The following is a 57,671-nucleotide window of genomic DNA, read 5'->3' as shown; positions in this document are numbered from 1 at the left end:
TCTATAAACAGCAGATGCTACTTCCCAATTGTTAATTATACCTATAATCACTATATTCTCCAACTTTTAGGTATTTCTTTCCTAAATTTATTTTATGACCCTTTCCTCGCTCATTAATTCAGAAACGGTCCCAATCTCCAAATTCTTTTTTTCGATTAAGGTAATTAATCGATCTAAAGATTTTGCCGTCGATTCGGTTGGATGCATAAGAATTAACGAACCATTTCCAATCTTGCCCATTACTCGATTTATCAAGGCTTCTGGAGATGGCTTTCTCCAGTCAACTGTATCTACCGTCCACATAACTGTTTTCATGTTTAATTCATGAGCGATTTTTACTGTTTCGTCGCGATAACTGCCGCTCGGAGGAGCAAACCATTCTGTCTTTTTATCGGTCACCGCTTCGATCACTTCATTTGTTTTCACCATTTGTTCTCTAGCTTGTGCTGCTGTAAGCTTTGCCATATCCGGGTGGGAATACGAATGGTTCCCTACCTCATGCCCGGCACTGACAATCATTTTGGCCAAATCAGGATTCTTTTTTGCCCAGTTACCTTCTAGAAAAAAACTTGCCGATACGTTATGATTTTTTAACGTTGCCAGCATATCTGATAAATATTCATTTCCCCAGGCGACGTTAATGATAAAGCTAACCATCGGTTTATCGGGGTGCCCCTTATAAATAGGCGAGGGCGGCAGATCCTTAAGCTGCACTTTAGGCTTAACCTGTTTATAGACAAGCTTCTTCTCATCAAAAGTGCCTTTCTTTTTCATATTTTGATAAGAAGCAGTCAGATCAACTGCAAGGCCATTGTATCCCGGTATCGCCTTCCAAACCGGATCGATTTTCGCATCTGAAGGCGGTTTCTCATATTCAGGCGCATTTTTTAAAATGCTTTGGTATAAGGAATCCGTCTCCTTTACTGCAGGAAGTGCTGATTCCTTTAAGGCGGAAACATAATTATGTACAATAGGACTATTAACAATAAGGAAAGCAGCAAGCACAATTACCGCGATAATTATATTTTTTTTCATTCTTCCTCTTCCCCCTTCTATACAGATTATGACGAGCAGGGACAAGGTAGAACGATGATAAAGCATGCTAATAGAAAAAGCAAAAGTCAGGAGCGGTCTCCTGACTTTTTAAACAATTATTGATTTTGTTCAGCTTTTTCCTTCTGTTCCTTAAGGACAGCTTTACGCGATAAATTAACGCGGCCTTGTTTATCAATTTCGGTCACTTTTACTAAAATTTCGTCGCCGATTTTAACGACATCTTCCACTTTTCCTACCCGCTCTTCTGCTAGTTCAGAAATATGGACCAATCCGTCTTTACCGGCAAAGATTTCGACGAAGGCACCGAATTTTTCAATCCGTTTTACTTTACCAAGATACAATTGCCCAACCACAACTTCACGAACAATATCTTCGATAATTTGTTTTGCCTTTTGATTCATTGCTGAGTCAGTAGAAGCAATAAAAATGGTTCCATCCTGCTCGATGTCAATCTTAACCCCAGTTTCTTCAATAATTTTGTTAATTTGCTTCCCACTAGGTCCAATAACATCGCGGATCTTATCCGGATTAATCGTCATCGTCAGAATTTTTGGCGCAAACCGTGAAAGTTCAGATCTTGGTTCAGCAAGAGTAGCAAGCATGGAATCAAGGATTTGCATTCTTCCAACCTTGGCTTGCTGCAAAGCTTCTTCTAATATTTCACGGGATAGACCTTCAATTTTAATGTCCATTTGCAATGCGGTAACACCTTTTGCTGTACCGGCAACTTTAAAATCCATATCGCCAAGGTGGTCTTCCATTCCTTGAATATCTGTTAAAACAGTATAATGTTCACCAGATTTTACGAGACCCATGGCAATACCAGCAACTGGTGCTTTAATTGGTACACCGGCATCCATCATTGCTAATGTACTCGCACAAATACTTGCCTGCGAAGTTGAACCATTTGATTCAAGAACCTCGGATACTAAGCGGATTGTATATGGAAAATCCTTTTCAGATGGAACTACCGGTTCGAGGGCACGTTCCCCTAGAGCACCGTGACCGATTTCGCGGCGGCCTGGCCCGCGGATTGGTCCTGTTTCCCCAACGCTGAAGGAAGGGAAATTATAATGGTGCATAAAGCGTTTTTCCTCTTCAATTCCAAGGCCATCAAGAATTTGCACATCCCCCATTGCACCAAGGGTACAAATGCTTAACGCTTGGGTTTGTCCTCTTGTAAATAAGCCAGAACCATGGGTACGCGGCAGGATCCCTACTTGGGAAGATAAAGGACGAATCTCATCAATCTTTCGGCCGTCTGGACGAACTTTTTCAACCGTGATTAAGCGGCGAACTTCACCTTTGACCATCTTGTCCAAAATTTGCTTAACCTGCTTAATAACATCATCAGCAGCTTCCTGCTCTGCGAATTTTGCCATTACCTGATTTTTCACCTCAGTGATGGCGTCTTCCCTGGCGTGTTTCTCCGGAACTTGAATGGCACTAATCATGTCTGTTTCACACATTTCTCGTACCTTCGCTTCAAGCTCCTGATCTAATTCGTACAGAGAAATCTCTCTTTTTTCTTTGCCAATTTCGGAAACAATTTTTTCCTGGAACGCAATTAACTTCTTGATTTCTTCATGACCAAACATAATAGCCTCAAGCATGATTTCTTCCGGAACCTCATCGGCACCTGCTTCAACCATGTTAATTGCATCCTTTGTACCGGCAACAGTTAAATGGATATCACTTTTTTCAGCTTGTTCCACGGTTGGATTGATGACAAATTCATTATTAACCCGGCCAACAACGACACCGGCAATCGGGCCCTCAAACGGTATGTCTGATACACTTAGGGCCAATGAAGAACCGAACATCGCGGCCATTTCCGTAGAACAATCTTGATCTACACTCATAACCATACTGATTACTTGAACTTCATTACGAAAACCGTCTGCAAAAAGAGGACGTATTGGTCTGTCAATCAATCGGCTTGCCAGAATGGCTTTTTCACTTGGCCGTCCTTCCCGTTTAATAAAGCCTCCGGGAATCTTTCCGACAGCATATAATCTTTCTTCATAATTTACTGTTAAAGGAAAAAAGTCTAGGTTCTTAGGTTCCTTAGACGCTGTTGCCGTACTTAAAACGGCAGTGTCTCCATAGCGGACTAAGACTGCACCGTTAGCTTGTTTGGCTAGTTGGCCAATTTCAACTGTCAGTTTGCGGCCGGCCCACTCCATGGAATACTCATGTTTTTGCTGCTCCATATTTTTACCCCTCTCTATCCAAATCACTTAGGAGGATGATGCGACATACTCGCTATAATCATCGTTCTAATTTACCTATAAAAAAGCGAAACGCTTGTGGTGTCAAACCAAATTAGTATTAGTATGCACAAAAAATCATGACTTAAAAAATTATGTATAAAATATTCAATAATCTTTTAAAAGCTAACAAAAAAGCGGGATAAATCCCGCTTCTGTAAACTAACGACGTAGACCAAGCTTATTGATTAATACGCGGTAACGTTGAACATCTTTGTTACGCAGGTAAGTCAAAAGATTACGACGTTTACCAACCATTTTCAAAAGACCACGGCGTGAATGATGATCTTTCTTGTGAGTACGTAAGTGCTCGTTCAAATTGTTGATTGATTCTGTAAGGACAGCGATTTGAACTTCAGCAGATCCTGTGTCGTTCTCATGAGTTTTATACTCATTGATGATTTCGTTTTTACGTTCTTGTGTGATTGCCATCCAGGTTCACCTCCTATTTCTCAATCCCCTCATGCCGAGCAAGCGTCGGTGAATTCGACTTGCCAAGCAAAGGTTCATTTGGTACGTATTTAAGAATACAATGTTTTGTCGCAAAATGCAAGTTCAATCCATCATATATTATAGGAAAACTTCTCTTCTTCTATACATCAAGCAGCTTGTGTTTTTCCGCAAAATATTCCAAAGCCTTGTTTTTATCTTTTTCAATTTGCTTTACAAGTTCTTCAATTCCAGAAAACTTTTGTTCATTTCGCAGGAATAGATGCCACTCAATTACCGCATCTTCCCCGTAGATATCCTGATTAAAATCAAATAAATGAACTTCTATCGACAGCTTGACTGCCTCCTTATTAAAGGTAGGCTTATAGCCAACATTGCAAACACCAATGTGCATAATACCGCTAACCATCATCCTTACCGCATAAACACCTGTAGGGGGAGTAATGTATTCATCATTTAGTTCTATATTAGCCGTCGGAAAACCAATAGTCCTTCCGCGTTTATCACCGTGGACGACATGCCCTGAAGTTGTGTAATATCTTCCCAAAAGGTGTCCAAGTTCCTCAACTTTCCCCTCTTTTAGAAGCCGGCGGATTCTGGTCGAACTCACCTTTTCGTTCCCCTCGGTAAATTCCGGTATAACAGAAAAGGTAAATTTCTCTCTGGAGTGAAATGGAATGGTCTCCATCGTCCCTTTGCCCATTCGGCCATAGGTAAAATCAAAGCCTGCAGTAACGTGCTGCACATTCAGCCCGATGACAAATTGGTCTATAAATTCCTGAGGCAGCAGATTGGCGAATTCTACGGTAAAGTGAACGACAAAAAGATAATCAATTCCCATTCCATCAATAATTTTGATTTTTTCAGCTAATGGGGTAATCGATTTTACATGTTTTTCATTTTTCCCTAAAACCACAGAGGGATGAGGGTCAAAGGTCATGACTGCGCTTGACAGTCCTTGTTCATCAGCTTGCTTCTTTGCTTCAAGTATTACCTGCCTATGTCCGCGATGCACGCCGTCGAAATAGCCAAGGGCCATTGATAAAGGAGGCAGCGCACGCAAATCTGACACATTTAGTGGAAAACTTAATCTTTTTACTTCCAATTGAAACTCACCTTTTCTATACAGGAACCTTTATTCGAGTTCATTTCTAAGAACCTTTATCGGCTTCAAGAGGCCTTGCTTATTGGGATGCTTTGCATAGATAGCAAGCGCCAGCCCTTCAGCCGTTTCGGCAATAATAGGTCCGTCACAAGTTTTTAAATTCTCTGGAATTTCTAAAAGTGCACCATTTTTCACTTTCTCTGCTACTTTATCATTAATCCGCATTTTCGGCAAATGAGAAAGCGCGGATTCCAATGGTCGTAAAACCTGTGAAATGCACCCTTCCGCCATAAACCTTTCCACTTCTTCAAGCGTAAGGCAATCAGTAAGAGTGAACGAAGCTGATTGTGTCCTTACCAATTTCGACATATGCGCTGGAAACCCCAAGGCCTCACCAATCATAACAGCCAATGTCCGAATATAGGTTCCTTTGCTGCAGCTAACCTGGAAGCGAAAGCTGATGGTCTCGCCGGCAAATTCTTTCCTCTCATCAAGAAGGTTAATCGAATAAATCGTTACTTTCCTTGATGGGCGGTCCACCACCATTCCTTTTCGAGCATATTCATAAAGACGGACCCCATTCACTTTAACTGCGGAATACATTGGTGGTGTTTGCTCAATTTCGCCAGTTAACGACTGCAGTACCCTTAGAATTTCTTCGCGGCTGATGGTCCGGTTAACCATTTTCTTTTCCACCACATCACCTGATGCATCTTCCGTTGTCGTGGAAAAACCTATGGTTACTTCCCCTTCATACGCCTTGCCTGCATCTGTAATATACTCAGCTATTTTTGTCGCTTTCCCAATACAGATCGGAAGAACTCCGGTTACATCCGGGTCAAGCGTTCCAGTATGACCGATTTTCTTTGTTTTTAAGATCTTCCGTAATTTAAATACACAATCATGAGAGGTAAGCCCCGCCGGCTTAAATAATGGTAATATGCCTTCCAATTTCACAACCTCTTTCCTGCCATCCCCGAAAAAAATGGATAGACTTTTTCGTCTATCCATTTTCCTCATTCATTTGTGAGGATATGCAAACTATTTTGTATAAGATGAGTTATTCTTCATCATTTTTTTCCATCGGGCTTCCGTCGGAATGTAAATCATGAAGAAGTGTTTCGATGCGATTCCCGTAATCAATGGATTCGTCAAATTCAAAGATAATTTCGGGAGTTTTGCGAAGGCGAATACGATGGCCGATTTCGCTTCGAATAAATCCTTTTGCTTTTGCAAGGCCTTTAAGCGTATTCTCCTTCTGTTCATCATCACCCAATACCGAAATAAAAACCTTAGCTTGCTGCAAATCGCCTGTTACCTGAACGTCTGTAACGGTCACAAAACCAATCCGAGGATCTTTTATCTTGCGTCCGATAATGTCACTCAGTTCTTTTTTCATTTGCTCTCCAACACGATTTGGTCTGTGGCTCATTCAATTCACCTCTTCATTTAAAGCCATTCCATTTCGGTGACTGTTCTTTCTATCTCTGGAAATGAGTCAATTAGTTTTAATGCATTCTGCAGCTCCTGCTCAGTTGAGACCCGCGCTGATGAAACAGCGACAATGGCTATTTTAGTCCGCTGCCAGACATCCTGGTGGTCAACCTCTGCTGCTGACACATTAAATTTTTGTTTTATACGAGTTAGAATTCGCTGTAAAACAGCTCGCTTCTCTTTTAAGGAATGTGCATCGTAAATGATGCATTCACAAAAAGCGGCGCCGATTATCATTTCCGTTCGATTTCCTCCATTACATACGCTTCAATAATATCTCCCTCTTTAACATCATTAAAGTTTTTAATGGTGATACCACATTCGTAGCCTTGGGATACTTCCTTGGCATCGTCTTTGAAGCGTTTTAAGGCATCAATCTCACCTTCAAAAATAACAACCCCATCGCGAATGACACGGATACCGCTATCACGGGTAATTTTACCGTCGATTACATATGAACCGGCAATCGTTCCGACCTTTGAAACCTTAAATGTCTGGCGGACCTCTGCCTGACCGATCACTTTCTCGACAAATTCCGGATCAAGCATTCCCTTCATGGCCGCTTCCATCTCTTCAATGACTTTATAAATAATGCGGTGCAAACGGACATCTACTTTCTCCGCTTCTGCGGCACGTTTGGCATTCGCGTCAGGACGAACATTAAAGCCGATGACAATAGCATTTGAAGCTGCCGCAAGCGTGATATCAGATTCGTTAATGGCACCTGTTCCATTATGGATAATTTTGATGTTTACACCTTCGACATCAATTTTTTGCAAGGAAGCAGCTAACGCTTCTGCAGAACCTTGAACGTCAGATTTCAAAATGACATTCAGATCCTTCATTTCCCCCTGCTTTAATTGTTCAAAGAGATTGTCCAGGCTGACACGGGTTTTTTCACCGCGCTGGGCAACCAATGCGATTTGAGCACGTGATTCTCCAACTTGACGGGCTGTTTTCTCATCGTCAAATACAACGAAGCGGTCTCCAGCCTGAGGTACATCATTTAGTCCGGTAATTTCAACCGGTGTAGATGGACCAGCATCCTTAACCCTGCGTCCTAAATCATTCACCATTGCCCGCACACGTCCGAATGTATTTCCGACGACAATTGGATCGCCAATTTTCAGCGTACCATTCTGAACAAGCAAGGTTGCAACGGATCCACGTCCTTTATCCAATCTAGCCTCTATGACAGTTCCTACTGCATTCCGTTTCGGATTTGCTTTATATTCTTCCACTTCGCTTACTAACAGGATCATTTCAAGAAGACTATCGATTCCCTCACCTGTTTTAGCGGATAGCGGAACAAAAATAGTATCCCCGCCCCAAGCCTCGGCTACTAAACCGTGCTCAGTCAGCTCTTGCATAACGCGATCGGCATTTGCCGCTGGTTTATCCATTTTATTAACAGCAACAATAATCGGAACTTCAGCTGCCTTAGCATGGTTGATTGCTTCTACTGTTTGCGGCATAACACCGTCATCAGCAGCAACCACCAAGATTGTAATATCTGTAATTTGTGCACCACGGGCCCGCATTGTTGTAAACGCAGCGTGTCCAGGTGTGTCAAGGAAAGTAATTTTCTTTCCGTTTTCGATTACCTGGTAGGCGCCAATGTGCTGAGTGATTCCTCCTGCCTCTCCTTCGGTAACTTTTGTATTACGGATAGAGTCAAGCAAGGTTGTTTTACCATGGTCTACGTGTCCCATGATTGTCACAACAGCAGGGCGTTCCACTAGGTTTTCCGCTGTATCCTCTGTAAAATAAATTTCCAAATCGGTCGTATCAACTTTAATTTCTTCTTCGACCTCAACACCATACTCACCGGCAATTAATTCAATCGCATCTTTGTCTAAATCCTGATTGATTGTTGCCATGACGCCAAGCAGGAACAGCTTTTTGATTATTTCAGAAGGCTCTCTGTGCAGCTTCTTGGCCAGTTCTGCAACCGTTAAAGATTCACTGAAGGTAATTTTAGCAGGAAGCTCCTTCTCTTTCTTCTTTTGCGGCGCTTGGGATTGCTGCGTATGGTTTTGTTGATGATTTCGCTTCTTATTTTGTTGTTGATTACGATTTTGTTGTTGATTATTATGGGGACGATTCTTGTTTTTCCCAGCTTGAAATGCTTTATTTTCTTTGGATTGATATTCCTGTTCGTGTTTTTTGCCTTCCTTGGCTTTTGGCGCTCCCGCAACAACCTTTACTTTGGAAGGCACGACAAGATTTTCATCATCGTCCTCATAAGCCTTTGGCGTCGTTTTAGTCTGCACCTGAGGCTTTGTCTGAACCTTTTGCTGAGTTTGTCGACCATTGTTATTGTTATTGTTCCGGTTTTGCTCAGCTGCATTCCCTGTCTTTTTAGGCTGCTCTTTATTTTCCTTTTTATTGTAGGCAGCATCAAGCTTTTTAATGTCTGCAGATTCTAGTGTTGCCATATGATTTGAAACCTCTATGTTCATTTCTTTTAATTTTGTAATGATTTCTTTACTGGATAGGTTATGTTTTTTTGCATATTCATAAACGCGCATTTTACTCATTATTTTCACCCCCGCAAGATTTAATCGAGCATTTGTTTAAGTTTCTTGGCAAATCCATCATCCAAAACGGCTGCCACAACGCGGGCTTCCTTGCCAATCGCCTGGCCTAGAAGATAACGATTTTCAACCATTTTAATTGGAACCTCATACGAATTACATTTATCGGTAATTTTTTTTGTCGTATTTTGAGACGCATCTGAGGATAATAAAACGAGCTTTGCATTTCCATTGCGGATTTGCTTTACAGTCAGCTCCTCGCCTGATATTACTTTTCGTGCTCGATTGGCCAGTCCAAGCAATGACATCCATTGGTTTTCGTTCATTTACTCGACCCGTTCTCCTTCTCAATCAACTCTAGCAGCTCATCATATAACGATTCAGCGATCGTTACCTCTAAATGGTTTGCCAAAATATTCTTTTTCTTTGCCAAGAGGACGGCATCTTTTTCTTTTGAAAGATATGCACCCCTGCCCGATTTTTTTCCAGTTAAATCGATGGATACCTCTCCTTCTTTTGAGCGAACGATGCGAACGAGTTCTTTTTTCGGTTTCATTTCACCGGTGGCCACACATTTGCGCATAGGAACTTTTTTTCTTGTGTTCACCATCATTCACCTCTGATCTAATCTAATTCTTCATCATTAAAATCGTCAAAATCAGTATTCGCACCATCATCAAATAGACGAATTGTTTCTTCTCGTGGATAAATCCCCATTTCACGAGCCTCAGATTCTGATTTAATATCAATTTTCCAGCCTGTTAACTTTGCCGCTAAACGGGCATTTTGGCCGCGTTTCCCAATTGCTAATGATAGCTGATAATCCGGCACGACAACCGTTGTCGCCTTTTCTTCTTCATTTACTGAAACATCCAGGACTTTGGATGGGCTGAGCGCATTGGCTACAAAAACAACCGGGTCATCAGACCACTTTACAATATCGATTTTTTCGCCCTTTAATTCGTTTACAACCGCTTGAACACGGGCCCCCTTCGGACCAACACAGGAACCAACTGGATCAACCTCTGGGTTATCGGAGTGAACTGAAATCTTCGAACGGTCACCTGCTTCCCGGGCAACGGATTTAATTTCTACCGTGCCATCATAGATTTCCGGCACTTCGATTTCAAATAAACGTTTTAATAATCCCGGATGAGTCCTTGAAACAAATATTTGAGGGCCTTTTGTTGTTTTTTCTACCTTAGTAATAAATACTTTAATACGATCATGCGGCTTATAACGTTCATTTGGCATCTGCTCATTGATTGGAAGCAGAGCTTCTATTTTACCAAGGCTGACATAAATAAATTTTGAATCGAGTCTCTGGACTATACCAGTCATGATATCTTCTTCACGGTCAATAAATTCAGAATAAATAATTCCTCTTTCCGCTTCTCTGACTCTTTGTGTCACAACCTGTTTTGCGGTTTGGGCAGCAATTCGGCCGAAATCCTTTGGCGTTACTTCCATTTCGACGATATCCTCAACCTGATAGTTTGGATTGATTCTTATCGCATCTTCTAAGGAAATTTCAAGTCGCGGATCAAACACTTCGTCCACTACTTCTTTCCGTGCAAAAACACGCATTGAACCAGTTTCCAAATTTAAATCAATTCTGACGTTTTGCGCTTGATTAAAATTGCGGCGGTAAGCCGAGATAAGTGCTGCTTCAATGGCTTCAATTAAAACATCCCTAGAAATACCTTTTTCTCTTTCCAGGACAATAAGAGCATCCATTAGTTCGCTGCTCATTTGCGTATATCCCCCTATTCTATTGTATTTTTCTAAGTTTAAGAAAACGTTACAGCAAGTCTTGCATTTGCCACTTTTTCGTATGGAATTTCGATCGTTTTTTTACGGGTTTTTATTTTCACTTCGATAGTAACAATCTGACCATCGAAAGCTAAAAGAGTCCCTTCAAAACCTTTTTCACCATCAATAGGCTCATAAGTTTTAATAAAAACATTTTTCCCGATTGCTTTTTCAAAATCTTTATCCTTCTTTAAAGGGCGTTCTGCACCTGGCGATGATACTTCAAGAAAATAGTTATGAGGAATTGGATCCACTTCATCAAGTTTTTCACTAAGTCGTTCACTGACAATTCCGCAATCTTCAATATCAACGCCTGTGTCTTTATCGATATATACGCGAAGGAACCAGCTTTTTCCTTCTTTGACGTAATCAATTTCTACTAATTCTAAGCCAAGCTCTTGAAATATAGGTGCAGCCAGTTCTTCAACAACCTCGGTTACTTTACTCATGCCCTACCTCCTTTTCCAGCACATTTTCTATGTAGCGATGCAAGTTTAAAATACTGATGAAACCATCCTAAACAACACGAAAGAGTGGGAGAATCCCCACTCTTGTACACGAGAGTATGTCTTAGTATTTCCAATAAGACTATAACATAACCATCATATAGATGCAAATATCAAAAGCGGCAGCGCCTTACACAGGGACGCTAGGGTACAGGCGTGCAGGGGTGAGGGCTGCGCTTTATCCTTCTTGACGGATTGACTGTAGACCTTAGAGCCCCTAGGCGCTAGAGCTAAAGTCAGAAAAGCATAAGACCTAGAACAGAGAAAGCTGGTTTTGCTCAGGCAATGCACTTAGGCAACCTTGCTTATCCAGATACTCAAGGATTGTTTTGGAGACCTTCCCTCTTTGCTGGAGGTCTTCTTTCGATAGAAATTCTCCATCTCCGCGGGCATTTACAATATTTACGGCAGCATTTGTTCCCAGCCCCGGAATAGAATTGAACGGTGGAACTAGTGTATTTCCCTCAATGATAAATTCCGATGCAGCCGATTTGTACAAATCATAGTTCTGGAAGGAATAGCCTCGCTCAGTCATTTCAAGAGCAAGCTCCAACACCGTCAGTAAGTTTTTCTCTTTGTTCGATGCTTCCAAACCCTTCGCATTAATTTCACCAATTTTCGCACGGATGGCCTCAGAGCCCCGTGTCATTGTTTCTAAATCAAAGTCCTCTGCCCTGACAGTAAAATAAGCAGCATAATAAAGAAGGGGAAGATGAACTTTAAAATAGGCAATCCTAACAGCCATCAAAACATATGCTGCCGCGTGGGCTTTCGGGAACATGTACTTAATTTTTTTACAGGAGTCAATGTACCATTCCGGTACTTCGTTCCTTCTCATTTCCGCTTCCATTTCTTCTGATAATCCTTTACCTTTACGAACGGATTCCATTATTTTGAATGCGAAGGAGGGCTCAAGACCCTGATAAATTAGATAAACCATGATATCATCCCGGCAGCCGATTACTTCACTTAGGGTACAAGTTTTATTCTGAATCAATTCCTGTGCATTCCCCAGCCAAACATCCGTACCATGTGACAAACCAGAAATTTGAACAAGTTCTGAGAAGGTTGTTGGCTTTGTATCTTCAAGCATTTGTCGAACAAACCGTGTACCAAATTCGGGAATGCCTAACGTTCCAGTTTTACACATGATTTGTTCCTCTGTTACCCCAAGGGATTCTGTACCGCTGAATATTTTCATTACTTCAGGGTCATCAGTTGGTATCGTTTTTGGATCAATACCGCTCAAATCCTGCAGCATCCTGATCACTGTCGGGTCATCATGTCCGAGAATATCAAGCTTTAAAACGTTATCGTGAATGGAATGGAAATCAAAATGGGTCGTTTTCCATTCCGAATTTCTATCATCAGCAGGAAATTGAATTGGTGTAAAATCGTAAACGTCCATATAATCCGGAATAACGATGATACCGCCGGGATGCTGGCCCGTTGTTCTTTTTACACCCGTACAGCCAGAAGCAAGCCGTTCCACTTCAGCCCCACGCATCTGGAGGTTATTGTCCTGCTGATAGGCCTTAACGTAACCAAAGGCAGTTTTGTCGGCAACCGTACCAATTGTTCCTGCTCTATAAACATATTCCTCCCCGAAAAGGACCTTAGTATAGTTATGGGCTCTTGGCTGATATTCTCCGCTGAAATTCAAATCAATATCGGGAACCTTATCTCCTTTAAAGCCAAGGAAGGTTTCGAACGGGATATCATGGCCATCTTTTCGGTATTTTGTACCGCAATGCGGACAATCCTTATCAGGCAAATCGAAGCCTGAACCAACAGAACCATCATTAAAAAACTCTGAATGCTTACAGGATGGACAAATATAATGCGGCGGCAAAGGATTAACCTCAGTTATTTCCGTCATCGTTGCGACCAATGAGGAACCGACTGATCCACGCGATCCGACAAGGTACCCATCATCTAAGGATTTTTTAACAAGCTTATGGGAAATCAAATAAATAACGGCAAATCCATGCCCGATAATACTTTTTAATTCTTTTTCCAAACGGGCCTCAACAATTTCCGGAAGCTGCTCGCCATAAATTTTACGGGCCATGGCATAACTCATCTCCCGCATTTCTTCATCGGCACCTTCAATTCTTGGTGTGTACAAATCATCCTTAATTGGCTTTATGACGTCAATCATATCCGCAATTTTATTTGTATTTGTGACGACGATTTCCTTTGCCTTTTCTTTCCCTAAGAATGAAAAGGCATCAAGCATTTCATTTGTTGTTCTAAAGTGAACATCCGGAAGCTCATGACGGTTCAGTGGGTTAGCACCGCCCTGTGAGTTGATTAATATTTTTCTATATATCTTATCGTTTTCGTTTAAGTAGTGGACATTGCCCGTAGCTACGACAGGAATTCCGAGCTTGTCTCCAAGTGCAACGATGTTGCCGATAATTTCCTCAAGCGCGCGTTCGTCACGAACCAGTTCCATTTCAAGGAGCGGAGCATACACCGGTTTCGGCATAACCTCGATATAATCATAAAAGCCTACTACGGCCTCCACTTCATCAGGAGACTTTTGCATCATCCCCTCAAAGACTTCTCCTTTATCACATGCGGAACCAACTAGTATTCCCTCGCGATATTTTTGCAGCACTGATCGTGGTATACGCGGCACACGATAAAAATATTCAATATGTGCAATAGAAATGAGCTTAAATAGATTTTTCAACCCAATCTCAGTTTGCGCCAAAAGCGTACAGTGATAGGGACGGGCTCTTTGATAAGCATTTCCTTTTCCCATGTGATCATTAAATTCATCATGGTAAATAATCTCTTTTGCCTGCGCATCTTTCAACATTTTCATTAATAAGTATCCGGTTGCTTCCGCATCATAAATCGCCCTATGGTGCTGTGTCAGCTCGATATCGAACTTTTTAGCCAAAGTGTTTAAACGGTGATTTTTTAATTCCGGATAAAGGAAACGTCCAAGTTCAAGTGTATCGATGACAGGATTTCTTGCCTTTCCAATCCCAATTTTTTTATAACCGACATTCAGGAATCCCATATCAAAGGAAGCATTATGGGCAACTAAAACAGCATCCCCAGTCCAGTCATAAAATTTCTGGAAAACTTCAGCTGCCTCTGGAGCATTTTGCACCATATCATCGGTGATGCCTGTCAGGTTGATGGTAGTTGCAGATAAGCGATGATGCGGATTGGCGAATGATTCAAAACGATCGATGATTTCGCCGTTCCTAATCTTTACAGCAGCAAGCTCGATAATCGTATCGTATACGGCTGAAAGACCGGTTGTTTCGACGTCAAACACGACATAAGTATCTTCAGCAAGAAGCCTGTGGGCATCGTTAAAGGTAATCGGTACACCATCATCGACCAGATTCACCTCAACACCATAAAGAATCTTTATATCATTCTTCTTCCCGGCACTGTAGGCTTCCGGGAAGGATTGGGCAACAGCGTGGTCGGTTACAGCTATGGCTTTATGGCCCCATTTTTTTGCTTGGGCAATAAGAGTGCTGACAGGCGTGACGGCATCCATCTGGCTCATCGGGGTATGCAAATGCAGTTCGACCCTTTTTTCGTCATCAGGAGCAGTGTCTTTCCGGCCAGCAGGCTTAATCTCGTTAATATCATTACCGATCATGACAAGGTCACGAACAAAAGTATCATTTTGAATGCTGCCGCGGACCTTTACCCACATTCCCTTTTTAACAAGTTGGAAGGCATTTGCGTCCTCTTTATCGCGGGAGAACATTTTAACCATTATGGAACTGGTGTAGTCAGTAATTTTAAAGGTTAACAAGGAGCGGCCGCTGCGCAGCTCGCGAATTTCTGCATCAAATATATAACCTTCAACCACAACTCGTCTTTCTTCATCAACAATATCAATTAAGCTGCGGAGCTCGCTGTCATCCTTAATTGTCAAACCGATTGAAAGCGGACCTTGTGGCACATCACCGCCGCCCTGCTCTTTCTCGGCATCCTGTTTCTGCATTTCGACCATTGCCATTAACGCACGTTCTTGGTCTTCTTTTTGTTTGGCAATTAAGAATTTCTCATACTCTTCGTTATTTTCATCATCACTTTTTATATCGATCTCAAAGGAAAACAGCGGGAAACCGAAGGACTGATAAATTTCACCAATTAATGGCCCATATTTACGTTTTAGTGTTAATCCTTCTGCCTCGTTTCTAACCGAAACGGTAAGCTTATTACCGCTTACCACAGGCAATTGTTCATGTAAAAGTTTAATGAGCGGCGGGGAGATTCCATCAATTTGCTGGATGCAATAGCTCCAGTATTCGCTGATTAACTCTGAGGCGTTATCTTGATTAGTAACTTTAATATCATATGATACTGCTGCAATGTTTGAAAAAGTTCGCTCGATTTGGGTAGTAAAACGCATGAATACATTGAATGGCAGGACTTTTTCCAATAAAAATTGAAAGTGCCATTTTCTCGCTTTCTTTTCTACCAGAAGCCTTTCGATTTGCGCATTTTGGAAATGCATAACAACTGCATCTTCAGTTAGTTGCAGCTGCTGGAGTAAGAGTTGGAATCGCTCTTTTTTGCCTAAGGCATTTTCGCTCATCCTCTCATCTCTCCCCTCTTTAAAAAATCTCTTTTTCTAGTCTATTTCAGAAAGTAATTATACCATATCATCCGAAAAGATTCGGGTTAATTCGACAGAAAGGTTTATCCATTTTTAACAAAAAAGTTTTACTTAATTTCTTTATCAATTAACCGTGTTAAATTATTACAATTTTATTAAGATAAGACTTTTCAACAAGTCTGTTGATTGACGCTCCAGGCACTTCGCTTTCCGCGGGCGTGCCGGGGAGCCTCCTCGTCGCTAAAGCTCCTGCGGGGTCTCCCCTGCCCCGTACTCCCGCAGGAGTCTTCGTGCCTTCCGCGCCAATCAACAGGTGTATTTAATTAAGTCCTTCAACTCCAATAAAATAAGTGGTGTGAATTTAATGTTTAAACCAAGAGAGTATAGCCATCTATTCCTATAAATATGATGTTATGTTTTTGATTCGTTCTAAAAGACAAATAGAACGGGAAATAAAAATGAACATTGTCTATCGTTGGTTTTTGGCTTGAAATTCAGTTGGGGGACGTGCATTATTATTATTTACAGAATGATCTTATTAAAAGGCAAACGCCAATAAACATAAGTTTAATGTGTGTTGCAATAATTAGGTTGATTTGCCTCCCTGTTGATTGGAGCGGAGGGCACTCGACTCCTGCGGGATATAGAGGTCACTGGAGACCCCGCAGGCGTCAAAGCGCCGAGGAGGCTCCAGGACCTCCCCGCGGAAAGCGAGTGCCCGGAGCGGAAATCAACAGGCCAGTTAGCAGGGATCAACAGGTCAGTTAGCAGGGATCAACAATGAAAGCAGGTAATTAAGATTTGGTAAAAATAAAAAATTGCCGAGAAAATTTCTCGACAATTTTTTATTATTTTAAGAAAAATCTTTGGATATCGTTCCAGGTGACAACGAGCATCAGCAACATTAGCAGAGCGAAGCCGATAAAGTGGACCATTCCTTCTTTTTGACGGTCAATTGGTTTGCCTCTAACTGCCTCAACTGCAAAGAACATCAGCCTTCCCCCGTCTAATGCCGGGATTGGCAGTAAGTTCATAATCCCAAGGTTGATACTTAAAATTCCGGCCCACTTCATCAGGTAGAAGATCCCCGATTTGGCCACTTCATCTGTTGAAACATAAATTCCGACCGGGCCTGATAAGGCATCAATGGAAAATTGTCCGGTAACTAATTTACCGAGCATTACAAAAATCTGCGTTGTCCAAAAATAGGTTTCTTTTGCGCCCGCTGTAACGGCTTGGACTGGCGACTTTTCAACTGGACTGTAAACACCGATAATCCCCATTTTTTTGCCTTCTACCGTTTTCTCATTAGGCGTAACTGAAATATCCATTTCCTTTCCATTACGTACAATTGAAAATTCAAGCTTTTCATTTGGATTTTTGCGGATAATTTCAACAACATCAGCCCAGTTGCTAATTTCAGAACCATCAATACTTTGTACAATATCCCCTTTTTGTAGTCCTGCTGCTTTCGCGGCACCATCCGGGGTAATCTCACCCAGTTTGGGATCGTTAGTCGGTACTCCCTGTAATAAAGCAATGATAATAAATACCACAAACGCCAATACAAAATTCATCATCGGGCCCGCAAAGATGGCCATAAATCTTTGCCCTAACGTTTTAGAAGCAAATTGCCGATCCAATGGTGCTATCTGTGATGCCACGCCATTTTCGATAATGACTGCCTTCGGGTGAATCGTAAAGGTTTGCAAATTTTCATCGTCATCCTCAGGATACCCTTTAATAATTAAGTCCTTTTCAATATCTGCATATTCAACCTCAACAATACGGCAATTTGGATACTTTTCTTTATTATTCAAAATAAGCTTGTTTGCTTGACCGTTCTTATCGAATAATAGTCCAATTCGATAGCCGGGTTTTATTTCAACCATTTCCGGGTCCTCGCCAGCCATCCGGACAAATCCGCCGATTGGCAATAGACGAATAGTGTATGTGGTTTCACCTTTTTTGTGGGAAAAGACCTTTGGACCCATCCCAATCGCAAATTCGCGGCAAAGGATGCCTGACCGTTTTGCAAAAATAAAATGTCCTAATTCATGAAAAAAAACGAGTGCGCCAAATATCACAATAAAGGCAATGACTGTACTCAATAATAAAACCACCTTTTTATTTGGTTTAGAAAGTACCTTTAGACCTCAATATCCTGTCTGTCGCCCTTGGTTAAGGCGCCTTATAACTTTATAGCAGTGAATTTACAAACTGCCGCGTTTCCTTGTCAACCTCTTGGATTACACTTAAACTCGGATGGCTTGTCGTTTGATGAGCACTTAATGCCTGCTCAATCAAATCTTCAATTTGCAGGAAGCTAGTCTTTCCTTCTAGGAATGCTGCGACTGCCGCCTCATTTGCCGCATTCAAAACAGTTGGCATCGTGCCGCCGATTTTCCCAGCCTCATAGGCAAACTTCAAACAGCGGAACCTTTCCATATCCATTTCCTGAAAATGGAGTGTCCCAATTTGCGCCAAATTTAAGCGGTTCCCTGTGGTAAAAGGCAAACGGTCCGGATAGGTGAGTGCAAATTGGATCGGTACCCGCATATCCGGTGTTCCCAGCTGGGCAATCACACTTGTATCATGGAATTCAACCATAGAATGAATAATACTTTCCTTGTGAAGCAATACATCAATTTTTTCATAGCCAAGTGAAAACAACCAATGTGCTTCAATTACTTCGAGGCCCTTATTCATCATCGTTGCCGAATCAATCGTGATTTTTGCACCCATCGACCAGTTTGGATGATTTAATGCTTCTTCAACTGTCACTTCCTCTAATTCACTGCGGGTACGGTCACGGAAGCTTCCTCCGGAGGCAGTAAGAATTAAACGTTCAATGTTTTTCTCCCTCTCTCCTTGCAGGGCTTGAAAAATGGCCGAATGCTCACTGTCTACTGGGAGAAGTGCAACATTATTTTTCTTCGCTGCTTCCATCACTAAATGTCCGGCCGTCACCAATGTTTCTTTATTGGCGATTGCTATTGTTTTCCCGCATTCAATCGCCTGCAGGGTCGGGTTTAACCCTACACTGCCGAGAACAGCATTGACAAGAATATCCGACTTGTCATAAACAGCTGCTTCAATCAGCCCTTCCTCGCCAAACGTAAACTTGTATTTCGGGAATTCTGCTTTTAATGTATTATAATCATCCATCGTTTGTACAGAAACAAGCTCAGGCTGAAATTCCGCAATTATTTTTCGTGTTAAATCGATGTTTTTGCCAACGGAAATGGCAGCTAATTTAAACTCTTCAGGGTGCTCCCGGAAAATATCCAAGGTTTGTGTACCAATGGACCCGGTCGCTCCCAGTAAACTAATTGTCTTCAAACAAGTCAACTCCTAAAAAGAAAGGCCTCTTACCAAAGATGGAAAAAATGCAATAATGGCAAAACAAATAATAAACTGTCAAACCGGTCTAGAATGCCTCCATGTCCTGGTAAAATGGTTCCTGAATCTTTTACATTAAAATGGCGTTTATAAGCAGATTGGACAAGATCTCCGATTTGTCCAAAAACAGATAGAACGATGGTCATACCTATTATTGTTACAATGCCTGCATTCATTTCGCCAAAAACACCAAACAAAATAGCCACTACAGCAGCACAAACAATACCGCCAATCGAACCTTCAACCGTTTTGTTAGGACTGATTTCCGGCCATAATTTCTTCTTGCCCATCGCCTTACCGATAAAGTAAGCTCCTGAGTCCGTTGCCCAAATGATGAATAAAGAATAAAAAACATACACCAGACCGGCTTCTCGCGTTTCCATGAAAAAATAAAAGCCAATACCTGTATAAATTGCGGAAAGCACTGTAAATGCAGCATCCTCAAAAGTAAAACGGTTTTTTGTAACGACTGTATATGTCAATAACAATAGGATAAAAGCAATGCCTAACTCCGTTTTTGAATAATAAAAATCCGCCATAATTTCATTATATTGTGCAGGGAATAAAATTACCCAAAGGAAAAGCAGAGAAAGGAACCCGTATGGAGAAAAAATGCTCAATCCCTTCATTCTTAACAGTTCATATAGTCCAATGGTTGCTAGCAAGTAAGTCAATAATACGAACGGAAGCCCGCCGTAAAATACGATTGGCAAAAAAAGTGCCGCTGCTACGACTCCTGTAATAATTCTTTGTTTCATTTACTGTTTCAACACCTTTTTTGGCTGCAAATTTATATTCCTCCAAAACGACGCTGGCGCTTTTGAAACACCTCGATCGCCTCTAACAAATGATCCTCACTGAAATCCGGCCACAACACATCAGTAAACCAAAACTCTGAATAGGCTAACTGCCATAGCATAAAGTTGCTTAAGCGAATTTCGCCGCTTGTCCGGATTAATAGATCAGGATCTTTGAAATTGGAAGTCATTAAATAGGAGGAAAATGCCTCCTCATTTAAGTCGGTTTCCTTCAGTATGCCACTATTATAATCATTTAAGACTTGCTTGACCGCATCAAGAATCTCAGCCCTGCTTCCATAATTCAATGCAAAGTTTAACACAAGTCCTGTATTATTCTTTGTTTGTTCCATCGCCTTTTCAATGGCATTTAAAGTATGCTTTGGCAGTTGATGCTTATAGCCCATCATTTTCACTTGAACATTATTGGCCACCAATTCTGGAAGGAAGGTCCCTAGGAATTCCTCTGGAAGCTTCATAATATAATCCACTTCATTTTTGGGCCTTTTCCAATTCTCAGTTGAAAAAGCATACAATGTCAGCACTTTTAGCCCAAGGTCATTGGCCAGCATAGTTGTTTTTCGAACAACCTTCATCCCTTCATGATGACCGGCAATTCGCGGCAGTGCCCGTTTTTTGGCCCATCGGCCATTTCCATCCATAATGATGGCCACATGTTCCGGAATCGGCAATTTTTTGATTTCTTCAATTTTATCTCGGAGTGTGGAAGAGTTACTTTGGTTCTTCCAGATTTTTATTTTATTTAACATGGCAAACGCTCCTCCATTATTAGCTTTCCTCCGATAATAAATTTCATCGAACTTGTTATAGTATGTAGTAGATTTAAATCCAGCATGCCTTTATCATACCAAAAAAGAAAAAAGATATCTCATTTCATACTATGTAAAATAGAAAGAATTAAGAATAATGTCAAACAATCCTAATTTATGTATTTTAAAATTTTTCTATTAATAGTGAAAAAACCCCCTAAAAAGAGGGTCATTTCTTTACTATTTAATTAAGTTACACTTCCATAATTTCTTTTTCTTTATCTTTTGTGATTTGATCAATTTTATGGATGTGGTCATCAGTAAGTTTTTGAATATCATCAGAGTATCCGCGCAGGGCATCTTCTGTGATTTCACCATTTTTTTCAAGCTTTTTCAACTCATCGTTTGCATCGCGGCGAACGTTGCGGATCGCGATTTTCGCTTCTTCTGATTCCTTTTTCACCACTTTCACCAACTCTTTACGGCGCTCCTCTGTTAATTGAGGAATTGCAAGCCGAATGATAGAGCCATCATTGGAAGGATTTAAACCTAAATCAGATTTCAGAATCGCTTTTTCAATATCGCCAAGGATCGTTTTATCATATGGCTGGATGACCAATAGCCGGGCTTCCGGAGTCGAGATTCCCGCCAGCTGGTTAACAGGCGTTGGCGCCCCATAATAATCGACGGTAATTCGATCTAAAAGTGAAGCACTCGCTCTGCCGGCACGAATGCTGGCAAGCTCGCGAGTATAAGCTTGAATTCCTTTTGCCATTCTTTCTTTTGCAGAATTGATGACTTCTTTTGCCATTAGTTTTTCCCCCTAACAATCGTTCCGATTTTTTCACCCATAACTGCCCTTTTGATATTGCCCTGCTCCATGATAGAAAAGACAATAAGTGGAATATCATTATCCATACATAGGGATGATGCAGTTGAATCCATTACTGCCAAGCCTTCCTTTAAAACATCCAGGAATGAAAGGTCATCATATTTTACAGCGTTGGCATCAACACGTGGGTCAGCAGAATAAACACCGTCGACATTATTCTTCGCCATAAGGATAACTTCCGCATCAATTTCTGCTGCTCTTAAGGCCGCTGTTGTATCTGTCGAGAAATACGGATTTCCTGTTCCAGCAGCAAAAATGACTACCCGTTTCTTCTCCAAGTGTCTGATTGCACGGCGTCTTATGTATGGTTCTGCAACTTGACGCATTTCAATTGAGGTTTGTACCCGTGATTCAATCCCTAAGTGCTCTAAACTGTCTTGTAAGGCAAGAGAGTTCATTACCGTTGCCAACATGCCCATATAATCGGCCGTTGCCCGGTCCATCCCCATTTCACTGCCGATCTTCCCGCGCCAAATGTTGCCGCCGCCTACTACTACAGCTACCTCAACACCTAACTCGGCAATTTCTTTTACTTGAGTGGCAATTGATTTGATGATAGATGGTTTAATTCCAAAGCCTGAATCACCAGCAAGAGCCTCTCCGCTTAATTTTAACACAACGCGTTTGTACTTAGGACCGTTCATATAAACCTCCATAAAAAATTCTAACTTTTTTCTTAAAAAATAGGGAACACAGCGTGTCCCCTATTCAAACATCAATTACAAAAACTTCAAACCTTTTAGCCCGAGAATAATTGACTATTTTTTATTCACTTGGTTCATTACTTCTTCAGCAAAGTTATCTTCACGCTTTTCGATACCTTCGCCTACTTCGTAGCGAATGAATTCACGGATTGTAGCGCCTTTAGATTCAACAAATTGGCGAACTTTTTGATCAGGATTTTTAACGAATGCCTGGTCAAGAACACAAACATCTTCAAAGTATTTGCCAAGGCGGCCTTCAACCATTTTTGTCACGATATTTTCAGGCTTCCCTTCGTTAAGGGCTTGCTGAGTTAATACTTGACGCTCATGCTCTACTTCTTCCTGAGAAACTTGGTCGCGAGAAACATATTTTGGATTTAATGCAGCGATGTGCATAGAAACATCTTTTGCAGCATCTGCATCTGTAGTACCTTCAAGAACAGTTAAAACAGAAATGCGTCCACCCATATGAAGGTATGCGCCAAACGCATCATTGTCAGTCTTAGAAACTACTGTAAAGCGGCGAAGAGATAGTTTTTCGCCAATCTTAGCGATTGCCGCATTGATATGAGCATCAACAGTTACACCGTTTTCCATTGTTTGAGTTAATGCTTCTTCCACTGTAGCAGGCTTGTTCTTAAGTAAGTGTTCAGCAAGCTCCTTTACAAGTGTTTGGAAGCCTTCGTTTTTCGCAACGAAGTCAGTTTCGGAGTTTACTTCTAGGATAACAGCATCATTGCCATTTGTTGAAATGGAAGTTAAGCCCTCTGCTGCGATACGGTCTGCTTTCTTGGCAGCTTTAGCGATACCTTTTTCACGTAGGTAGTCGATGGCTTTGTCCATGTCACCGTCTGATTCTGTCAACGCCTTTTTGCAATCAAGCATACCTGCGCCAGTTTTTTCACGTAATTCTTTAACCATTTGAGCAGTAATTGCCATAATTAAATATCCTCCTTCAATTAACTATGTATTCATATCTTTACCAATGAGACCCTGGTTAAACTTTCATTCTTTAAAAAAAGGTGATAAAGGGTCTCCCTCTTATCACCTTTTTAGATAAGGCTATAAATTTACGCTTCTACAGCTACTTCTTCGCCTTGCTTTGCTTCTAAGATAGCATCTGCCATTTTGCCAGTTAATAATTTAACAGCGCGGATTGCGTCATCGTTTGCAGGGATAACAACATCGATTTCATCCGGATCGCAGTTTGTATCAACGATACCCACGATAGGAATGTTCAATTTCTTAGCTTCTGCTACTGCAATTCGCTCTTTACGAGGGTCGATGATGAACAATGCATCTGGAAGCTGTTTCATATCTTTGATTCCGCCTAAGAATTTCTCAAGGCGTTCTTGTTCTTTCTTAAGTTGAACAACTTCTTTCTTTGGAAGCACTTCAAAAGTACCGTCTTCAGCCATTCTTTCAATCTCTTTCAAGCGGCCGATACGCTTTTGAATGGTTTCAAAGTTTGTTAAAGTTCCGCCTAACCAGCGTTGATTAACATAGTACATGCCCGAACGTTCTGCTTCTTCTTTTACAGAATCTTGAGCTTGTTTCTTTGTACCAACGAAAAGGACTGTACCGCCTTCTGCAGCAAGTTCCTTAACCCAGTTATAAGCTTCTTCTACCTTCTTAACTGTCTTTTGAAGGTCGATAATGTAGATGCCGTTACGCTCTGTGAAGATATATTTCTTCATCTTTGGGTTCCAACGGCGAGTTTGGTGTCCGAAATGTACACCAGCTTCAAGCAATTGCTTCATAGAAATGACTGACATGTTTTTTCCTCCTAATGGTTTGTTTTCCTCCGCTTATCTCATCTTTAAGCAGGACTTAAAGTTAAGCACCTCTGCCTAAATCAACAAGCGTGTGTAATAACACCATGAAATAATATAGCACATGGCCATTAAACAATCAAGGTTTAGATTTAAAAAAATTCCCGGCTCCTGCCGGGAATCCTTTAGAAAATTAATGTGATTTTAATTTTTCAAGCTCAACCAAGAACTTGTCATTAAGAACTTTAATGTAAGTTCCTTTCATACCAAGGGAGCGAGATTCAATAACTCCAGCGCTTTCGAGCTTTCTTAAAGCGTTAACAATAACGGAACGGGTAATTCCGACACGGTCTGCAATTTTTGAAGCGACTAATAACCCTTCATTACCGTTCAGCTCTTCAAAAATATGTTCAATGGCTTCTAGCTCGCTGTAAGATAAAGAGCTGATAGCCATTTGCACAACAGCTTTGCTTCGTGCTTCCTCTTCAATTTCCTCAGATTTTTCACGAAGGATTTCCATTCCGACAACAGTTGCACCATATTCAGCTAAGATTAAATCGTCATCATTGAACTTATCATGCAATCTTGCCAGGATCAATGTACCAAGACGTTCGCCGCCGCCAATAATCGGAACAATTGTTGTTAAACCTTCTTGGAATAAATCCTTATTTTCCACAGGGAAAGCTGTATATTGACTATCCACATCCAAATTCGGGGATGTTTCGGTAATTGTGAACAAATTGTTTGTGTATTCCTCCGGAAATTGACGATCCTCGAACATTTTTTTCATACGTTCGTTTTCGATTTGCTGATAGATAGTAATACCGAGCAGCTTTCCACGGCGGCTGACGATGTAAACATTTGCTTCAATGGTTTCACTTAATGTTTCTGCCATTTCTTTAAAGTTTACCGGTTTCCCTGCTGCCTTTTGCAGCAAAATATTAATCCTTCTAGTTTTTGTTAGTAGATCCATCTGTTTCTTCCTCCTAAATAACTACAACCATTATTAAATTTTTATTGGTAATACGATTTTTGCAACGTATTAGGTAAACTTGATAAGAACTTAAAGAATAAATTGACTCAAATCTTTGTTTTTCGATATAGCGCCTAGCTTCTCGTCAACATATTGAGGTGTTATGGTAATTTTATCCATCGTAATATCCGGAGCTTCGAAGGATAGATCCTCTAATAGTTTTTCGAGGATCGTATGAAGCCGTCTGGCACCGATATTGTCGGTATTCTGATTCACTTCAAATGCTACTTCAGCTATTCTACGAATAGCATCGTCAGAAAATTCAATTTGTATACCTTCTGTTTCCAATAATGCCTGATATTGCTTTATTAAAGCATTGTCAGGTTCGATTAAAATCCTAAAGAAGTCCTCGACTGTAAGCTTTGTCAATTCCACCCGAATTGGAAAACGCCCTTGCAATTCCGGGATCAAATCGGAAGGCTTTGCCATATGAAAGGCACCGGCAGCAATAAATAAAACATGGTCGGTTTTAATCGGCCCAAATTTTGTTACCACTGTGGAACCTTCAACCACCGGCAGAATATCTCTTTGCACACCTTCTCTAGAAACATCGGCAGATGAGCCGCCATGATTTTTGCTGGCAATTTTATCAATTTCATCAATAAAAATAATTCCGTTTTGCTCAGCCCGATAAATAGCCTCTGATGTTACTTCATCCATATCAATCAGCTTCGCAGCTTCTTCATTTGTTAATACTTTTCTTGCCTCACGAACAGTAAGTTTTCTTTTTTTGCGTTTTTTCGGGATGAAGCTGCTTAGGGCATCCTGCATATTCATCCCCATTTGTTCAATACCTGAGCCTTGGAGCATGTCAAACATAGAAGGCGCCTGCTCTTCCACTTCAACTGTAACAATTTCATCCTCCATTTGACCAAGAGCCAATCTTTCTTTGACAATCTTTCTTTTTTCCTGGACAGAATAATCCTCCTGGTGTGTTTCCTGCTCGTTTGCATTGTTCCCGCCGCCAAATAACATTTCGAGCGGGTTTTTATAGTTAGATGATTTTTTCGCTGATGGAACCAATAGTTCAACAAGTCTGCTATTTGCATTTTCTTCGGCCCGTTCTTTCACGCTTAGCATCCGTTCTTCCTTTACCAGACGGACAGATGTTTCTGCCAGATCACGAACCATGGATTCTACATCACGACCGACATAGCCTACTTCGGTAAACTTTGTCGCTTCAACCTTAACAAATGGTGCACCGACAAGCTTAGCAATTCTCCGGGCAATTTCCGTTTTCCCAACACCAGTCGGGCCAATCATTAAGATATTTTTAGGGATAATTTCATCTCGAAGTTTATCGTCCAGAAGACCCCTTCTGTATCGATTCCTTAGGGCGACCGCAACGGCTTTCTTCGCATCCTTTTGGCCAATAATATACTGATCCAGCTTTTCAACAATTTGCCGGGGGGTTAGATTGGTTGTTCTGACCATTATTTTTAGCTCCTTCCCGCTATAGCTCTTCCACGATAATATTATGGTTTGTATAGACGCAGATTTCAGCAGCGATTTCTAACGACGCTTTCGCAATTTCCCTAGCCGATAAATGATCTCCGGCATACTTCTTTAATGAGCGGCCTGCTGATAATGCATAGTTCCCCCCTGATCCAATTGCAAGAATTCCATCATCGGGCTCAATAACTTCACCTGTGCCTGACACAAGCAGCAAACTTTCACGATTCATCACAATCAGCATGGCTTCGAGTTTTCTCAGGACTTTGTCACTTCGCCACTCTTTTGCAAGCTCAACCGCAGCTCTTTGAAGATTCCCGTTAAATTCCTCTAACTTTCCTTCAAACAATTCAAAAAGAGTAAAAGCATCTGCTACAGAACCAGCAAAGCCAGCCAATACCTTCCCATTAAATATCTTTCTAACCTTACGAGCTGTATGTTTCATCACAACAGCATTGCCCATGGTAACTTGGCCATCACCTGACATTGAGCACTCGCCATTATGATGGATGGCAAAAATCGTGGTGGCATGAAATTGTTCCATTAAGATATCCTCCTTCATTTTTGGAGTTTTTTCTTTAAGTACAAAGCAAAGTATGTAAAAAAACCCTTACAAGATAATTATGAAAACTGTATTCATTTATACCCCGGGATGTTTTTTTCTATACATTTTTCTTCACCTTTTGCTCAGCTATGAACATAATAAAATCACTATAAAAAAGCTGAATAAGCCCCTTAGTATTTTGCGCAATTCCTGTCCAGTTGTAAATAACAAATCAAAAATGTTAACAAAACATTCACAATTATCAACATTTTTTCTTTCACAAGGGCTTTTAAATAGTAACACAATTCGATAGCCCTTGCAATAAATTTTACAAAACCTTCACAAAGTTCTGAATTGTTTCTAACGCTCTATTTGCATGCTGCAAATTCCGTTCTTGTTTTCCTTTTATTTTCACTGGCAGATCTGGAAATAATCCAAAATTGGCATTCATTGGCTGAAAATTTTTGGGGTTTGCAGAAGTAATATAACGTGCCATGCTGCCGATAGCCGTTTCAGCTGGGAATTCTACAGTTTCCATTCCTGTCGCAAGTCTTGCAGCATTAATTCCCGCGATTAAACCACTCGCAGCAGATTCCACATACCCTTCAACACCCGTCATTTGTCCAGCAAAGAATAAATTTTCCCGGTTTCTAAATTGGTAAGTTGCTTTTAGAACCTTCGGTGAGTTGATGAAAGTATTACGATGCATAACTCCATAGCGAACAATTTCAGCATTTTCAAGTCCCGGTATTAGTTGGAGCACTTCCTTCTGCGGACCCCACTTTAAATGGGTTTGAAAACCAACAATATTATACAGCGTACCTGCTGCATCATCCTGCCTTAACTGAACAACCGCGAAGGGTCTTTTACCTGTCTTAGGATCCTCTAGGCCGACTGGCTTTAATGGACCGAACAGCATCGTTTTCTTTCCTCTTGAAGCCATTACTTCAATCGGCATGCAGCCTTCGAAAAAGATTTCCTTTTCAAATTCCTTTAAAGGAACGGTTTCAGCTGAAACCAAAGCTTCATAAAAACGATCGAATTCCTCTTCCGTCATAGGACAATTTAGATAAGCCGCTTCCCCTTTATCATAGCGGGATTTTAAATAAACTTTATCCATGTCAATGCTGTCTTTTTCGATGATCGGTGCTGCCGCATCATAAAAATATAAATAGTCTTCATTTGTTAAACTTTTCAGTTTGGCTGATAATTCCGGACTTGTTAGTGGGCCGGTTGCAATGACCGTTAGTCCTTCCGGAATATCTGTGACTTCTTCATGAATGACTGTCACATTTTCATGGTTTTTCACCATTTCGGTAACTTTTGCCGCAAATTCATGACGGTCAACAGCCAATGCCCCTCCTGCCGGTACACTGCAGGCATCAGCAGCAGCGATAATAACGGAATCAAGTCTTCTCATTTCTTCTTTTAAAACACCGACTGCATTTGTTAAAGTATTCGCTCTAAGCGAGTTACTGCAGACCAGTTCGGCAAATTTATCTGTATGATGGGCTGGAGTTTGTTTGACTGGTCTCATTTCGAAAAGACGGACCTTTACTCCACGCTTGGCAAGCTGCCACGCTGCTTCGCTGCCTGCTAAACCGGCACCAACAACGTTTACTGTTATTTCCATGTTATTCCTCCTGAAACATTCACATATTAATAAGTCCTTACTTTATACCATTCCCTCGAATTCAGTCCATCTTGCATTTTACTATACGAATGACAAACAAAAAAGTTTTATGTTTAAAAAAATAAATAAAAACTCGCTGGTTGGCGAGTCCGTTAATATGGTTTATGAGGCGCAGTTGAATTTATAGTTTCTTATTAGCTAAAAAAGAGTGGAATATTTCCCACTCCTTAGCTTTGCGGTTCTTCTTTATAGTCACATGATACGCATTGGACTTGGACACCCTTTTTGAGTTTCTTTTCGACAAGGAGTCCCTCACATTTTGGACAATTTCTAGGAAGCGGCTTATCCCAGGATAGAAAATCGCACTCTGGGAAGCGGCTGCAACCGTAGAACAATCTCTTTTTCTTACTTTTCCTTTCAACAATGGTGCCTTCTTTACAATTAGGACACGTTACCCCAATTTCTTTTACAATCGCTTTGGTGTTCCGGCAGTCCGGGAAATTGCTGCAGGCCATAAATTTACCATAGCGGCCCATTTTATACACCATCGGGCTGCCGCAATTTTCACAATCCTCGCCTGCAGGCTCATCCTTAATTTCAACTTCCTGCATTTCCTTTTCTGCTATTTTCAGATGTACTTCAAAATCCTTATAAAAGTCATCGATAATCCGGACCCAAGGAATTTTTCCTTCTTCAATATAGTCTAAGCCTTTTTCCATTCTTGCGGTAAATTCCACATTGACTATCTCCGGGAAAAACTCAACCATTAATTCGTGGACAATTTCTCCAAGCTCCGTCGGAACAAAACGCTTATTGTCGAGAGCTACATAGCCCCTCTTTTGAATAGTATCGAGCGTTGGGGCATAGGTTGAAGGCCTGCCAATCCCAAGTTCCTCAAGCGTCTTTACGAGCCTTGCCTCCGTATACCGAGGCGGAGGCTGGGTAAAATGCTGTTTCGGCTCAACATCCTTCTGGAATACTTCATCCCCTTCTTTAAGGTCAGGAAGCATTTTGTTTGATTCCTCCACTTGGTCATCCGTACCTTCGACATATAGCTTCATAAAACCAGGGAACTTTATTTTCGATCCAGTCGCCCGAAACACAGCATTGCCATTTTGTAAATCAACACTCATAGTATCCATTACAGCTTGGGCCATTTGGCTGGCCAAGAATCGTTCCCAAATTAATTTATATAAACGCAGTTGATCTCTTGAAAGGAACTCCTTCAAACTATTTGGATCTCTAAATGTGCTGGTCGGACGAATCGCTTCATGAGCATCCTGAGCATTTGTCTGTTTCTTCTCTTTCCTTTGCTCTGTTTTTAGAAATTGCTCCCCATATTCAGCCTTGATATAATTAGCCGCTTCTTCCTGAGCTATTTCAGAAATCCTGGTGGAATCTGTTCGCATATAGGTAATCAAACCGACAGTCCCTTCTTTGCCAAGTTCGATTCCTTCGTACAGCTGCTGGGCCAGCATCATTGTCTTTTTGGCCCGAAAGTTTAATTTTCTGGCTGCTTCCTGCTGCAGGGAGGAGGTTATAAATGGAGGAGCCGGATTTCTGCGCCGCTCCTTTTTGTTTACGGCAATGACCGTAAACTTGTTTCCCTCCATTTGCTGCAGAATCTTTTGCACATCCTCTTCTGACCTTATTTCTGTTTTTTCCCGTCCTGCGAGACTATGAAACGAAGCGCTGAATTGATCTTTCCCTTTTAAAAATTCAGCGTCAATCGTCCAATATTCTTCCGGAATGAAAGCTTTAATTTCATTTTCCCGGTCAATAATCAATCTGACAGAAACCGATTGGACTCTTCCCGCACTTAACCCCTTTTTGACCTTTTTCCATAACAGCGGACTGATATTATAGCCCACCAGCCGGTCAAGAATTCTACGGGCCTGCTGTGCATCCACCAAGTCTTTATTGATTGGCCGTGGATGTTTAAAGGATTCCTGGATGGCATCCTTGGTGATTTCATTAAATACTACCCGGCAGTCCGAGTTAATATCCACATCAAGGCTGTGCGCCAAATGCCAGGCAATTGCTTCTCCTTCGCGATCGGGGTCGGCCGCCAGAAAAATCTTTTTGGCTTTTTTGGCCGCTGTCTTCAGTTCCTTTAAAACAGGACCTTTCCCTCGTATCGTAATATATTTCGGTTCAAAGCCGTTGTTAACATCAACCCCCGTTTGACTGCGCGGCAAATCTCTGACGTGTCCCATTGATGCTTTAACTTTATATTTTTTTCCTAAATATCGCTCAATCGTTTTCGCTTTTGCAGGCGATTCAACGATGACAAGAAACTCCGACATGTATGTTCCTCCTTAAGAGGGAAAGTGTGAAAGCTCCTCGAATCTGGCAAAAGCCTGCTTCTGAGATGCTCGATTTTTTTGAGAAGTTTTCTAAATTCTAGTTATGACAACTTTGCTTCAAGAAATACTTTCCAAAACTCCCAAATCCCAAATTATTTATATAATACTTTCAATATTATTGTCTCATTCTAGTTTTTGAACTTATGTTGGAAAATGTAATACATATTAGAAATTTTTTCAACCTTTTTACCCTAACTTTTCTTCATTTATACAAAAAACCCTGCAAAAATTAAAAATTTATTGAATAAAAAACAGTTTTATCTTATTTCCTCTAATATATCCCCTGCTTTTGTTACAAGTTTTGCTCCCTGTTGAATAAGTTCATTCGCCCCGATTGAATAGGGATTAAAAATGCTTCCAGGAAGCGAAAAAACGTCCCTGCCCTCATTAACGGCATGGTTGGCCGTTATTAATGAGCCGCTTTTCCTTTTTGCTTCTATAATAAATGTTCCGCGGGCCATTCCACTAATGATTCGGTTTCGCGCTGGAAAATGCCATCTCTGCGGCTGTGTATCTGGCGGGTATTCTGACAGCACAAGCTGTGTTTTCATCATTTCCAATGCCAGATTCATATTTTCCTTTGGATAAATATGATACAACCCTCCGGCGATCACTGCAACCGTCTTTCCGCCATTTTTAATAGCGTATTCATGGGCGAGTGTATCAATACCTTTTGCTAAACCGCTGACAATTAGCACTCCATTATCAATTAATTCAGGGAAAATTAAACGGATGGCATTTTTTCCGTACTGGGTCGCTTGCCTAGAACCAACCACAGCTAATTTCGGCTCTTTCTCAAGCAGGGATAAGTCACCTTTTGCGAAGATTGCCCAAGGAGGCTGATAAATTTCTTTTAAATAACGAGGATACAGCGGGTCAAATACAGTGATGACGGAGATATCATTTGTTTTGTATTGGCGGATTTGATCATAAATGATTTCGGGATAAAAGAGTTCAGTTACAGGATTTGCAGCAATGGCGGAGGCTTGAGGAGGGAACATGTTAAACTGTTTTGTTGGTTGATAAGATTTTAAAGATTCAAGTCCCGGGTCTCTTTTTAAGATTTGATAAACCGTATGCCACGATATATCAGGATAATGAAGCAGGGTGATTAGTCTTTCAGTAAACTCATTCACTGTTAATTTCCTCCATTTTATTTTTTAAAACAGAAATAGCCCCTCAAAGTATGGAGGGACTATCTGTTTATCATGGTGTATTTTAGTGAGTCTTACACTTTTCGTATAAGCCTTGTTCTTTAAGAACTTCAATTAAAGTTTCACCCATTACGGAAGGTGTTGCTGCTACTTTAATGCCGCATTCGTTCATAACACGGATTTTTTCATCAGCAGTACCTTTTCCGCCGGAAATAATCGCACCAGCATGGCCCATGCGTTTTCCAGGAGGTGCAGTACGTCCGCCGATGAAGCCGACAACAGGTTTAGTCATGTTTGCTTTAACCCATTGAGCCGCTTCCTCTTCAGCTGTACCACCGATTTCACCAATCATGATTACAGCATATGTTTCAGGGTCTTCATTGAATGCTTTTAATACATCGATGAAGTTTGTTCCGTTAACAGGGTCTCCGCCAATACCAACAGCAGTTGTCTGGCCGATACCTGCTTGAGTTAATTGATGAACAGCCTCATATGTTAAAGTACCAGAGCGGGAAACAACGCCGACATGGCCTTTAGTGTGAATGTATCCAGGCATTATGCCAATTTTACACTCATCAGCCGTGATAACGCCAGGGCAGTTTGGACCCACTAAGCGAGTCTTCTTACCTTCCATGTAACGCTTAACTCTCACCATATCCAGTACAGGAATATGCTCTGTAATACAAATAGCAAGATCTAGTTCAGCATCAACTGCTTCGATAATGGAATCTGCAGCAAATGGAGCTGGAACATAAATAACGGATGCATTTGCGCCAGTTGCTTCAACTGCCTCTTTCACAGTATTGAAAACAGGTACACCTTCCACCTCTTGGCCGCCTTTGCCTGGTGATGTTCCGCCGACGATTTGTGTACCGTATTCAAGCATCTGCTTTGTATGGAAACGGGCTGTTCCGCCTGTTATCCCTTGAACAATTACTTTTGTGTCTTTATTAATAAAAACGCTCACGTTAATTCCCCTTTCTTTCGATCCTATTTCACTAATGAAACGATTTTTTGTGCGCCGTCAGCCATGGATTCAGCAGCTGTGATGTTAAGACCAGACTCAGCAAGGATTTTCTTACCTAAGTCAACATTTGTTCCTTCTAAACGAACGACAAGCGGAATAGATAGGCCAACCTGTTTTGCTGCTTCTACTACTCCTTCAGCAATGACATCACACTTCATGATACCGCCGAAGATATTAACAAAAATACCTTTTACGTTTGGATCGGAAAGGATAATTTTAAATGCTTCCGTAACCTTCTCAGCTGTAGCACCGCCGCCAACATCAAGGAAGTTTGCCGGTTCGCCGCCATAGTGCTTAACGATATCCATTGTAGCCATTGCAAGTCCGGCACCGTTAACCATACAGCCGATATTGCCATCTAAAGCAATATAGCTTAGGTCATACTTGGAAGCTTCGATTTCTTTTGGATCTTCTTCTTCAAGGTCACGATACTCTAATACATCTTTTTGACGGTACAATGCATTGGAATCGAAGTTTAATTTTGCATCTAATGCCATTACGTTACCATCGCCAGTTACAACTAATGGGTTGATTTCGGCAATCGAGCAATCTTTGTCAATATAAGCGTTGTAAAGGCCTGTCATAAACTTAACAGCTTTATTGACTAATTCCTTTGGAATATTGATATTAAATGCCAAACGACGTGCTTGGTATGGCATTAATCCAAGAACTGGATCAATTTCCTCTTTGAAAATTTTCTCAGGTGTATTAGCGGCAACTTCTTCGATTTCTGTACCGCCCTCTTCAGAACCCATTAATACCACCCGGGAAGTAGCACGATCTAATACTAATCCAATGTAGTATTCTTTTTTAATGTCACAGCCCTCTTCAATTAGGAGACGCTTAACTTCTTTCCCTTCAGGTCCTGTTTGGTGTGTAACCAATGTTTTACCAAGAATTTCGCTGGCATATGTACGAACCTCATCAAGGTTTTTGGCAACCTTAACACCGCCGGCTTTTCCCCGGCCGCCTGCGTGGATTTGCGCTTTTACCACACATACTTGTGTGCCTAATTCTTTCGCTGCTTCAACTGCTTCTTCAACAGTGAAAGCCACTTTTCCATTCGGAACCGCTACCCCATATTTTCTGAGGATTTCTTTCCCCTGATACTCATGGATATTCATTTCCCATCCTCCTAATCAAACTGTTCAAAAAATTTGACTCCGTTTACATTTTATATAATGAAACAAACCTTGTCCACCATTATGCTATAAATAATATTTATATAAAAATCAAGGAAAATAATTAGTAATTTAATGCCAAACTATTATTTTCCAAAAATAAAACAGGCTTTCTTCAGCCTGTTTTATTATAAACCACTAGAGCAGATTTATGTACCCAACGAAAGCGATAATTGATTTGTCAAAGTATCCTTAATCGGTGAGAAGCTCTTACGATGATACGGAGTGATTCCATACTGTTCAATCGCAAGCAGGTGTTCCTTGGTTCCATAGCCTGCGTTTTCTTGAAAACCATATTGCGGAAACCGCACCGAAATTTCTTTCATCAGGGAATCTCTAGCTGTTTTAGCGACTATTGATGCGGCTGCAATCGAAATACTCTTGGCGTCCCCTTTAATGATTGATTCTGTAAGGTAAGGGGTGTCAAGTTTCATGGCATCGATAAGCACTACATCCGGGTTTATTCTTAAACCTGCAATTGCCGATTTCATTGCTTTTTTAGTTGCCTGATAGATATTGATTTCGTCTATTTCTGCCGCATGAACCATGCCCACGCTGACCGCAAGTGCCTCACTCCTAATGATTTCATCAAATTCAAGCCTTTTTTTTTCGGACAGCTTTTTCGAATCATCAATCCCAGGCAGGAAAAAATCCGTTGGCAAAATGACCGCTGCGGACACAACCGGACCAGCAAGCGGCCCCCTGCCTACTTCGTCTACACCTGCCAGATACTGAAAGCCTTGACCGCGGTATTTGCGCTCAAAGGCCGTCATTTCAAAGAATTTCTCCGCAAGAGCTTTTTCTTGGGCTCTCTGCTTCTTCCATCTCGCAAGGCAGGTTTGCACTCCTTTCCGATCATCTCCTTCAAGACTAAATAGAAAAGGGTCGTTATCAGCTTTGATTGTTTTCAGCTGTTCTTCAATTTCTGCAATCGACAAACGTTTCATTCAAATTCACCTTTTACGCTAGCGTTCAATAAAGCTCCCCAATAGGAGAGCTTTTCGTTATTCTTCATTTTCCGTTTGAAAATCCTTGGGCCTTTCAAATGATAGAGGGCCAAACTTCTCGGAACGGATTTCCCTAATCACCAATTCCGCCACTTTATCGTAGTCTACCATTCCACCGCCCATCAGGCAGCCGCGGAGCTTGCCGATGTGGTCGAACTTAAGTACAACGTCTTCCGGAATTTCAGAAAACTTATAGCGCTCCATCAAACGTTCAGGATATTCCCGCTCTAAAAAATTCAGTGCGTAAACGGTCAAGTCATGCAGATTTAAGAGCGTATCCTTGATGGCTCCAGTGATTGCCAATTTCATGCCGACCTCTTGATCCTCAAACTTTGGCCATAATATTCCCGGAGTATCTAGAAGCTCCATTTCTTTACCTACTTTTATCCACTGCTGGGATTTTGTCACACCCGGGGTATTGCCAGTTTTGGCAATATTTTTTTTCGCCAGGCGGTTAATTAGTGTTGATTTACCGGCATTGGGAATGCCGACAATCATGGCCCTGATGGCTCTCGGCTTTACCCCTTTTGCCCGCATGCGGTCAAATTTTTCCTTCAAAATTACCTGGGCAGCATTGGCAATTTCCTTCATTCCTTCTCCTGCCTGGGAATTAATCGCTAGTGCCTTCACACCTTTTTTGGCAAAAAAAGCAATCCATTCCTTGGTAATATTCTTATCGGCCATATCTGCTTTATTTAATAACACCAAACGCGGTTTATGTTGAATGATTTCATCAATCATCGGATTTCTTGATGAGTACGGGATTCTGGCATCTACTAATTCAAAAATGATATCAACTAACTTTAATTTTTCCGTGACCTCTCTGCGAGCCTTAGCCATGTGGCCGGGAAACCATTGGATCGTCAAAGCAGTCACCTCCTTTAAAAGCGTAAGCGCCTTGACCAGCCCCGACAAGCATAAGACAAGCCGGCAGGATGCCTACATCGCTGAGAATCTTCCCTGCAGGCATGCGACGAGGTGAACCAAACTTCCTCGAATATACTGTGCCGCAGGAGCAAGGTTCCTAGTCGTTAATCATCCGTCCGGTTTTCTAAACAATCGAGGGGCTAGGCGCTGGAGCTGGATATTTAATCCTAATTTATTTCACAGAAACTATATGGGCATCGTTTAACGGCCAGTAGACGATGCTTGTCTTGCCAATGACTTTGCTCATTGGAACGGATCCAATATGACGGGAATCTTTACTGAAGCGGCGGTTATCACCCATTACAAATAATTCCCCTTTTGGCACTGTTATTTGGCCGACCGGTGTTTCTTCCAATGTGAAAGAGTCTGTTAATGGACCGTCCTCCACTTGTTTTTTATATTCATCCAAATATGGCTCTTTATACGCTTTTCCATTCACATATAAAGTGTCATTCTTATATTCGATTCTATCTCCAGGTAGACCAATGACCCGTTTTATGTAATCTTTCTGCTCAGGTGCATGAAAAACAATAATGTCAAATCGATGTGGTTCACCTATTTTATAACTCAGCTTATTAACAATCATCCGATCCTGATTTTTTAAAGTTGGCATCATTGATAAGCCGTCCACTACTATCGGTGCAAAGAGAAAATAGCGAATTACGGCTGCCAGGATGACCGCAATTAAAAGCGCTTTTGTCCATTCCCAAAATTCATTTTTCTTTTTTGCCATTCTTTTTCCCCACCAATCCAGTAAAAAATGTCTTATAAAGCCTATTTTACATAACTTGCATCTAAATAACACGAGGGGATATAAGTTTTTTCAAATTTAATAATTTCTTAATAGATAAAAAAAGAGCTTGCAGTGCAAGCCCTCTTTTTCTTATTAGCGAATTTCTTTAATACGAGCTTTTTTACCGCGAAGTTGACGCAAGTAGTAAAGCTTAGCACGACGAACTTTACCGCGGCGAACCACTTCAAGTTTCGCGATTTTTGGTGTGTGTACAGGGAATGTACGCTCAACGCCTACACCGTAGGAAACTTTACGAACTGTGAAAGTTTCGCTGATACCACCACCACGACGCTTAATCACAACACCTTCAAATAACTGAATACGCTCACGAGTACCCTCGACAACCTTAACGTGAACACGTACAGTGTCACCAGGACGGAACGCAGGAAGGTCAGAACGAAGTTGTTCCTTCGTGATTTCTTCTATTAATTTATGCATCGTTTTCAACTCCTTCCAACAGATGCTCTTGCAAACCAAGTATTATCAATTGCAGCGGAACATCGTTATAAGACAAGAAACTGAGAGACTCAGCTCAAGTCACAAGATATATCATAACATAATCTCAAAGCCCCTGCAATACTACTCGTATTCTTTTTTTACTTCTTCCAGCCACTTTTGTTGTTCTGGTGTTAGTTCTATTTTTTCAAAAAGGTCAGGTCTTCTTAATAGAGTTCTTCTTAGGGTTTCTTTATTGCGCCATTCTTCAATTAACTTGTGATTGCCAGATAGAAGGACATCAGGCACCTTCATGCCGCGGAAATCCGCAGGCCTTGTATAGTGAGGGTGTTCAAGGAGACCTGTACTAAACGAGTCCTTAATATGGGATTCTTGATTGCCGAGCACCTCGGGGAGCAGGCGAACAACACTATCAATTACAACCATTGCACCTAGCTCACCACCTGTTAAGACATAGTCGCCTATTGATATTTCATCGGTGACCAAATGCTCCCTGATCCTTTCATCATAGCCCTCATAGTGACCGCAAATAAATATCAGATGTTCCTCACGGGCCAATTCTTCCGCTTTCCTTTGGCTATAGCGTTCTCCTTGCGGACAAAGCAAAATGATTCTCGGGCGGCTGCTGTCAGCCTTTTCTGTAAGCGAGGCAACTGCATCAAAAATCGGCTGCGGTTTTAATACCATCCCAGCACCGCCTCCGTATGGATAGTCATCCACAGTGGAATGCTTGTTATCGGAGAATTCACGGAAGTTCACGACATTGTATTGGACAGCTGACTTTTCAGCTGCTTTGCTTAAAATCGAACTCCTGAGTACCCCGGTAAACATCTCAGGAAAAAGGGTAAGAATGTCGATTTGCATCATGACAAAAGTCCTTCCATTGGTTCAATAAGGACAACCTTTTCCTTTACATCCACTTTCTTGACAACATCATGGATATATGGGATTAAGACCTCTTTCCCGCCTTTTCCTTTTACCACCCAAACATCGTTCGCACCTGGAGAAAGGATTTCAGTAATTTTGCCAATCTCTTCCCCATCGATCGTGGCCACAAGACAGCCGATAATTTCATGATAATAGAATTCATCTTCGTCGAGTTCACTTAGCTGTGACTCCGGAACCTTCAAAATTCCATCACGAAACTTCTCCACCAAGTTAATATTTTCATACCCTTGAAAGACAAGCAAATCAAAATTTTTATGGCTGCGGTGGCTTTTAACAGTTAATTCAAGCGGTGTACTTGATGCCTTTTGAAATAAATATAAGGTATTCCCCGGTTTATAGCGCTCTCCCGGAAAATCAGTTTTCGAAATGACGCGGACTTCCCCTTTTATACCATGGGTATTGACGATTTTACCAACATTGAACCATCTTTCCATATGTACTCACCTTCTAATTTCCTCAATGATACCATCTTTAATAATAATCTCAGGCTGTATATCTTGGTCAATCCAAAGGTCCCCTGCTTTAACCTCAATAAGAGCCTGGACTTCCTTTTCCTTTAATTCACTGCCTATTGGTAGGATATGTAATTGTTCTATTTGAAAATCAAGTAATTTTATTTTTTCCCGTCTCATTTCAATTTCTTTTTCAAAGTGCTTTTTTAGTGTGCCCTGAGGGTAGTTTTTCGATTTTTCCAAGCGTTTTAATTCGAAGTGAAGCTGGTCACATTCTTTTTCAAACTGCCGTTTCCTTGCATGATACTTGTCAAAAAGCTCTTGTTTGCTTTTTTCGGTTAAGACTTGCTTCACCACAACAGATTGAATAATTTGCATGTTTATTGCCCCCTTAAAAATTTGAACAACTAACAAAAAAGGGAGGATCAAATCCCTCCCTTTCTTTCTTGATGCAAAAAGCTATTCACCAATTTCCAAGAAAATCTTCTTTTGTTGTGATGATCCTGCTGCGTATACAACAGTTCTAATGGCCTTTGCAACACGCCCCTGCTTGCCAATCACCTTTCCGATGTCCGTTTTATTGACGGTTAAGTGATAGGTGATTCGGGTATCATCTTCAATGGTTTCAACCCGAACTTCCTCAGGAAAATCAACAAGAGGCTTAACAATCGTTTCGATCAGTTCTTTCATCGCTTCTCCACGATTACTTGCTTAATTTTGCATTGTGGAATTTTTCCATAATGCCTTGTTTTGAGAACAAGTTACGTACTGTATCAGATGGCTTCGCGCCGGTTTGCAGCCACTTAAGTGCTAGCTCTTCGTTGATTTGAACTTGAGCTGGCTCAGCAACTGGGTTGTAAGTTCCAACTGTTTCGATGAAACGTCCATCACGTGGTGAACGAGAATCTGCTACTACAATACGATAGAAAGGAGTTTTCTTAGCTCCCATACGCTTTAAACGAATTTTTACTGCCATTTTAAATAAGCACCTCCGAATAGTTTCACACAAGATAGTATAATACCAATTGTTTTTTTATTTGTAAAGTGTTTTTTCTTTACATACATTATTACCAAATATTACAGAATTAAAACAGATTGCAAATATGAACTTAGACTGATGTCCAGCTCCAGTGCCTAGGGGCTCGGTGCCAAATTAAAACGGTTTAAATGGAAATTTGAAACCGCCTTTTTTCTTGGCTTTTTGCTGCATGCCAGACATTTGCTTCATCATTTTCTTCATGTCCTCAAACTGTTTTAACAGACGGTTTACCTCTGCAACGGTACGTCCGCTTCCTGCGGCAATCCGCCGTTTGCGGCTTGAGTTCATGATTTCAGGGTGAAGCTTTTCTTGTTTGGTCATCGACCTGATAATGGCCTCAACATGGGCTATTTGCTTTTCATCGATTTGCAGATTGTTCAAACCTTTGATTTTATTAGCTCCAGGCATCATCTTTAACAGTTCGTCGAGCGGACCTAGTTTGCGGACCTGACCTAACTGATCGAGAAAATCATCAAGTGTAAACGACGCAGTCCGCATTTTCTGCTCAAGCTCTTTGGCTTTTTCTTCATCGATATTGGCCTGTGCTTTTTCGATTAAGGTCAGCACATCGCCCATTCCTAAAATTCGTGATGCCATTCGCTCCGGATGGAACGGTTCGAGGGCATCCATCTTTTCACCCATACCAATAAATTTAATTGGTGTTTGCGTGACAGAACGGATTGACAGAGCCGCACCGCCCCTTGTATCACCGTCAAGCTTTGTCAGAACGACCCCAGTTAGGCCAAGCTGTTCATTAAAGCTTTGTGCCACGTTTACAGCGTCTTGACCGGTCATCGCATCAACAACGAGAAAGATTTCATCCGGCTTGGTTAGTTCCTTAATGTCCTTTAATTCGTTCATTAAGGCCTCATCAACATGGAGCCGGCCTGCGGTATCAATCAGAACATAATCATGATGCTCTTCTTTGGCCTTGGCGATGGCTTGTCTTGCAATCTCGACCGGACTTACCTGATCACCAAGGGAGAAAACAGGCATATTTAATTGCTTGCCTAGTGTTTCAAGCTGTTTGATTGCAGCTGGGCGATAAATATCGGCAGCAACCAGCATCGGCTGTTTGTTATACTGCTTCCGCAGCAAATTAGCCAGCTTTCCTGAGGTCGTTGTTTTACCGGCCCCCTGCAGACCGACCATCATGATGACGGTTGGCGGTCGATTTGACACGGCAATTTTGCTTTGCTCGCCGCCCATTAATTCCGTTAATTCTTCGTTAACGATTTTAATAATTTGCTGTCCAGGGGTTAAGCTCTTTAGTACCTCTTGTCCAACGGCGCGTTCGCTTACCTTTTTGATAAAATCTTTGACGACCTTGAAGTTAACGTCCGCCTCAAGCAGGGCGAGGCGCACTTCACGCATCATTTCTTTTACATCCGCTTCAGAGACTTTCCCTTTGCCGCGGATCTTTTGGATTGTATTTTGCAGTCGGTCGGCTAATCCTTCAAACGCCATTTATCCCAACTCCTAATCTAAATTCTCCAGCTCAGCGATTGTAGCTTGAATCGTCAGCTTGTTTGGCTGCTCTTCATTAAGCAGTTCTTTCAGAAGCTTGACAAGCCGGTTGCGTTCCTGAAATTTTTTAAATAATAATAGCTTTTCTTCGTACTCCTCGAGCATTGCCTCTGTCCGTTTAATATTATCATAAACGGCCTGACGGCTGACTTCGTATTCTTCGGCGATTTCACCGAGTGAGTAGTCGTCTAAATAATAGAGAGACATATAGCTTTGCTGCTTTGGTGTTAACAGCGAATGATAGAAGTCGTACAGGTAGTTCATTCGTGTTGTCTTTTCAAGCATGCCGCATCCCCCTTTTGTAAAGCGAAAAGCCTTTACGAAGTAGTTTACATGGGCAATACATATCTGTCAAGAATTTTATCTTTACACAAGGATGTTGATTTCCGCTCAAGGGGCTCTCTTTCCGCGGGCGTACCGCTCCAATCATTACGCTAATACAACGTATATTCCTTTTTATTATGCTTGAAAAACCATCTTATTCAGACATTTCAACCTGCTCTGCAAATAGTCCGTAGACGTATTTTTCGGCGTCGAATTCTTGCAGGTCGTCCATTTTTTCTCCTAGTCCTACGAATTTAACGGGGATTTTTAGTTCATTGCGGATTGCTAGGACGATTCCGCCTTTGGCGGTTCCGTCAAGTTTGGACAGGACAATTCCGCTTACGTTGGTGGCCTCTTTAAAGGTTTTTGCCTGAATCAGTGCGTTTTGGCCGGTTGTGGCATCAAGGACCAAGAGAACTTCGTGCGGCGCGCCCGGTATTTCTCTTTCAATGACCCGCTTCACCTTTTCAAGCTCTTTCATCAGGTTTACTTTGTTTTGCAATCTGCCGGCAGTATCACACAGGAGAATATCAGCGTTTCTTGATTTTGCAGCCTGGATGGCATCATACATGACAGCTGCCGGGTCTGAGCCCTCAGCCTGCTTAATGGTTTCGACTCCTACCCGGTCTCCCCATACCTCAAGCTGATCAATTGCACCGGCACGGAAGGTGTCTCCAGCGGCCAATATTACTTTTTTTCCCTCGGATTTAAACTTATAGGCAAGCTTTCCGATGGTTGTTGTTTTACCAACACCATTTACACCGACGAATAGGATTACCGTCAGCCCGTCCTTCTGAATATTTAATTGCGATGACTGTTCTTCTCCGGCATTATAAATATCGACCAACTTTTCCGAGATGACACTTTGGACTTCAACAGGTTCTTGTATTTTCCTGCGTTTCACCTCCATTTTCAGCTCATCAATCAGCTGCATAACTGTATCAAAACCAACATCCGCCTGGATTAAGATTTCTTCGAGTTCTTCAAAGAATTCCTCGTCCACTTTCCGGTATCTGGCAATCAGGTCATTGACCTTGCCGGAAAAGCTGTCTCTTGTTTTAGTGAGTCCTTCCTTAAACTTTTCGGTTACGTTATCTGTCGACTTTGTAATCTTTTCTTTTAATTTTTTAAAAAAACTCATTTTCTCACTTCCTGACCTTATGATTCTACTAGTTCTTTTGTATCCTCCAAGCGGACGGATACAAGCTTTGATACCCCGGATTCCTGCATTGTCACACCGTAAAGGACATCGGCACCCTCCATTGTCCCTTTTCGATGAGTAATAACAATAAACTGGGTTTCCTTACTATAGCGTTTTAAATATTGACTAAAACGGTGGACATTTGCCTCATCTAAAGCAGCTTCAACCTCATCCAGGATACAGAATGGAACAGGCCGTACTTTTAAAATCGAAAATAATAGAGCAATGGCCGTTAAGGCCCTCTCTCCCCCAGACAAAAGCCCGAGATTTTGCAGTTTTTTACCAGGCGGCTGGGCAACGATTTCAACACCTGTATTCAAGAGATCTTCTGGCTCTGTTAAGATTAGGTCTGCACGGCCGCCGCCAAATAACGCCCGGAAAACCGGTTCAAAATGTTCCCGTATCCCCTCGAAGGTTTGGCTGAACCGTTTCTTCATCTCTTCATCCATTTCTCCAATGACTTGGAATAGTGTATCCTTTGCTTCTTGAAGATCAGCCTTTTGTTCATTTAGAAATTCAAAACGTTCCGATACCCGTTCATATTCCTCAATCGCACCAAGATTGACATGGCCCAGCTCTTCAATGGCAAGTTTAATCAATTTCACCTTTTTGCGGGCTTCCTCGACCGGAACCGTTAGCGGGAATTGCTCCTTGGCTCCCTCAAAGGATAATAAATACTCCTCTCTAAGGTGCGTCAGTCTGTTTTCAAGCTCTACATCCAAACGGTTTATTTTTACTTCCTCGTCCTTGATGGCAACGGTTAATCCCTTATGAACTCGTTTAAATTCCTTTGTTTCAAGCTCCAAATTCTCCAGTTCGCCTTGCAGCTCCAGGCGTTCTTGTCTCCTGACCGTAATCAGCTTGAGTGTATTTTCTTTGTCCTGCTGCTTTCGTTTGGCAGCTTCCTCTAGCTGCTCCTCACCGGTTGAACTGTTGGTCATTTCCGCTGTCAGGAGATTCAGATCCTCGGTGAAAATAGTCAGCTTTTGTTCGTTTTCAACGATATCCCGCTTCAATTGCTCGAGCCGTTCTTGTGCATGTAAAAACTGTTCATTTTTTGAGGCAAAATCAATCTTAAGTTCATTTATTTCGGTGGTGAGCGATTCTTTGGATGTTAAATCTTTTGTCTTTTGATTTGTCAGGATCAGGATTTTCTGATCTAAATCAGCAATTGTCTTTTTAAATATTTCGAGTGAGTCGGACAACTTAGTTTTTCTAGTTAAAAGTTCCGAACGGTCTTTGGTTATTTGATTCTTTTCCAAATCATAAATGGCAAGCCGGTCATTAATATTCTTTTCTTCAAGCTCTGCTTCTCGTAAATCTCCTTTAATCGACTGCTCCGATAGTCTTAAATCCTCCCCGGATTTGCGAATTTCCTCAAGCGCAGCCTCTGAGGTCTGCACTTCCTCTTTCAGGGATTTAACTGCCTTTTCTAAACCAGCCGTTTTATCCTCCATTATGACCAGTTTTTCTTTTAAACCCTCGAGCTCTGTTTTTCTCGACAATAGAGATGAACTTTTTTGTTTGACGGCACCGCCTGTCATCGAACCGCCAGGATTTACGACGTCCCCGTCAAGGGTTACCAGGCGTACTCGGTATTGCAGCAGCTTTGCCAGTTCATTGGCCCCTTTTAGGTCCTTTGCGATAACCACATTACCCAGGAGATTATTCATAACCTCTGCATATTTTTCGTCAAACTGAACGAGGCTTACAGCCGTCCCAATTAAAGATGGATGTTTTTGTATTATATTCAATTGTGCTGCTGACAATGGCCGACCTTTGATGACTGTTAACGGGAGGAAAGTGGCGCGGCCAAATGAATTTTGCTTAAGGTATCCAATTGCCTTACGGGCGTTTTCCTCAGTGTCTACGACAATATGCTGAAGGGCTCCGCCGAAGGCTGTTTCAAGAGCCGTTTCATATTCCTTCGGAACCGTGACGAGTTCAGCAACCGCACCTTCAATGCCGGCAAGTTTTTTTCCGCGCTCCTTTAGGACTTCCTTAACCCCTTGAAAAAAGCCTGCAAAATCCTCTTCCATTTCTTCAAGCATCTCTTTTTTTGATTTTGCCTGCTGAAGCAGCTGGTATGCTTGATATAATGTTTTTTCCTGTTTTTGATAATTGGCCCTGAGCGACTCCAGCTTTCGCTGCTGCTCGCGGAACGTTACGACCTGTGCTTCCAGTTTAGCCTGGATGTCAGCCAAAGTGGACTGAACCTGCTTCTTTTTAGTAACAGCCGTTTCTCGTTCTAACAGGAATTTTTCATTTTCCGCATCAAGCCGTGCACCTTTATGATCCTGCTGCTCAAGCTGTTCATTGATGTATTTCCATTCATTCCTTGCACCGGCCTGCTCATTTAAAAGGTCAATATACTCACTTTTTAAGCTATCAATTTTCTCATCAAGATTTTCTGCAAACAAATGAAGCTTTTCTTGCTTTTCTTTTAGTTGGTCCTGCAATTCCTTAACTTGTTTCTTCAACGTGTTAAAAGTCGCTGTCTGCATGTCCCGAGCATCTGACAACTCTGCGATTCGATTCGTTAAATCAGTAATATTTTGCCTGAGCTGTTCTTTATTTTGCGATGCGTTTTTCTTTCGTTCTTTTAGGACCTCTTTACGTCCCTCAAGCTTTTCAAGCTCTTCGCTGGCATGAAGCAGGACATTCTGAAGGTCGGTAATCGACTCATCCAAAGCAGCAATTTGGTCCCTTATTTCAACAATTTTTGCTTCCTTTAGCTGCAATTCTGAAGAAATCCTAAGTTCCTCCTGTTGGTGCACATCAAGCTGTTTCGAAAGGCTTTCCCATTTTTGATGGAGGTCTTCGATTTCATATACCGTCAACGAAACCTCGAATTTTTCAAGCTCTTCTTTTTTCTCCAAATAGTCTTTGGCCATGGAAGCCTGAATTTTTAAAGGCTCTACTTGGCTTTCCAGCTCAAATAAAATGTCATGAACCCGATTTAGGTTCTCCTGGGTTTCCGAAAGCTTTAATTCTGCCTTTTTTTTGCGGTTCTTATATTTTAATACCCCGGCCGCTTCCTCAAAAATAGTCCTCCGGTCTTCAGCCTTGCTGTTTAAAATTTCTTCTACCTTTCCTTGGCTTATGATTGAGAAGGCTTCTCTGCCAAGGCCGGAATCCATGAATAAATCAATAATATCCTTAAGCCTGCAGTGCTGTTTATTAATATAAAAATCGCTATCCCCTGAGCGAGTCACCCTTCTCGTGACACTTACCTCATTATAATCAATCGAGAGCCCCTGGTCCTGATTATCTAATGTCAAGGTTACTTCGGCAAAATTGAGCGCTTTTCTCGTATCGCTGCCAGCAAAGATGATGTCCTCCATTTTGCTGCCCCTTAGTGATTTGGCCGATTGCTCCCCCAATACCCAGCGGATGGCATCGGTAATATTACTTTTACCGCTCCCATTTGGACCAACCACTGCGGTAATGCCCGGGACAAACTCCACGCCAATACGCTCCGCAAAGGATTTAAAGCCAATAATGTCCAACCGTTTTAAAAACATTCATTAATCCTCCTAAAATGCCCGGGGATTTCTCCTCAAAAACTTTTTTGTTAATTCTGGGCTGACTCTTTTTTTAACATTTGTAGTGCCATTTGAGCGGCATGCTGTTCTGCTTCCTTTTTCGACCTTCCTGTACCTACGCCCAACTCATCGCCGTTTAAGGTCACTCTTGAGACAAACTCCTTATTATGGGCAGGACCTTTTTCTTGAAGGACACAATATTCAATCATGCCTGATCCATCTCTTTGGATTAGCTCCTGCAATTGGCTTTTAAAATCCATCACATGAGAAAAAGCACCAGCATCAATTTTAGGAAAAACTACCTTTTCAAGAAACTGAATAACCACTTCAATTCCTTTATCCAAATAGAGAGCACCGATGAACGCTTCAAACACATCGGCCAAAAGAGCAGGGCGCTCTCTGCCGCCGGTCATTTCTTCGCCCTTGCCAAGCAAGATTAGTTTGCCAAAATGAAGTTCATTTGCAAATGCTACCAGAGATGGTTCACATACTATGGCTGCTCTAAGCTTGGTCAATTCGCCTTCGGTCATGGTCGGATATTTTTTAAAAAGAAATTGGGAGATTGTCAGTTCCAGCACAGCGTCTCCTAAAAATTCGAGCCTCTCATTATCTTCAAAAGGTTTTCTGCGATGCTCATTCACATATGATGAATGGGTGAATGCCTGTTTTAATAATTTTTCATTTTCAAATATGACACCGATTGAATTTTGCAGATCTTTAAATTGTTTTTCGTTTGCGCGATTGTTTATTTCCTTTTCCTTCCAGTTCTTGCGCATTAAATTCTCCACCTTGTTTCAATTTGATAGACTAAGTTTAAGTAATTTACGTTTAAAACGCAAAGAAACTTGGCAATTGTTCTGCCAAGTTCTATATTACAGAATAAAGCTCCGTTTGAAAACGGAGCTTTAGGAATTATTCCAAGAAGATTACTTTTGGCCTTCTATGTAGTTCACAGCATCACCAACAGTGCTGATTTTTTCGGCATCTTCGTCAGAAATTTCCATATCGAATTCATCTTCTAATTCCATCACTAGTTCAACAACGTCAAGGGAATCTGCGCCAAGGTCGTCTTTGAAAGACGCTTCAAGTTTAACTTGAGATTCGTCTACTCCTAAACGGTCAACGATGATCTTTGTTACACGCTCTAATACTTCTGCCATCACTTTCACCTCCCCTCAAGTATTATAGTTATTTTCCTGAATGAATACAAATTGTTTTTTTCCAGCGGCAGCTGCTAGGGGCTTCCGCTTTTCTATTTACATTACCATGCCGCCGTTGATATGCAGCGTTTGTCCTGTAATGTATGCAGAATCATCCGAAGCAAGAAATGCTGCTGCTTTGGCAATGTCCTTTGGTTCGCCAAGTCTAGCTAACGGAATTTGTTTTAACATTTCCGCTTTTACATCCTCAGGCAGTTTATCGGTCATATCTGTGGTAATAAACCCTGGGGCAATCGCATTAACCGTAATATTACGAGACGCCAGTTCCTTTGCAGTTGTTTTCGTTAAACCAATTACACCGGCTTTCGCTGCCACATAATTGGCCTGACCAGGATTTCCGCTTTCACCGACAACAGAAGAAATATTAATGATTCTGCCAAGCCGCTGTTTCATCATTTGTCTCGTAACAGCCTTTGTGACCAGGAAGACACCCTTGAGATTAATATTGAGGACATCATCCCATTCCTCTTCCTTCATTCTCATTAATAAATTATCTCTGGTTATTCCGGCATTATTAACAAGGATGTCGAGCCTGCCGAATTGCTCAATAACCGTCTTGACCATTTCACTTACTTCTTCAGTATTTGAAACGTTGCATTTAATCGCAAAAGCTTCTTGTCCAAGAGACTTGATCTCATCGACAACTTCATTTGCCTTATCTTCACTTCCGGAAAAATTAACCGCAACATTTGCCCCCTGCCTTGCCAATTCAAGAGCAATTTCTCTGCCGATCCCACGTGATGCACCGGTAACGAGAGCAGCTTTTCCTGCTAAACTCATAGCTTTTCCTCCTTCAATGCGTCGATTACTGCGAGTGAACTTTCCTCATCTGATACAGAATAGATTTTCACCGTTTTATCGATTTTCTTGATCAAGCCGGAAAGAACCTTGCCCGGACCAATTTCAATAAAGGTATCGACACCTAATTCAATCATTTTTTGAACAGAGTCTTCCCATAAAACAGGTGAATACAGTTGTTCAATTAATTTATCCTTTATTTCAGCTGCAGAGGTTACCGGCTCAGCCGATACGTTGACGACTACAGGAATTTCCGCATCCTTCATATCCAATCCATTTAAAACATCACGCAATTGACCTGATGCAGGTTTCATTAGCGGTGAATGGAACGGACCACTCACTTCCAATGGCAGGACCCTTTTAGCACCAGCTTCTTTTGCTTTTGCTCCTGCATCTTCAACGCCCTTTTTTGATCCTGAAATGACAATCTGTCCAGGGCAATTTAAATTGGCCAGCGCCACCGGATTGCCCTCATTTGTCACTTCGTCGGTTACTCCAGCTAACTTATCCCGATCAAGACCAAGAACTGCCGCCATGGAGCCTTCCCCATTAGGCACGGCATTCTCCATGAACTCTCCTCTTTTTCTAACGGCATATACGCCTTCTTCAAAACTCATGACGCCTGCCGACACAAGGGCTGTATACTCTCCTAAGCTGTGACCGGCGACAAAGTCAGGATTAACTCCTGAATTTTGGAAGAACGATAATACCGCCAAACTCGTTGTTAATAGGGCGGGTTGTGTATTAAATGTCTGTGTCAAATCTTCTTTTGGGCCTTCAAAAATCAGCTGACTTAAAGGGACTTTAAGAGTTTCATCCGCCTTTTTAAAATAGGACATCACTTCGGGATATTTTTCTGCCAGATCTTTACCCATTCCAACTGTTTGGGAACCTTGCCCAGGAAACACAAAAGCTATTTTACTCAAAATATGAATCCCCCTATCGTACTATGGTTTTGTGATTTGCTTCCACGGTTTGTTTAATTAAACCGACTACATCGTTTGTAACCATTTCTCTTGTCTGGCGGATGGCACTAAAGACAGCCTGGGCATTTGATGAACCGTGTGCTTTAATAACCGGAGCCTTTAAGCCAAATAACCCAGCCCCGCCATATTCCGAATAATCTAGCTTACCTTTTAACTGCATCAAATTCGGTTTTAAAACGGCTGCTGCCAGCTTGCTAGTAAAGCTGCTCATCAGCGCTGTTTTTAACATCTTAAACATGGAAAGGGCTGTTCCCTCAATGGTTTTCAACACCATGTTTCCCGTAAAACCATCCGTTACGACGACATCAGCGACGCCATCAAGCAGATCCCGGGCCTCGACATTGCCTACAAAATTCAAATCAGCCTGTTTTAAAAGTTCAAAGGCATGTCTTGTTAATTCATTGCCTTTCTTCTCTTCTGTGCCGATATTTAAAAGTCCGACACGCGGACTCTCAATCCCTCTTACTTTTTTACTGTAAATGGAGCCCATGATAGCATATTGCACCAGATGTTCCGGTTTGGCATCGGCATTAGCACCCACATCAAGCAATAAAAATCCTTCCCCGCCTATGGTTGGCAGAGTTGGGGCTAAGGCCGGCCGGTCAATTCCTTCAATTCTCCCGACCACAAAAAGTCCGGCAGCCATGAGTGCACCTGTATTCCCCGCGGACAAACAAGCATCCGCTGCACCATCGGCAACTTGTTGGGCTGCTAGAACCATAGAGGCCGTTTTTTTACTGCGGACTGCTCTTACCGGTTCATCTGTTCCGAGTATAACTTCTGTTGTATGTAAAACGGTAATTCGTTCTTGTTTCTTTAATGTTTCGCTAATTTTATTTTCATCCCCGACAAGGGTGATATGTAAGTCTGGAAAAGTTTCTACCGCCTTCATGGCGCCTAAAACGATTTCCTTTGGGGCATGGTCTCCGCCCATTGCATCAATCGCAAGTTTCATATGTCTCATCCTTTAGTTATTTTTCGAACGGTACATTTGAAAATCACCTGTAAAAACAAGTTCATTATTTACGAAGCTTGATACCTGGACCAACGTCCGGCCTGTCACATCATCAATATTCATGACCCTTGCTTTTGCAATGACCCGTTCATGTAATCTTACGGAGCGCTTAAATTGGATGTTGGCTTTTGCCGTTAATGCTAATTCATCGTTAATGACCGCAACAGCAAGTGAATTTGCCTGGGCAAATAAATGATGACCCCGGGCAATTTTGTTTCGTTTAAAAACATGCTCCATTTTTACATCAAAAATGGAGATGGCGCTCTGGTCTAGTTCCATATCAATGATTTCCCCGATTACCTCTTCAAGCGGCAGGGAACGAACCTCATCCTCGAAGCGTTTTTCCGCGACTGTTTTAATTCTTTCGCGAAGTTCGGGTATCGATAATTCAAGGCGATCTAAGCGAATCGTTTGGACACTTACCTGAAACTTTTCAGCAAGCTCTTCATCCGTTATAAATGGATTTTCTTGAATGGTTGCGCTAAGCAGCTGCTGACGTTCTTTTTTGCTTCTTCTCATTTTTCACACCGTCCGAAAACTTATGACTAGGTACTAAGAGTAGTATAAAATTTAAAAAAGCAGATTGCAAGGATTAGTTTTCTCCTGCAGTCTGCTTTTTACTAATAGGATGTTGATATCCACTCCACTAAGGAAAGCCCCTTTGAATAATCATCGCAGTGACAGGCTGCTCTTTGCCTGTCCCGAGGGGCTCGCTTTCCGCGGGCGTTGCGAAGAGCCTCCTCATCGCTAGCTTCTGCGGGGTCTCTCCTGCTTCGTACTCCCGAAGCAGTCTCGCCCCTTCCGCTCCAATCAACATGTACTGATAAATGGACAGCAAAAAATCCTAATCCAATTTTTCTCCCTCAAGAACGCCAGCATCTTCAAGCAGCTTTCTTAACATTTCATATTCAGGCGAGTTCCAGAAGGTTTCGGATTGGATTAGGGTGGCGGCGTCGCTTCTGGCGGTTTCGAGGGCGCGGTAATCATGAACCATATCAGCTACTTTAAATTCTGGCATGCCGCTTTGTTTTTTGCCAAAAAAGTCTCCCGGTCCCCTTAGCTCCAAATCTTTTTCACTTAGTACAAAGCCATCATTGGTTTCCGTCATGATCCGCATTCTTTCCTGGCCTGTCTCTGATTTCGGACTGGCCAGCAAAATGCAATAGGCTTGATCACTTCCCCGGCCGACACGGCCACGGAGCTGGTGAAGCTGAGAGAGCCCAAATCTTTCAGCATCATAAATAACCATAACTGTTGCATTCGGCACATTCACCCCAACCTCAACCACAGTTGTTGAGACGAGCACTTGAACCTCGTTTGCACTGAACGCCTTCATAACAGAATCCTTTTCCTCAGAGCTTAATCGTCCATGCATAAGCCCTGCTGTATAGCGATTTTGAAAATAGCTGCTTAATGTTGCATGCACATCAATAGCATTTTGCACATCAAGCTTTTCCGATTCCTCAATTAATGGACAAATGACGTATGCCTGATGTCCCTTCCGTAATTCTTTTTCTACAAATGCCAATACCCGTTCCAGCATTTCTGGTTTGGCCCAATAGGTTTCAATTGTTTTCCTTCCTGCAGGCATTTCGTCAATGATGGAAACATCCATCTCGCCAAAAACGGTAATGGCAAGCGTCCGGGGTATCGGGGTGGCGGTCATGAACAGCACATCAGGATTTTCTCCCTTTTCCCTCAGGATACGGCGTTGCTCCACACCGAAGCGATGCTGCTCATCAGTAATAACAAAACCTAGTTTCTTAAATGATACTTCATTCTGAATTAAAGCATGGGTTCCTATTAAGATATCAATATTTCCCTCGGTAAGCTGCTCAAGAATCTCCCTGCGGCGCTTTCCTTTTATGGAGCTTGTAAGCAACTCACATTTTACACCAAAGGGTTCCAATAAAGTTATCAGTGATTCTGCATGCTGCTCAGCCAATATTTCGGTCGGTACCATCAGCGCCCCCTGATAGCCTGCCGTTACACTTGCGTACAGACCAACCGCTGCCACCACCGTTTTTCCTGATCCAACATCTCCTTGCAGCAGGCGGTTCATTCGATAAGGCGATTTAAGGTCGGATAGTAGTTCATTTACAACCCGCTTTTGGGCATTTGTTAATGGGAACGGCAGGCGGGCGATGAATTCCTTCAATTTCCCAAGGTCATAGTTTTGGCTGATTCCGGGTGAATGTTCGCGCTCAAACTTCCTAAGTGCCTGCATTTTTAACTGAAAGATTAGAAATTCTTCGTACACAAAGCGTCGTCTTGCCTGCTTGAGATCCTCCCCGCCTTCAGGAAAATGCATAGCTTTAATGGCATCTCTCCGGTTTAAAAGCCGATATTTTGTTAAGTAGTAATCCGGCAGAGTTTCCTCGATATACGTTCCAAATTGTTGAAAAGCTAAATTAATGAATTTACGCATGCCCTTTGTTGTCAGTCTTCCTTTAAGAGAATATACAGGTTCAAAATCTTTACCCTTCGCATTTTCCCCTAGCTGGAGTTCACTAGCAGTTATTGTCTGCCGATGAGCATCCCACTTTCCTGTAATTGTTAATGTTTCATTGATTGTGATTTTATTTTTTAAATAGGGCTGGTTAAAGAAAACGACTTTGATTAAATATTGTCCTGCATAAAAGCGGAAGGAGAGCTTTGACTTCTTCCTGCCATAATATACAAGAGAAGGTTCACTTTGAACCTTCCCTTCAATCGTCACCTTCTCGTCATGTTGTACTTCCATCAAATCGCGAAGGCGGTAATCTTCATAACGATAGGGGAAATATTCCAATAAATCACGGATACTCAAAATGTTCATTTCTGAAAAGATTTCCGCCGTTTCGTCACCAATGCCCTTTATAACAGTTATTGGCTGGTTTAGATATGGATTCACTTTTCTGTAAGCGGCATTCCGAAAATCTTGGCCTGCAGCGCCTGGCCTGTTGGTGTTGCCGCTAACCCTCCCTGTGCTGTTTCTTTTAAGGCTGTTGGCATCGATTGGCCGATTTTATACATTGCGTCTATCACTTCATCGCATGGAATACGGCTCTTGATACCGGCGAGTGCCATATCTGCAGCTACCATGGCATTGGCTGCACCCATGGCATTTCGCTTTACACAAGGTACTTCCACAAGACCTGCAACTGGGTCACAGACTAAGCCGAGCATATTTTTTAATGTGATGGCCATTGCTTCGGCACATTGTTCCGGAGTTCCTCCGGCCATTTCGACAATTGCTGCTGCGGCCATACCTGCTGCTGATCCCACCTCGGCTTGACAGCCCCCGGCAGCACCAGATATGGAGGCATTGTTGGCAACAACAAAGCCGAATGCTCCGGCGGTAAATAAAAACGAAATCATTTGCTCTCTTGTTGGGTTTAGCTTTTTCTTTACGGCAAACAACGTCCCCGGTACGACACCAGCTGATCCGGCAGTCGGTGTGGCACAAATCGTCCCCATCGCCGCATTTACTTCATTTGTGGCGACAGCCCGGCTGACGGCATCGAGAATCGTTTCACCGGATAAAAAATTGCCTTTTTCAATGTATTTTTGCAATAGAACTGCATCTCCGCCTGTTAAGCCAGTTACAGATGTAACCCCTTTCAATCCACGCTCAACTGCTTCTTCCATTACTTTGAGGTTACGGTCCATAAAGCGAATGACTTCTTCCTTGGACCGTCCCGTTACGGTGACCTCCTGCTCAATCATAATTTCGGAAATTTTTTTATTTTGACTGTTGGCCAGCTCCATTAATTCTGCTACATTACGGAACATAGAATGACCCCCTTTCGCTGAGAATGTTTAATCAACAATTTTAGTTACCTTCAAGATGTTAGGCAGCTGTTCGAGTTCCTCGATCAGGGTATCATCAATATTTTGGTCGACCTCAATTGTCATCAGTGCCATTTTTCCAACTTCCTTACGGGAAACCTCCATATGGCCGATATTTAATTCATATTTCGCCATTGTATTGGCGACACTTGCAATGGCACCAAACCGGTCATTATGAACAACTAAAATAGCAGGGTGATTCCCAGAAAGCTTCAATTCAAAACCGTTCATCTCAGTGATTTCAATCTTTCCGCCGCCAATAGAAATACCTACTAATTCAAGCTCCCCATTGTGATCGCCAATTATGACTCTAGCAGTATTGGGGTGGTCTGTAACCGCATCCTCTTCAATAAAGCGAATTTTCATACCTCGTTCTTCAGCAATCTCAATTGCTTTGATAATCCTTTTATCGTCCGTATCGAAATCCAATAAACCGCCTACAATGGCAACATCCGTACCGTGACCCTTGTACGTTTGTGCGAATGACCCGTATAACGAAATATTTGCCCATTTTGGCTCCCTGCCAAATAAACTTCTAGCGACGCGGCCGATTCTCGCAGCTCCGGCAGTGTGAGAGCTTGACGGGCCAATCATGACCGGGCCAATAATATCAAACACGCTTCTATACTTCATGAATCTATTCCCCCTTGCCTTTGTCTTTCTATCTTTATAAAAAAATGGTTAGTATATATTATCCAAAAAAAGAAGGGTGGTCCCTAAAGACCCCCTTCTATTTTAGCCGTAATTTATTCAATTGAAAAGATATAAGAATATAATGGTTGTTTGCCATTATGAACCTCTATTTCCACATCGCTAAACTTTTCATCAACAAATTCGGTAAGCTGGCTTAGTTCTTCCTCAGTCACATCTTCGCCATAAATAATAGTAAGAATTTCAGAATCCTCATCAAGCATATTTGTTAACAGGTCTTCGGCTGCTTTTTCTTTATCTTTGTTTTTAACAATAATTTTTCCTTCGGAAATCCCCATGAAATCCCCAGTTTCGATATCCAATCCATCGATCTGTGTATCACGGACAGCAAAGGTGATTTGTCCGGTTTTTACACGGCTTAGCGCCTCCGTCATGGCAGCTGAGTTTACCTTTGCATCTGCGGAAGGATTAAAGACTAGCAGAGCGGAAAGCCCTTGCGGAACGGTTTTGGATGGTATCACATAAATTTCTTCGTCCGATACATCGCGAGCCTGCTCAGCAGCCATAATGATGTTTTTATTATTCGGCAAAATAAATACTTTATTTGCATTTACTTCTTTGACAGCCTTGACAATATCCTCTGTACTTGGATTCATCGTCTGGCCGCCTTCAATGACTGCATGGGCCCCGATGCTCTTAAAAAGGTCGGCAACGCCCGAACCCATGGAAACTGCTACAATTCCATATTCCTGCTTCTCTTTTGGTGTTTCTTTCACCGCAGCGGCAAGGGGAGTGTGTGTTTCTCCGACAATATTGGAATGCTGCTGGCGCATATTTTCAATTTTCATATTAATAAGGCTGCCATAACGCTGACCGTATGTTAATACTTCACCAGGCTGCTCAGAATGAATATGAACTTTAACAATATCATCATCCGAAATAACCAATAATGAATCTCCATAATTGCTTAGATCATTGCGGAAAGCAGTCTCATTAAATGGATGCTTTGCTATCTTTTCTGTTTCAAAGCGAACCATAAACTCTGTACAGTAGCCATATACAATATCTTCAGTATTAATATGGCCCTGGACGCTTTTATGATGCTCGGCATTAACTAATTCATCCATTGATGGCATGGGCTCTGGTGAGTCCGGCAGTTTTTCTCCCTTTAATTCAGCAAGAAAGCCTTCATACACACAGACAAGCCCCTGCCCGCCGGAATCAACAACCCCAACTTCTTTTAAAACCGGCAATAGGTCAGGTGTACGCTTTAGGGAAGCTTTTGCCTCCTTTAATACTTCTTCCATAATAACAACAATATCATTTGACTTTTGCGCAGTTTGCAGACCTTTTTTGGCAGCATCTTTAGCAACAGTCAGAATTGTTCCTTCGACCGGCTTCATTACAGCTTTATAAGCAGTTTCAACCCCGGCCTCAAGCGCTCCTGCAAATTCTTTCCCATTAATGATCGCTTTAGCTTCGATTGCTTTTGAAAAACCTCTGAACAATTGCGAAAGGATAACACCAGAGTTTCCCCGTGCTCCCATGAGCAGTCCTTTTGAGAGAGAAACCCCTACTTTACCAATATGTTCTTGAACATTATTTTTAACCTCTTTTGCACCGGAGGTCATGGATAAATTCATATTAGTCCCTGTATCGCCATCCGGAACTGGAAAAACGTTAAGAGCATCTACCATTTTAGCATTGGCTGATAGATGATTGGCGCCTTGAATGATCATCTCGGCAAAACGTTTTCCATCTAATGCTGTAATTGACACAAACTTCACTCCTCACTACGGGTTCGTCACACGAACTCCCTGAACGAAAATATTAACCGAATCAACGGCAAGTCCAACTGTCTTATCAAGGGTGTACTTAACCTTTGATTGCACGTTGTGAGCAATTTCAGAAATCTTGGTTCCATAGCTGACAATAATATACATATCAATATGTAATGCTTCATTTTCCTGGCGAACAATAACACCGCGGGTGAAATTTTCTCTTCTAAGAATTTCAGTTATGCCATCTTTGATCTGATTTTTAGAGGCCATGCCGACAATTCCATAGCATTCTACCGCTGCTCCTCCGGCAATGGTTGCGATTACTTCATTTGAAATATCAATTTGTCCGTACTTCGTTTTTAATTCAATGGACATGAATCGTTCCCCCTCCTGAAAAATTGCTCCTTAACTACAGTCATTTTACTATAGTAGCTTAAATATTGAAAGTCATTCCTGGTACGCTTACTATAACAGCATTTATTTCAGGGTAATGTCAAGGTTTTTTTCTTGAAACCATTTAACTAAGCTATTGCATTCATAATGGTTGTGTGATAAATTATTAAGGTATCTTAAGACAGAAAATTTGGCTATGCCATTTTTCTATATCCAG

The 57,671-nt window shown here is 41.8% G+C and carries 53 protein-coding genes; all 53 read right to left on the bottom strand.

Annotation, left to right across the window (positions count from 1 at the left end):
* Positions 1–87: 87 nt before the first annotated feature.
* The 53 genes from ACZ5AE_RS09855 to ACZ5AE_RS09595 all read right to left on the bottom strand — a co-directional run bounded on the left by ACZ5AE_RS09855 (position 88) and on the right by ACZ5AE_RS09595 (position 57,436).
* Positions 88–1,035 carry a polysaccharide deacetylase family protein gene (locus tag ACZ5AE_RS09855; RefSeq protein ID WP_464571776.1) on the bottom strand — a complete coding sequence of 316 codons (948 nt, stop codon included), beginning with the start codon at positions 1,033–1,035 and terminating at the stop codon, positions 88–90.
* Positions 1,036–1,151: 116 nt separating this feature from the next.
* Positions 1,152–3,269 carry a polyribonucleotide nucleotidyltransferase gene (gene pnp / locus ACZ5AE_RS09850; RefSeq protein ID WP_464571774.1) on the bottom strand — a complete coding sequence of 706 codons (2,118 nt, stop codon included), beginning with the start codon at positions 3,267–3,269 and terminating at the stop codon, positions 1,152–1,154.
* 219 nt (positions 3,270–3,488) lie between these two features.
* Positions 3,489–3,758: a 30S ribosomal protein S15 gene (rpsO, locus tag ACZ5AE_RS09845; protein WP_213116319.1), complete on the bottom strand. Its 270-nt coding sequence runs from the start codon at positions 3,756–3,758 to the stop codon at positions 3,489–3,491.
* A 160-nt stretch (positions 3,759–3,918) separates the two neighbouring features.
* Positions 3,919–4,881 carry a bifunctional riboflavin kinase/FAD synthetase gene (gene ribF, locus ACZ5AE_RS09840; protein ID WP_464571772.1) on the bottom strand — a complete coding sequence of 321 codons (963 nt, stop codon included), beginning with the start codon at positions 4,879–4,881 and terminating at the stop codon, positions 3,919–3,921.
* 30 nt (positions 4,882–4,911) lie between these two features.
* Positions 4,912–5,832: a tRNA pseudouridine(55) synthase TruB gene (gene truB / locus ACZ5AE_RS09835; RefSeq protein WP_464573586.1), complete on the bottom strand. Its 921-nt coding sequence runs from the start codon at positions 5,830–5,832 to the stop codon at positions 4,912–4,914.
* A gap of 109 nt (positions 5,833–5,941) precedes the next feature.
* Positions 5,942–6,313: a 30S ribosome-binding factor RbfA gene (rbfA, locus tag ACZ5AE_RS09830; RefSeq protein ID WP_464571770.1), complete on the bottom strand. Its 372-nt coding sequence runs from the start codon at positions 6,311–6,313 to the stop codon at positions 5,942–5,944.
* A gap of 17 nt (positions 6,314–6,330) precedes the next feature.
* Positions 6,331–6,612, bottom strand: a complete 282-nt coding sequence (locus ACZ5AE_RS09825; RefSeq protein WP_464571768.1) for a DUF503 domain-containing protein — start codon at positions 6,610–6,612, stop codon at positions 6,331–6,333.
* Positions 6,609–8,915 carry a translation initiation factor IF-2 gene (gene infB, locus ACZ5AE_RS09820; protein WP_464571766.1) on the bottom strand — a complete coding sequence of 769 codons (2,307 nt, stop codon included), beginning with the start codon at positions 8,913–8,915 and terminating at the stop codon, positions 6,609–6,611. Before infB ends, ACZ5AE_RS09825 begins: the two co-directional genes overlap by 4 nt.
* A 20-nt stretch (positions 8,916–8,935) precedes the next feature.
* A complete protein-coding gene (locus ACZ5AE_RS09815) occupies positions 8,936–9,238 on the bottom strand; it encodes a YlxQ family RNA-binding protein (RefSeq protein WP_464571764.1) in 303 nt (100 codons plus the stop codon).
* Positions 9,235–9,519 (bottom strand): RNase P modulator RnpM, encoded by a 285-nt coding sequence (rnpM, locus tag ACZ5AE_RS09810; protein WP_464573585.1) that lies wholly within the window; start codon positions 9,517–9,519, stop codon positions 9,235–9,237. The genes ACZ5AE_RS09815 and rnpM overlap by 4 nt, the downstream gene beginning before the upstream one ends.
* 17 nt (positions 9,520–9,536) lie before the next feature.
* Positions 9,537–10,664, bottom strand: coding sequence for a transcription termination factor NusA (gene nusA, locus ACZ5AE_RS09805; RefSeq protein WP_464571762.1), 1,128 nt, complete (start codon positions 10,662–10,664; stop codon positions 9,537–9,539).
* A 38-nt stretch (positions 10,665–10,702) separates the two neighbouring features.
* A complete protein-coding gene (gene rimP, locus ACZ5AE_RS09800) occupies positions 10,703–11,173 on the bottom strand; it encodes a ribosome maturation factor RimP (protein WP_464571760.1) in 471 nt (156 codons plus the stop codon).
* Positions 11,174–11,483: 310 nt separating this feature from the next.
* On the bottom strand, positions 11,484–15,812 hold the full coding sequence (locus ACZ5AE_RS09795) for a PolC-type DNA polymerase III (RefSeq protein ID WP_464571758.1): 4,329 nt from the start codon (positions 15,810–15,812) through the stop codon (positions 11,484–11,486).
* 869 nt (positions 15,813–16,681) lie between these two features.
* Positions 16,682–17,944 (bottom strand): RIP metalloprotease RseP, encoded by a 1,263-nt coding sequence (gene rseP / locus ACZ5AE_RS09790; protein ID WP_464571756.1) that lies wholly within the window; start codon positions 17,942–17,944, stop codon positions 16,682–16,684.
* 88 nt (positions 17,945–18,032) lie between these two features.
* Entirely contained in the window at positions 18,033–19,175 is a 1,143-nt protein-coding gene (gene dxr, locus ACZ5AE_RS09785) for a 1-deoxy-D-xylulose-5-phosphate reductoisomerase (protein ID WP_464571754.1), read from the bottom strand.
* A 29-nt stretch (positions 19,176–19,204) separates the two neighbouring features.
* The gene (locus ACZ5AE_RS09780) at positions 19,205–19,993 is read right to left on the bottom strand and encodes a phosphatidate cytidylyltransferase (protein ID WP_464571752.1); all 789 of its coding nucleotides are present in this window, start codon (positions 19,991–19,993) and stop codon (positions 19,205–19,207) included.
* Between the two features lie 32 nt (positions 19,994–20,025).
* Positions 20,026–20,802, bottom strand: a complete 777-nt coding sequence (locus ACZ5AE_RS09775) for an isoprenyl transferase (protein ID WP_464571750.1) — start codon at positions 20,800–20,802, stop codon at positions 20,026–20,028.
* A gap of 253 nt (positions 20,803–21,055) precedes the next feature.
* Positions 21,056–21,613: a ribosome recycling factor gene (frr, locus tag ACZ5AE_RS09770; RefSeq protein ID WP_464571748.1), complete on the bottom strand. Its 558-nt coding sequence runs from the start codon at positions 21,611–21,613 to the stop codon at positions 21,056–21,058.
* Positions 21,613–22,338, bottom strand: coding sequence for a UMP kinase (gene pyrH, locus ACZ5AE_RS09765; RefSeq protein ID WP_213140772.1), 726 nt, complete (start codon positions 22,336–22,338; stop codon positions 21,613–21,615). Before pyrH ends, frr begins: the two co-directional genes overlap by 1 nt.
* 114 nt (positions 22,339–22,452) lie before the next feature.
* A complete protein-coding gene (gene tsf / locus ACZ5AE_RS09760; protein ID WP_464571745.1) occupies positions 22,453–23,337 on the bottom strand; it encodes a translation elongation factor Ts in 885 nt (294 codons plus the stop codon).
* Between the two features lie 131 nt (positions 23,338–23,468).
* Complete coding sequence (rpsB, locus tag ACZ5AE_RS09755) at positions 23,469–24,173, bottom strand: 30S ribosomal protein S2 (RefSeq protein ID WP_464571743.1); 705 nt, start codon at positions 24,171–24,173, stop codon at positions 23,469–23,471.
* A 190-nt stretch (positions 24,174–24,363) separates the two neighbouring features.
* Positions 24,364–25,143 carry a GTP-sensing pleiotropic transcriptional regulator CodY gene (gene codY, locus ACZ5AE_RS09750; RefSeq protein ID WP_464571741.1) on the bottom strand — a complete coding sequence of 260 codons (780 nt, stop codon included), beginning with the start codon at positions 25,141–25,143 and terminating at the stop codon, positions 24,364–24,366.
* A 90-nt stretch (positions 25,144–25,233) separates the two neighbouring features.
* A complete protein-coding gene (gene hslU, locus ACZ5AE_RS09745) occupies positions 25,234–26,637 on the bottom strand; it encodes an HslU--HslV peptidase ATPase subunit (protein WP_464571739.1) in 1,404 nt (467 codons plus the stop codon).
* Positions 26,638–26,656: 19 nt separating this feature from the next.
* The gene (gene hslV, locus ACZ5AE_RS09740) at positions 26,657–27,199 is read right to left on the bottom strand and encodes an ATP-dependent protease subunit HslV (protein WP_213116339.1); all 543 of its coding nucleotides are present in this window, start codon (positions 27,197–27,199) and stop codon (positions 26,657–26,659) included.
* Between the two features lie 328 nt (positions 27,200–27,527).
* Positions 27,528–28,832, bottom strand: coding sequence for an FADH(2)-oxidizing methylenetetrahydrofolate--tRNA-(uracil(54)-C(5))-methyltransferase TrmFO (gene trmFO, locus ACZ5AE_RS09735; RefSeq protein ID WP_464571737.1), 1,305 nt, complete (start codon positions 28,830–28,832; stop codon positions 27,528–27,530).
* Positions 28,833–29,059: 227 nt separating this feature from the next.
* Positions 29,060–31,138, bottom strand: a complete 2,079-nt coding sequence (topA, locus tag ACZ5AE_RS09730; RefSeq protein WP_464571735.1) for a type I DNA topoisomerase — start codon at positions 31,136–31,138, stop codon at positions 29,060–29,062.
* 317 nt (positions 31,139–31,455) lie between these two features.
* Complete coding sequence (dprA, locus tag ACZ5AE_RS09725) at positions 31,456–32,334, bottom strand: DNA-processing protein DprA (RefSeq protein ID WP_464571733.1); 879 nt, start codon at positions 32,332–32,334, stop codon at positions 31,456–31,458.
* A gap of 82 nt (positions 32,335–32,416) precedes the next feature.
* Entirely contained in the window at positions 32,417–33,319 is a 903-nt protein-coding gene (sucD, locus tag ACZ5AE_RS09720) for a succinate--CoA ligase subunit alpha (protein WP_464571731.1), read from the bottom strand.
* 23 nt (positions 33,320–33,342) lie between these two features.
* Positions 33,343–34,503, bottom strand: a complete 1,161-nt coding sequence (gene sucC, locus ACZ5AE_RS09715; protein ID WP_464571729.1) for an ADP-forming succinate--CoA ligase subunit beta — start codon at positions 34,501–34,503, stop codon at positions 33,343–33,345.
* 206 nt (positions 34,504–34,709) lie between these two features.
* Positions 34,710–35,507: a ribonuclease HII gene (locus ACZ5AE_RS09710; RefSeq protein ID WP_464571727.1), complete on the bottom strand. Its 798-nt coding sequence runs from the start codon at positions 35,505–35,507 to the stop codon at positions 34,710–34,712.
* Between the two features lie 57 nt (positions 35,508–35,564).
* Positions 35,565–36,434, bottom strand: a complete 870-nt coding sequence (gene ylqF / locus ACZ5AE_RS09705) for a ribosome biogenesis GTPase YlqF (RefSeq protein ID WP_464571725.1) — start codon at positions 36,432–36,434, stop codon at positions 35,565–35,567.
* A 232-nt stretch (positions 36,435–36,666) separates the two neighbouring features.
* Positions 36,667–37,227, bottom strand: a complete 561-nt coding sequence (gene lepB, locus ACZ5AE_RS09700) for a signal peptidase I (RefSeq protein WP_464571723.1) — start codon at positions 37,225–37,227, stop codon at positions 36,667–36,669.
* Between the two features lie 153 nt (positions 37,228–37,380).
* A complete protein-coding gene (gene rplS / locus ACZ5AE_RS09695) occupies positions 37,381–37,725 on the bottom strand; it encodes a 50S ribosomal protein L19 (protein WP_464571721.1) in 345 nt (114 codons plus the stop codon).
* 141 nt (positions 37,726–37,866) lie between these two features.
* Entirely contained in the window at positions 37,867–38,610 is a 744-nt protein-coding gene (gene trmD / locus ACZ5AE_RS09690; RefSeq protein ID WP_464571719.1) for a tRNA (guanosine(37)-N1)-methyltransferase TrmD, read from the bottom strand.
* Complete coding sequence (gene rimM, locus ACZ5AE_RS09685) at positions 38,607–39,125, bottom strand: ribosome maturation factor RimM (RefSeq protein ID WP_464571717.1); 519 nt, start codon at positions 39,123–39,125, stop codon at positions 38,607–38,609. Before rimM ends, trmD begins: the two co-directional genes overlap by 4 nt.
* 6 nt (positions 39,126–39,131) lie before the next feature.
* The gene (locus ACZ5AE_RS09680; RefSeq protein ID WP_464571715.1) at positions 39,132–39,521 is read right to left on the bottom strand and encodes a YlqD family protein; all 390 of its coding nucleotides are present in this window, start codon (positions 39,519–39,521) and stop codon (positions 39,132–39,134) included.
* Between the two features lie 81 nt (positions 39,522–39,602).
* Entirely contained in the window at positions 39,603–39,833 is a 231-nt protein-coding gene (locus ACZ5AE_RS09675) for a KH domain-containing protein (RefSeq protein WP_213116351.1), read from the bottom strand.
* Positions 39,834–39,846: 13 nt separating this feature from the next.
* Positions 39,847–40,119: a 30S ribosomal protein S16 gene (gene rpsP / locus ACZ5AE_RS09670; RefSeq protein WP_464571713.1), complete on the bottom strand. Its 273-nt coding sequence runs from the start codon at positions 40,117–40,119 to the stop codon at positions 39,847–39,849.
* A gap of 177 nt (positions 40,120–40,296) precedes the next feature.
* Positions 40,297–41,649: a signal recognition particle protein gene (ffh, locus tag ACZ5AE_RS09665; protein ID WP_464571711.1), complete on the bottom strand. Its 1,353-nt coding sequence runs from the start codon at positions 41,647–41,649 to the stop codon at positions 40,297–40,299.
* 12 nt (positions 41,650–41,661) lie between these two features.
* Positions 41,662–41,994 carry a putative DNA-binding protein gene (locus ACZ5AE_RS09660; RefSeq protein WP_464571709.1) on the bottom strand — a complete coding sequence of 111 codons (333 nt, stop codon included), beginning with the start codon at positions 41,992–41,994 and terminating at the stop codon, positions 41,662–41,664.
* 193 nt (positions 41,995–42,187) lie between these two features.
* Positions 42,188–43,174 carry a signal recognition particle-docking protein FtsY gene (gene ftsY, locus ACZ5AE_RS09655; RefSeq protein WP_464571707.1) on the bottom strand — a complete coding sequence of 329 codons (987 nt, stop codon included), beginning with the start codon at positions 43,172–43,174 and terminating at the stop codon, positions 42,188–42,190.
* A gap of 17 nt (positions 43,175–43,191) precedes the next feature.
* Positions 43,192–46,758, bottom strand: a complete 3,567-nt coding sequence (smc, locus tag ACZ5AE_RS09650; RefSeq protein WP_464571705.1) for a chromosome segregation protein SMC — start codon at positions 46,756–46,758, stop codon at positions 43,192–43,194.
* 50 nt (positions 46,759–46,808) lie between these two features.
* Positions 46,809–47,555, bottom strand: a complete 747-nt coding sequence (rnc, locus tag ACZ5AE_RS09645) for a ribonuclease III (protein WP_464571703.1) — start codon at positions 47,553–47,555, stop codon at positions 46,809–46,811.
* Between the two features lie 150 nt (positions 47,556–47,705).
* The gene (gene acpP / locus ACZ5AE_RS09640) at positions 47,706–47,939 is read right to left on the bottom strand and encodes an acyl carrier protein (RefSeq protein ID WP_464571701.1); all 234 of its coding nucleotides are present in this window, start codon (positions 47,937–47,939) and stop codon (positions 47,706–47,708) included.
* Positions 47,940–48,035: 96 nt separating this feature from the next.
* A complete protein-coding gene (gene fabG, locus ACZ5AE_RS09635) occupies positions 48,036–48,779 on the bottom strand; it encodes a 3-oxoacyl-[acyl-carrier-protein] reductase (RefSeq protein ID WP_464571699.1) in 744 nt (247 codons plus the stop codon).
* Positions 48,776–49,723, bottom strand: a complete 948-nt coding sequence (fabD, locus tag ACZ5AE_RS09630; RefSeq protein ID WP_464571697.1) for an ACP S-malonyltransferase — start codon at positions 49,721–49,723, stop codon at positions 48,776–48,778. The genes fabG and fabD overlap by 4 nt, the downstream gene beginning before the upstream one ends.
* Before the next feature lie 13 nt (positions 49,724–49,736).
* A complete protein-coding gene (gene plsX, locus ACZ5AE_RS09625; protein WP_464571695.1) occupies positions 49,737–50,738 on the bottom strand; it encodes a phosphate acyltransferase PlsX in 1,002 nt (333 codons plus the stop codon).
* Positions 50,739–50,750: 12 nt separating this feature from the next.
* A complete protein-coding gene (gene fapR, locus ACZ5AE_RS09620) occupies positions 50,751–51,317 on the bottom strand; it encodes a transcription factor FapR (protein ID WP_464571693.1) in 567 nt (188 codons plus the stop codon).
* Positions 51,318–51,642: 325 nt separating this feature from the next.
* A complete protein-coding gene (gene recG, locus ACZ5AE_RS09615) occupies positions 51,643–53,691 on the bottom strand; it encodes an ATP-dependent DNA helicase RecG (RefSeq protein WP_464571691.1) in 2,049 nt (682 codons plus the stop codon).
* The gene (gene sdaAA, locus ACZ5AE_RS09610) at positions 53,688–54,572 is read right to left on the bottom strand and encodes an L-serine ammonia-lyase, iron-sulfur-dependent, subunit alpha (RefSeq protein ID WP_464571689.1); all 885 of its coding nucleotides are present in this window, start codon (positions 54,570–54,572) and stop codon (positions 53,688–53,690) included. Before sdaAA ends, recG begins: the two co-directional genes overlap by 4 nt.
* Before the next feature lie 27 nt (positions 54,573–54,599).
* Positions 54,600–55,262, bottom strand: a complete 663-nt coding sequence (gene sdaAB / locus ACZ5AE_RS09605) for an L-serine ammonia-lyase, iron-sulfur-dependent subunit beta (protein WP_464571687.1) — start codon at positions 55,260–55,262, stop codon at positions 54,600–54,602.
* A 113-nt stretch (positions 55,263–55,375) separates the two neighbouring features.
* Positions 55,376–57,058 carry a DAK2 domain-containing protein gene (locus tag ACZ5AE_RS09600; protein ID WP_464571685.1) on the bottom strand — a complete coding sequence of 561 codons (1,683 nt, stop codon included), beginning with the start codon at positions 57,056–57,058 and terminating at the stop codon, positions 55,376–55,378.
* Positions 57,059–57,073: 15 nt separating this feature from the next.
* Positions 57,074–57,436 (bottom strand): Asp23/Gls24 family envelope stress response protein, encoded by a 363-nt coding sequence (locus ACZ5AE_RS09595; protein ID WP_213116367.1) that lies wholly within the window; start codon positions 57,434–57,436, stop codon positions 57,074–57,076.
* Positions 57,437–57,671 lie beyond the last annotated feature (235 nt).

This window comes from Neobacillus sp. S1227 (genome assembly GCF_055385255.1).
This window is presented reverse-complemented; position numbering and strand designations above follow the sequence as displayed.

What these genes read in the sequence shown, in the direction of transcription:
- ACZ5AE_RS09855 (WP_464571776.1), bottom strand. Translation starts at nt 1,035, where the DNA reads ATGAAAAAAAATATAATTATCGCGGTAATTGTGCTTGCTGCTTTCCTT.
- pnp (WP_464571774.1), bottom strand. Translation starts at nt 3,269, where the DNA reads ATGGAGCAGCAAAAACATGAGTATTCCATGGAGTGGGCCGGCCGCAAA.
- rpsO (WP_213116319.1), bottom strand. Translation starts at nt 3,758, where the DNA reads ATGGCAATCACACAAGAACGTAAAAACGAAATCATCAATGAGTATAAA.
- rbfA (WP_464571770.1), bottom strand. Translation starts at nt 6,313, where the DNA reads ATGAGCCACAGACCAAATCGTGTTGGAGAGCAAATGAAAAAAGAACTG.
- ACZ5AE_RS09825 (WP_464571768.1), bottom strand. Translation starts at nt 6,612, where the DNA reads ATGATAATCGGCGCCGCTTTTTGTGAATGCATCATTTACGATGCACAT.
- infB (WP_464571766.1), bottom strand. Translation starts at nt 8,915, where the DNA reads ATGAGTAAAATGCGCGTTTATGAATATGCAAAAAAACATAACCTATCC.
- ACZ5AE_RS09815 (WP_464571764.1), bottom strand. Translation starts at nt 9,238, where the DNA reads ATGAACGAAAACCAATGGATGTCATTGCTTGGACTGGCCAATCGAGCA.
- nusA (WP_464571762.1), bottom strand. Translation starts at nt 10,664, where the DNA reads ATGAGCAGCGAACTAATGGATGCTCTTATTGTCCTGGAAAGAGAAAAA.
- rimP (WP_464571760.1), bottom strand. Translation starts at nt 11,173, where the DNA reads ATGAGTAAAGTAACCGAGGTTGTTGAAGAACTGGCTGCACCTATATTT.
- ACZ5AE_RS09795 (WP_464571758.1), bottom strand. Translation starts at nt 15,812, where the DNA reads ATGAGCGAAAATGCCTTAGGCAAAAAAGAGCGATTCCAACTCTTACTC.
- ACZ5AE_RS09780 (WP_464571752.1), bottom strand. Translation starts at nt 19,993, where the DNA reads ATGAAACAAAGAATTATTACAGGAGTCGTAGCAGCGGCACTTTTTTTG.
- ACZ5AE_RS09775 (WP_464571750.1), bottom strand. Translation starts at nt 20,802, where the DNA reads ATGTTAAATAAAATAAAAATCTGGAAGAACCAAAGTAACTCTTCCACA.
- frr (WP_464571748.1), bottom strand. Translation starts at nt 21,613, where the DNA reads ATGGCAAAAGAAGTCATCAATTCTGCAAAAGAAAGAATGGCAAAAGGA.
- pyrH (WP_213140772.1), bottom strand. Translation starts at nt 22,338, where the DNA reads ATGAACGGTCCTAAGTACAAACGCGTTGTGTTAAAATTAAGCGGAGAG.
- tsf (WP_464571745.1), bottom strand. Translation starts at nt 23,337, where the DNA reads ATGGCAATTACTGCTCAAATGGTTAAAGAATTACGTGAAAAAACTGGC.
- rpsB (WP_464571743.1), bottom strand. Translation starts at nt 24,173, where the DNA reads ATGTCAGTCATTTCTATGAAGCAATTGCTTGAAGCTGGTGTACATTTC.
- codY (WP_464571741.1), bottom strand. Translation starts at nt 25,143, where the DNA reads ATGGATCTACTAACAAAAACTAGAAGGATTAATATTTTGCTGCAAAAG.
- hslU (WP_464571739.1), bottom strand. Translation starts at nt 26,637, where the DNA reads ATGGTCAGAACAACCAATCTAACCCCCCGGCAAATTGTTGAAAAGCTG.
- hslV (WP_213116339.1), bottom strand. Translation starts at nt 27,199, where the DNA reads ATGGAACAATTTCATGCCACCACGATTTTTGCCATCCATCATAATGGC.
- trmFO (WP_464571737.1), bottom strand. Translation starts at nt 28,832, where the DNA reads ATGGAAATAACAGTAAACGTTGTTGGTGCCGGTTTAGCAGGCAGCGAA.
- topA (WP_464571735.1), bottom strand. Translation starts at nt 31,138, where the DNA reads ATGTCGGAGTTTCTTGTCATCGTTGAATCGCCTGCAAAAGCGAAAACG.
- sucC (WP_464571729.1), bottom strand. Translation starts at nt 34,503, where the DNA reads ATGAATATCCATGAGTATCAGGGGAAAGAAATCCTCAGAAAATATGGG.
- ACZ5AE_RS09710 (WP_464571727.1), bottom strand. Translation starts at nt 35,507, where the DNA reads ATGAAACGTTTGTCGATTGCAGAAATTGAAGAACAGCTGAAAACAATC.
- lepB (WP_464571723.1), bottom strand. Translation starts at nt 37,227, where the DNA reads ATGGCAAAAAAGAAAAATGAATTTTGGGAATGGACAAAAGCGCTTTTA.
- rplS (WP_464571721.1), bottom strand. Translation starts at nt 37,725, where the DNA reads ATGCATAAATTAATAGAAGAAATCACGAAGGAACAACTTCGTTCTGAC.
- trmD (WP_464571719.1), bottom strand. Translation starts at nt 38,610, where the DNA reads ATGATGCAAATCGACATTCTTACCCTTTTTCCTGAGATGTTTACCGGG.
- rimM (WP_464571717.1), bottom strand. Translation starts at nt 39,125, where the DNA reads ATGGAAAGATGGTTCAATGTTGGTAAAATCGTCAATACCCATGGTATA.
- ACZ5AE_RS09680 (WP_464571715.1), bottom strand. Translation starts at nt 39,521, where the DNA reads ATGCAAATTATTCAATCTGTTGTGGTGAAGCAAGTCTTAACCGAAAAA.
- ACZ5AE_RS09675 (WP_213116351.1), bottom strand. Translation starts at nt 39,833, where the DNA reads ATGAAAGAACTGATCGAAACGATTGTTAAGCCTCTTGTTGATTTTCCT.
- rpsP (WP_464571713.1), bottom strand. Translation starts at nt 40,119, where the DNA reads ATGGCAGTAAAAATTCGTTTAAAGCGTATGGGAGCTAAGAAAACTCCT.
- ffh (WP_464571711.1), bottom strand. Translation starts at nt 41,649, where the DNA reads ATGGCGTTTGAAGGATTAGCCGACCGACTGCAAAATACAATCCAAAAG.
- ACZ5AE_RS09660 (WP_464571709.1), bottom strand. Translation starts at nt 41,994, where the DNA reads ATGCTTGAAAAGACAACACGAATGAACTACCTGTACGACTTCTATCAT.
- ftsY (WP_464571707.1), bottom strand. Translation starts at nt 43,174, where the DNA reads ATGAGTTTTTTTAAAAAATTAAAAGAAAAGATTACAAAGTCGACAGAT.
- smc (WP_464571705.1), bottom strand. Translation starts at nt 46,758, where the DNA reads ATGTTTTTAAAACGGTTGGACATTATTGGCTTTAAATCCTTTGCGGAG.
- rnc (WP_464571703.1), bottom strand. Translation starts at nt 47,555, where the DNA reads ATGCGCAAGAACTGGAAGGAAAAGGAAATAAACAATCGCGCAAACGAA.
- acpP (WP_464571701.1), bottom strand. Translation starts at nt 47,939, where the DNA reads ATGGCAGAAGTATTAGAGCGTGTAACAAAGATCATCGTTGACCGTTTA.
- fabG (WP_464571699.1), bottom strand. Translation starts at nt 48,779, where the DNA reads ATGAGTTTAGCAGGAAAAGCTGCTCTCGTTACCGGTGCATCACGTGGG.
- plsX (WP_464571695.1), bottom strand. Translation starts at nt 50,738, where the DNA reads ATGAAACTTGCGATTGATGCAATGGGCGGAGACCATGCCCCAAAGGAA.
- fapR (WP_464571693.1), bottom strand. Translation starts at nt 51,317, where the DNA reads ATGAGAAGAAGCAAAAAAGAACGTCAGCAGCTGCTTAGCGCAACCATT.
- sdaAA (WP_464571689.1), bottom strand. Translation starts at nt 54,572, where the DNA reads ATGTTCCGTAATGTAGCAGAATTAATGGAGCTGGCCAACAGTCAAAAT.
- sdaAB (WP_464571687.1), bottom strand. Translation starts at nt 55,262, where the DNA reads ATGAAGTATAGAAGCGTGTTTGATATTATTGGCCCGGTCATGATTGGC.
- ACZ5AE_RS09595 (WP_213116367.1), bottom strand. Translation starts at nt 57,436, where the DNA reads ATGTCCATTGAATTAAAAACGAAGTACGGACAAATTGATATTTCAAAT.